Origin of the sequence: Klebsiella sp. CN_Kp066, from assembly GCF_040065135.1 — a bacterium.
Taxonomy (GTDB): domain Bacteria; phylum Pseudomonadota; class Gammaproteobacteria; order Enterobacterales; family Enterobacteriaceae; genus Klebsiella; species Klebsiella oxytoca.
Genome location: NZ_JBEAIU010000039.1, coordinates 57,672 through 106,442, shown reverse-complemented (window position 1 = coordinate 106,442; position 48,771 = coordinate 57,672). Strand labels below are relative to the sequence as shown.

Sequence of the window (48,771 nt, the reverse complement as noted above, 5' to 3'; positions counted from 1 at the left end):
CCATCCTGACGGATGGGCTTTTTGCGTTTTTGTCGTCTGAAACTGCCGGACATCGTTCTCCCTGTATCCAATATCCCTCATGAATCCTGCCGGATTTATGCTGTCTCCCTGTATAAGATCCAGAGTAATTCCCTCTCCACATTCCAGACTTATGTACCAGGCTTATAATATGTACCTGTGGGCATGAGAGAAAATAATGGCCATTAAGCCTTTTAATTACCAGCAAGACTTTTCCTGCATCGATTTTCGCCAGCACCCGGAGCTCTATCAGGTAGGAAGAGGCGAACAGGGCGTGTTGTTGGTTGAGCCCTATAAAAGCGAAATCCTTCCCTACTGGCGCTATAAAGATGAAGCATCCGCGACTGAATCTGCCAGGGAAATTTATCAGCTCTTCGAGTTTTATCGACAGCAGAATGATTTCGTTGGTATGGATATGGCACGAAAATTTATTCAGATGGGCTACACCCGGGCAAGGCGTTATGCCAATTACAAAGGTGGTAAAAAATATGCAAAGGATGGCTGCCTGAATCCACGTGGTAATGATCCTGTTAAGGCAGCAGCTGCGGCAGTCTTTAAACAATGGTGGGATAAACTTCGGCAGGATGAAGATTATCTCCAGAGAAAAAAGAAACATCAGGCTCAATGGGGGTAATTTTCAACCTCAATGTTCCTCGCCCCGCATAAATATTTACCGTGATTTAGCCTATATAAAAAACTGTATTGCCCGATCTTCACCATATTTCACTTTGTTAATCCTTAAGAATCTACTTTTAATCGCGAAAAGATACATTACGAAAAAAAATGTGAATAGCATCACAAACTAAAAAATAACAATTATATAACATTTGATTTACTAACTGATTTGCCTGATGGCGCGGGGACACCCGATGAGGCAGATTGCAGTCTTTGCTGGAGCAGAATTACAATGACAGAAAGCAGTATTAGCGAACGTGAATCGCTGGAACATGCCGATACCCGGCGCCGTATATGGGCCATTGTTGGGGCATCGTCAGGGAATCTGGTGGAATGGTTTGATTTTTATGTCTATTCATTTTGCTCACTCTATTTCGCGCACATCTTCTTTCCTTCCGGGAATACCACAACCCAATTGTTACAAACGGCAGGAGTGTTTGCTGCCGGTTTTCTGATGCGTCCAATCGGCGGATGGATATTCGGGCGCATTGCTGATCGTCGTGGACGCAAAACTTCTATGCTGATTTCCGTATGCATGATGTGTTTTGGTTCACTGGTGATAGCCTGCCTGCCGGGTTATGCAACGATAGGAACCTGGGCTCCGGCTCTGCTTCTGCTTGCACGTTTATTCCAGGGATTATCCGTCGGGGGGGAATACGGTACCAGCGCCACCTATATGAGCGAAGTTGCCGTAGAAGGTAAGAAAGGGTTCTATGCCTCATTTCAGTACGTCACGCTGATTGGTGGTCAACTTCTGGCGGTGCTGGTTGTTGTTGCATTACAACAGATCCTCAGTGATGAAGATCTTCATGCCTGGGGATGGCGTATTCCGTTTGCCCTTGGCGCAGTCCTGGCTATCGTGGCCTTGTGGCTGCGACGCCAGTTGGACGAAACTTCTAAGCAGGAAACGCGCGCGTTAAAAGAAGCTGGTTCGTTCAAAGGGCTCTGGCGTAACCGCAAGGCATTTATTATGGTACTGGGCTTTACTGCCGCCGGGTCGTTAAGCTTTTATACCTTCACCACTTATATGCAAAAATATCTGGTCAATACCGCGGGTATGACAGCGGGCACCGCCAGCATGATTATGACCGCTGCTTTATTTGTTTATATGCTGGTTCAGCCGCTTTTTGGCGCCCTCTCGGACAAGATTGGCCGTCGTACCTCAATGCTCTGTTTTGGCGCGTTGGTCACCCTCTTTACCGTGCCGATTCTTAATGCGCTACAAAACGTGAGTTCGCCGTATGCGGCGTTTGCTCTGGTGATATGCGCCCTGCTGATCGTCAGTTTCTACACCTCAATCAGCGGCATTCTGAAGGCGGAAATGTTTCCGGCCCAGGTACGTGCTCTGGGCGTTGGGCTTTCTTACGCTGTAGCCAATGCGCTATTCGGCGGCTCGGCCGAGTATGTCGCACTGTCGCTAAAATCTGTGGGAATTGAGCACGCTTTTTACTGGTACGTGACCGTCATGGGGGCGATTGCTTTTCTGGTCTCTCTGACGCTGCATCGTAAAGGTAAAGGGCTGCGCTTGTAGATTTATTGATGTGCCAGCTGCCATACCGCATAGCCGGTTGTGGCGCCTGCCACATCCCAGGCGAAATCTTTCCAGCTCCAGCCGCTCCCCGACGGGCGGCTGTCCCATAGCTCCTTCGATGCCCCTAAGCTCACGGAAAACATAAAGCCAATAGCGCCGCTCCGGTCGCGACTATAGCCTTGATGCTGGGCATATTCGTTACCTGCGGCAGAAAGCATCGCTGAGGCGAGGAAGTGCTGGGCTTTGTCCTGACCGCTCCATGAATCATTGGCCATATGGCTGCAGCCGGTCAGTAGTAACAGCGGGGCAATAAGCATGATATTGCGCATACAAATTCCAGGAAAAAGCCCCGCTGAGCGGGGCGGAAATTCAAAGAATACGGCTGATAAGGCGGTCGATTCGAATACGTCGCAGGCGTCTGATCAGTTTGCGTACTTTTATCGGGTAGTCGGCAATACTTTGTAGATCGCGATAGTGCTTAACGATCGTGGTATGTTTACGGATGAGGCTGAGTTCTTTTTCGCGCATGGCACCAAGCTGATGCTTTGGATCGTGGATAAGAATCGCGTTTTCCAAATCCAGCCGCCATGCGCGCGGGTTCAGGTTATTGCCGGTCAGTAGCATCCACTCATCATCAACCCACATGCCTTTCAGGTGATAGCTGTTATCATCATCCTTCCATAAACGGACAATGAGCTGGTCAGTATTCACGTAATACTGCAGACGGCTCAGGAAGCGCCGCAGATTAATTTCATAAAGATAGGGCAGCGCGCCGATAATTTTAAATGGCTGATCTTCCGGAATATAGAAATCATTGGCGGTTTTATCGCCGACGATAATTTCGACTTTTTTGCCACTCCGCAACAGCTGAATGATATTACGTACCAGCAGAGCCGGCAGGTTGAAATAGGGGGTGCAGATAGTCAGCTTATGTTCAGCGCAGGGCATCAGATGGAAAATGGTTTTATTCAGCAGGCTCGTCTTGCCCAGGCCAACTAGCGGGGTTACCGACAGCTGTTCTTCGTCGGCATCGCCTGGGAAATGGTAGCGGCTATCGCGCAGCTCCTGGCGGTACTGGCGGATTTCATTCTTGATTTCCGGGCTTTTTGGGCGATCGGCCTTATCAAGGCGGTTAACGCCGCGACCTTGCACCAGGTTGTTCGTAACCCAGTCAAACATCACATCGGCCATTTTCGCGTTGCGAATGCACTGGTAGCGATCATAACGATACTTATCGTGCTGATGCAGGTAAACGTCGTTCAGACTGGCGCCGCTGTAGAGAACGCAATCATCAATGATAAAGCCTTTGAAATGGAGGACGCCGAGAGCTTCCCGGGTATTGACCGGAACGCCATAAACCGGGATATCGACGCCAGGGTTCTCCTGCGCCATGCGGCAATACCAGTCGGCGTTGGTGTTTGACGCGGCGACGCCAATACGCCCGCGCTGGGCACGATGCCAGTCAACCAGCACCTGGACATCTAACTCTGGACGCTGACGCTTAGCGTCGTACAGCGCCTGCAAAATTCCTTTACCGCCATCATCCTGTTCCAGATAGAGCGCAATGATACAAATACGCTGGGTGGCTTGAGCTATCCTGGCCAGTAACGCTTGCCGAAAATCTGCCGGAGCGTAAAAGAACTCGATATCATCAACTGACTGAGAAAGCTTAGGGAGTTGGGCAAGGTGTTGTTGATGTTTATTGCGTTTAAATTTTGACAACATCACAGTGCGTTTCTTCTCTGTTTATTGAAGGGTCTTCTGTACCATGCAGACGACGTAAGCGGGCAATAATACCATTACTACCCGTTAAAGTAGTCAACAATTGCGGCCAGCCGATTGTAATTGCTCAGATACAAGCTGTAGAGACAAACTGACAATTCCATCTTCAAGCTGAATATCAACTGAGAATCCTAGCTTTCTGGCGAGTCCAATCATGCCTTTATTATTAGGCATAGTAATGCCATTCAGCCGCTGCAGACCGTGACTTTGCGTATAGGCAATGAGCTTTTCCAGTAGCTTACGGCCTAAACCCATACCCTTTAAATCAGAGCGCACCAGTACGGCAAATTCGGCATCGATGTTATCCGGGTCGGAGATCGCTCGCGTCACGCCGAGGATCTCATTCCCTTCAGCCGTCGTGCGCACGGCAACAAAGGCCATTTCTCGATCGTAGTCGATCTGCGTCATGTTAGCTAAATCATCGTGAGTAAATTCGTTGATTTCGCTGAAGTAACGATAATAAAGATCTTCCTTCGTGACCTGTGCGATAAAGGCCAGCAGCTGCGGCTCATCTTCCGGGAGTATGGGACGGAAAAGGCAGCGTTCGCCATTCTTCATCACTACCCACTCCTCCTGCTGCTGCGGATAAGGGCGGATGGCCAGGCGGCTTTCACTATCGCCAGTGAACGGCGCGAGAGTTAACGTGACGTCAAGCGCGGTAAACTCGTGACCGGAAGCCAGCAGAGGGTGGATATCGAGGCGCTGGATTTCCGGGCAGTCGACGATCAAATTCGATACCTGTACCAGTAGCTGACTCAGGCCGGGAATATCGAGCGGACGCAGCGCGCTGCGCCCGCGCACTTTTTTGCTTTTGATGGCCTGGATGACCAGGTAGCGCGCAAGGTTCATATTGAGCGGCGGGAGTGCGACGGCGGCCTGATCTTCTGCTCGCCATTCGACGCCGCCTTCGCCCAGCATGATCAGCGGTCCAAAAACCGGATCGTGCTCGACGACGACCCGCAGCTCCTGCGCCCCGGCTCGATTGGCCATGCTTTGCACCAGCAGTCCGTGAATACGCGCCTGCGGCCAGGTCATTTTGACGCGATCGATAATCGCGTCCGCGGCCTGCTGTACCTCGGTAGCCGTACGTAGGTAAAGCATGACCCCCTGGACTTCCGACTTATGGGGGATGTCTGGCGAGCGGAGCTTGAGCGCGACGGGGTAACCTATCTGTTCGGCGATATGCACGGCCTCGGCGCTATCCGCGGCAATCCACGTCGGTAGAGTATGAATACCGTAAGCACGCAGAACAGGACTCACTTCATGGGTATCCAGCGTGGTGGCACCTTCATTGATTGCGCGTTGTAACAGACTATGCGCTTCGGCTGTGTTAGTGGCTAATGAGACTGGCAGTACCGGGGTCTCTCTGAGCTGCTTCTGGTTACGCCGGTATTCCACCATATGCATAAACGCGGTTATCGTCCCTTCGGGGGTGCGATAGGTCGGTAGTCCCGCATCGCTAAACAGACGACGCGCCTCTTGCGATGAAAACTCACCGCACCAGTTAGTCAGAACCGTAACGTATTTACCGCGCGGGTGGCGCTTCAGGGCGTCAATCAGCGCCAGCGCGCTTTCCGTCCCCGGAGCAGCCGCGCTGGGTGAATGGATCACCAGCAGCGCGTCGTAATCATGGCTATCCAGCAGCACGTTCAGCGCTTTGAGGTAGTGCTCGCTACTGGCGTCATCGCGGAGATCCAGTGGGTTAGCGATATCCATGGTTTCAGGCAACGCCTGGCGGAGAAGATCGCTGGTCTCTTCGCTGAGAGCGGCAAGTTTGCCGTTGCGCAGCCAAAGCTCATCCAGCGCCAGCGCAGCCGGCGCTGCGCCGTTGCTGATAATCATGAGTTTCTCGCCGCGCAGTGGGCGCATATGGCTGAGGGTTTCCACCGCAGAGAACAGTTCGTGAGTATCCTGAACCCGCAACAAACCCGCGCGCTGAATAGCGGCGTCCCAGGCCGGATCCATACCGGAATTGACGTGTAGCAGCTTTTGCGCCGCCGGACTACGCCCGCTTTTGATCACCAGGATAGGCTTATTGCGCGATGCGCTACGGGCCGCGGAGACGAAGCGACGGGCGTCACTAAGGTGTTCAAGATAGAGCAGAATAGCGCTGGTTTTACTGTCGCGAGCAAGGAAATCGAGCAGGTCATCAACGTCGATATCCAGGCTATCGCCGAGCGCGATAAAGTAAGAAAACCCCATTTCGCGCTGCTGGGCCCAGTCGAGGATGGTGTTGGATACGGCCGCCGATTGCGAAATAAACGCCAGTTTACCGCGATGGATAGGAACCGGCGAAAAGCTGGCGTTTAGGCCCTGCCAGGGCGCAAGCAGGCCGAGACTATTCGGCCCGAGCAGGCGCATTTGATAGCGGGCGGCGCATTCAAGCAGCGCGGGATACTGTTCGGGTAGGGAAGAGAGAATAATGCAGGTCTTACACCCTTTTTGCCCCAACGCTTCCAGAAGCTCAAGGTTTCTTCGGGCATTGGTGCAAAGCACCGCGAGATCGGGGGTAAAGGGCAGGCTGTTGACGTCAGGCCAGGCCAGTACGCCCTGAACCGCTTTCCACGCCGGCGTAACGGGAAGGACAGGGCCGTTAAATCCGCCAGCCAGCAGGTTGCGCATCATCAGATAACCGGCGCGCTGTGGTTTCATTGATGCGCCGATAACGGCGATCGATTTCGGCCGCAGCAATGCTTCGAGGCCTCGTTGGCTCATTCCGGTCTCCTTTGATCCCCAGTGACCGAATGATTTTAAACGTTTTCTGTCAGTTGTGCTGTGATACCGCCCTTATGCTGCGTTTTTCCTGCCAGATAGCGCTTTCTGAATAAGCTGAAATGATCGCCAAGGGCGCTGGCTGCGGTGACATCCCCCGCAAGATCCAGCAGCGCTATGGCGACTTCAGCGGTACAGTATTGGCCTTCTGCATGGGCTTCTCGCAGGCGATAAGCGGAGACGCGGGACAGATCAACGGAAATCATCGGCAGCGCATCAAGCCAGGGACTTTTGCGGAACATTTTTCGCGCCTCGGGCCAGGTGCCGTCGAGCATAATAAACAGCGGAGGTTTGCCGGGAAGCGGTGCGTCAAGTACCCGGCGCCCGGCGCTGGCATAGGAGGCCGGAAAAACCACCATTGGCTGATATCTCGCGTCGGCAACGAGATCGAGAAGCGCCTGCGGCGGTTCGGTTCGCGACCATTGAAAGGCTTCCGTATCCGGCAGGATATCGGCAATCAGGCGTCCGGTATTGCTGGGCTTCATTGGCTCGGTATCGAACATCACCAGGCAAAAACGGCTGGTGGCGGCAACGGGATTAAGGGTCGCGCAGAGGCACTGTTTCAACGGCAGCAAACAGCGCTGGCAGCGGTGAATACGGTTGCCGCGAGCAAGAAAAGGCCGGGTGGCGCGCGCGAGACGTTCGGCGCGAAGGCGAAGGACGGCGTTATCAGTCATGGGGATCGCTAAGAAAAAACGCCATTGTCGCAGAGGTAAAAACGGGGCACAAGCGGTGCCCCGTCGGGTTTATTGCTGGCCGGCTTCGTTCAACCAGCTATCGAAAGGCGCTTTTGGTACGGCGCCGTTCAGCATGTCGATGACTTCGCCATTTTTGAACATCATAATGGTCGGGATACTGCGGATGCGGAAGCGGGCGCTCAGTTCGCGTTCCATTTCGGTATTCACTTTCACGAACCGCATTTCGCCGCTGCGCTCTTCAGCCACATCTTCGAAAATGGGCGCAAAGTTACGGCAGGGGCCGCACCACGGCGCCCAGAAATCAACGACAACGGGCAGATCGTCCTTCAGCAGTTTATCCAGCGTTGCCCCGGTCGCGTTGATCACATCGCCGTCAAAAAGATCGTGGCCGCAGCGCCCGCATTTCGCGCCATCAGCGCTACGATCGTCGGGGATGCGGTTCAGAGCCTGACAACTGGCACAAACGGTATTCATAACTAACCTCTGGTTATGGGTTGCAGCGCGGCACGTGGCCGATTTGTTTCTGTAATGTTACATATTATCGATGCAGTACTAATAAAGGACAATGAGTTTTATTCAATGATTACGATAGACTCAGGCTTTTAAATGAAATAATGGCTAAGTGATGGCACATCGGGTAATCTGCGCGCTTCGCGCAGCGCAGGTGGAGAAAATGAATGAGCGACGACGAACTGAAAAATAAAAGCGGCAAGGTCAAAGTGATGTATGTCCGCAGTGATGATGATTCTGACCGACGTACCCATAACCCGCGTACCGGGAAAGGTGGGGGACGCCCAGGAAAGTCTCGTGTTGACGGTCGTAACCGCCCTGCGCGCGATGAAAGAGACAGCCGCGGTGGCGATCGTAAACGTGACGATCGCAAGCGTGAAGGCTTCGGCGGTGAGGGTTCCTCTCCGTGGCGTACCGTATCCCGCGCGCCGGGTGATGAGGCGCCGGTAAAAGCGGATCACGGCGGGATCAGCGGAAAAAGCTTTATCGATCCTGAAGTGCTGCGTCGCCAACGCGCGGAAGAGACCCGTGTTTACGGCGAAAATGCCTGCCAGGCGCTTTTCCAGAGCCGTCCGGACGCTATTGTGCGCGCCTGGTTTATCCAGAGCGTGACTCCGCGCTTCAAAGAAGCCCTGCGCTGGATGGCGGCTAACCGTAAAGCTTATCACGTCGTTGATGAAGCAGAGCTGGCGAAAGCGTCCGGTACTGAACACCACGGCGGAGTTTGCTTCCTGATTAAAAAACGTCATGGCACCTCTGTTGAGCAGTGGGTGGCGAAAGCCGACGCTGAAGATTGCGTGCTGGCGCTGGAAGATGTCGGCAACCCGCACAACCTTGGCGCCATCATGCGCAGCTGCGCGCACTTCGGCGTTAAGGGCGTAATTGTGCAGGATGCTGGCGTTATGGAGTCCGGTGCCGCGATTCGTACCGCAGAAGGCGGGGCAGAACACGTTGAACCGATTACGGGCGACAGCTTTATCGATACGCTTGAGCGCTTCCGTAAAGCGGGCTACGCGATTGTTTCAACTTCCAGCCATAACGGGACTCCGCTGTTTAAAGCCGAGCTGCCGAAGAAGATGGTGCTGGTATTAGGGCAGGAGAGCGACGGTCTGTCTGATGCCGCTATCTCCAGCGCCGATCTGAATATTGCTATCGAAGGCACCGGCAACGTTGAAAGCCTGAACGTTTCCGTGGCAACCGGCGTGCTGCTGGCAGAATGGTGGCGACAGAACAAAGCTTGATAGCTTGTCGCAGAACGATAAATGCCAGCGTAATGCTGGCATTTTCATTGTCATCCCTAAACCACCTCCTGGGGAGGTGGTGATTGATTTTTAACACTGGTCTGCTTTATTCGCTCTCAGCCGGCAGCCGGGGTAGCCAGTCAATTGGCGCTTCGCCGCGTTCAGCCAGCCATTCATTCGCCAGGACGAAATGATTACAGCCGAAGAAGCCGCGGTGCGCGGAGAGCGGTGACGGATGCGGCGCTTTGAGCACGCAATGGCGCTGGCGATCGATAATCGCGCCTTTCTTTTGCGCATGTGAACCCCACAGCAAAAATACAACCCCTTCCCGATGCTGGTTAATCAGTGAAATCACTTTATCGGTAAAGGTTTCCCATCCGAGACTAGCATGAGAGTGCGCTTGCCCGGCGCGTACCGTTAATACGGTATTAAGCAGCAAAACCCCCTGACGCGCCCAGCTTTCGAGATAACCATGATTTGGGCGCTGAAAGCCCGGGATCGTGCCTTCCAGCTCTTTATACATGTTCAGCAGAGAAGGAGGGGTCGCAACGCCCGGTAAAACAGAGAAGGCAAGACCGTGTGCCTGGCCTGGTCCGTGGTAGGGATCCTGACCGAGGATCACCACTTTGACGTCGCTTAGCTCGGTATAGCGAAACGCGTTGAAAACGTCTTTTTGTGGAGGATAGATAGTGATGCCCGATTGCCGCTCTTCAGCAACCGTTTTTAAGGTATTAACAAACCAGGGTTGCTGCTTCTCTTCTGCCAGCACATCGTGCCAGGTTAATGGGGTGGTCATTTTGCTCTCCTGCAAAGTGTCATTGCCATAGCTTAACTGCATCTTTCTACAACACAAAATTTGCGCCATCCCACTGGCGTTCTTTGTGCAAAAAAAATTGAAAACTTACAAATTTTTTTGCTGAAGGGTGTAGCGTAACTTGATGTAAAACAATAATATCTGCCTATACCCACTTTTGTGATGGGGTTTTTGTTGATTTAAATCAAAGAATGCCGAATGCCCGGCTGATATATATACACTCATACAACAATGGTTTTACCAATTGGCCGCGAAGGCCAATAATCGAACAAACACTGCCTGGGAGGCATAAAATGATTACTGGTATCCAAATTACTAAAGCTGCAAATGACGACCTGCTGAACTCTTTCTGGCTGCTGGACAGCGAAAAAGGCGAAGCCCGCTGCCTGTGCGCAAAGGCCGGTTTTGCTGAAGATGACGTGGTTGCGGTGAGCAATCTGGGCGAGATCGAATACCGTGAGATCCCGGTAGACGTGAAACCTGAAGTTCGCGTTGAAGGCGGTCAGCACCTGAACGTGAACGTTCTGCGTCGCGAAACTCTGCTGGATGCGGTTGAACATCCGGAAAAATATCCACAGCTGACCATTCGCGTTTCTGGCTATGCGGTGCGCTTTAACTCCCTGACGCCGGAACAGCAGCGCGACGTTATCGCCCGTACTTTTACCGAAAGCCTGTAAGACTCAACTTTGATGTAAAAACGCCGGGATATCCCGGCGTTTTTTTACTCTTCGTTTGGCTTCTGCGCGGTATCCGCTCCGCTTGGTTTACGACGCTTACCAATGTTTTTGGTATCGCGGTGGCGTTTTTTCACGCGCGGCTTCTCTTTTTCTTTCTCTTTCTTCTCTGCACGCTTCGCTAATACTTTCCTGGACGGTTTACCGGTTTGCTTCTCGCTTGGCGCGCGGGTAGTTGGGCGCAGCCCATCAATAACGCGGGCTTTTAGCGGCTCTTCAGTATAGCGGCCAATTTTACCCAGCAGCAGATGATCGTGGGCTTCAACCAGTGAAATAGCCGTACCTTTTTTACCCGCCCGGCCGGTACGACCAATACGGTGCAGGTAAATATCTGCCGTGCGCGGTAGGTCGAAGTTAAATACGTGGCTTACGTCCGCGATGTCGATTCCGCGTGCGGCAATATCGGTAGCGATTAACACGTTAATTCGACCATCGGTCAGGCGGCTAATTGCTTCATTACGTTTCGCCTGCACCATCTCGCCTTCCAGCCAGCAGGTATTGATACCCGCTTCGCGCAGCCAGCCCGCCAGTTCATGAACGCGCTCGCGCTTACGTACGAAGACGATAGAGCGCGTCGCTTCCGGCTGCTTCAGCAGATGGACCAGCAGAGCGGTCTTGTGCTTGACGTCATCGGCACGGTAATACCACTGGTGAATTTTTTTACGCTCGCGGGTGGAGGGCGTTGCCGAGACCTCTACCGGTTCTTCCAGCAGGCGCTCAGCAAAATCTTTAATGGCGTCACCTTCGAGGGTGGCGGAGAACAGCATCGTCTGCTTACGCCAGCGGGTTTCACCGGCAATGTGTTCGATATCCTGCGCGAAGCCCATATCCAGCATGCGGTCCGCTTCATCAAGGATCAGGGTTTCAACGGCGCGGCAATCAAAGTTTTCTTCTTTAATATACTGCAGCAGGCGGCCGGTCGTGGCGACCACGATATCCTGGTTCTCGCTGAACACTTCAGCATGGTTCATATAGGCGACACCGCCGGTAATGGTGGCGATATCCAGATGAGTATGTTTTGCCAGCTCACGCGCGTGGTCGGCAACCTGCATTGCCAGTTCGCGAGTTGGGGTCAGGATAAGAATGCGCGGCGGACCAGATTTCTTGCGCGGAAAATCGAGCAGATGCTGCAACGCGGGCAGAAGATACGCCGCCGTTTTACCGGTGCCTGTCGGGGCTGAACCGAGAATATCACGGCCATCAAGCGCAGGCGGAATAGCGGCGGCCTGAATGGCTGTCGGGCGTGTGAAACCTTTGTCCTGGAGAGCGTCCAGCAGGTTTTCGTCGAGTTCAAGTTCGGAAAAAGTCGTTACAGTCATGATCTACCTCTGAGTGGACCGCCGATTATAGACGTTACGGACGCAATGTTCATCTGTTTGTAAGGCTATCTGTTCTCCGGTATTGTGCATAGCCTTACGCTCAGGAGTTTTTGTCCGCAAGGTTATCGAGGATGTCCCAGTCGAAGTTCGCGCTGCCGCGCAATGGTTTTACGTTTAAGCAGTTTTTTGTCGCCCACGATCGCTGTGCGATGAAAGTGGGTACCGACGGCATTTTACTTGGCGCATGGGCCCCGATCGCGCAGGTTAAGCGCGTGCTGGATATCGGCGCGGGCAGCGGCCTGTTAGCCCTGATGCTCGCGCAGCGTACCGGGGAGACGGTCATCGTGGATGCCGTGGAGCTGGACGAAGAGGCGGCACAACAGGCGCGAGAAAACGCCACGGATTCTCCATGGGCCGGGCGTCTGCAGATTCATCAGGCCGATATTCAGCAATGGCAGCCGCGGCAAACCCGACGCTATGAGCTGATTGTCAGCAACCCGCCTTTTTTCGCAGAAGGCGTACCTTGCGCCACCTCGCAGCGCGAGCAGGCTCGATACACTTCCTCTCTCGATCACGCAACATTATTAACCTGCGCCGCCGAACTTATTACGGAAGAGGGGTTTTTCTGCGTTGTGCTTCCGGTCGACATCGGTAACGCGTTTGTGCAGCGGGCGCAGAATATGGGCTGGCATCTGCGTCTACGAACGGATGTCGCGGAAACGGAAATGCGCCCGCCGCATCGGGTTCTGCTGGCTTTTTCGCCGTCGGCGGGGGAAGAGTGCTTTAGCGACAGATTAGTTATCCGCGGGCCAGAGCAGCAATATTCCGAAGGATTTACCGCTTTGACCCAGGATTTTTATCTTTTTATGTGAGCCAGCGGCGAGAGCACCGACGGTCCGCTGTCGGGCAATTGCTCAGGATAGTCCAGCGTATAGTGAAGCCCGCGGCTCTCTTTACGCTGCATGGCACAGCGTACAATCAGCTCAGCAACCTGTACCAGGTTACGCAGCTCCAGCAAATTATTAGAGACACGGAAGCGGGCGTAGTATTCGTCCAGCTCCTGTTGCAGCATAGTAATACGGCGCAGGGCGCGTTCAAGACGACGAGTGGTACGCACGATGCCGACATAATCCCACATCAGCAAGCGCAGCTCATGCCAGTTGTGCTGTATTACGACCAGTTCATCAGGTATTTCGACCTGGCTTTCGTCCCAGGAAGGCAGTTTATTGACCGCCTGAGCGAACGGCATACGCTTAACGATATCTTCGGCAGCGGACCAGCCGTAAACAAGGCACTCCAGCAATGAATTTGAAGCCATACGGTTAGCGCCGTGTAATCCCGTGTAGCTCACTTCGCCAATGGCGTACAGCCCGTCAACATCAGTGCGCCCATGATCGTCAACCATCACGCCGCCGCAGGTATAATGTGCCGCCGGCACAATGGGAACTGGCTCTTTTGTCAGGTCAATGCCCAGCCCCAGCAGCTTCTCGTAGATCATCGGGAAGTGGTGGCGGATAAATTCTGCCGGTTTATGGCTGATATCGAGATACATACAGTCAACGCCCAGGCGCTTCATCTCATGATCGATCGCTCTGGCGACAATGTCGCGCGGAGCCAGTTCGCCGCGCTCGTCAAATTCCGGCATAAACCGTGTGCCGTCCGGACGTTTCAACAGTGCGCCCTCGCCGCGCAGCGCTTCCGTTAACAGGAAATTGCGCGCTTGCGGATGGTACAGCGCCGTTGGGTGAAACTGATTAAATTCCAGATTGGCGACCCGACAGCCGGCTCGCCAGGCCATTGCAATACCATCCCCGGAAGAGACGTCAGGGTTGGTCGTATACTGATAAACCTTCGCTGCGCCGCCGGTCGCCAGCACCACAGCTTTTGCGCTGCAGGTCTCAACCGCTTCTTTATTACGGTTCCAGATCCAGGCTCCCACAACGCGCCGCGTTCCCGGCAGGCCGATTTTATCGGAGAGAATCAGATCAACGGCGTTGCTGCGCTCCAGCACCCGGATATTAGGGTGGGCCAGCGCCTTGCTCACCAGGGTGGTCTCTACGGCTTTCCCGGTCGCATCGGCGGCGTGGAGGATACGGCGGTGACTGTGCCCCCCTTCGCGCGTCAGGTGATAGCTCGCTTCGCCGTTTGCCTGTACCTCAGTATCGAACAAAACGCCCTGATCGATAAGCCATTGAACGCAGGGTTTAGCGTTGCTCGCAACAAAGGAGACCGCATGGCGATCGCAAAGACCCGCTCCGGCAATCAGCGTATCTTCGATGTGGGATTCAACGCTGTCGGTTTCATCAAACACGGCGGCGATGCCGCCTTGCGCATAGAAAGTAGACCCTTCACTAATGGGGCCTTTGCTGAGAACGGTGACCGTACAGCGTTCCGCCAGGCGCAGGGCGAGAGATAAACCAGCAGCGCCGCTGCCAACAATTAGCACATCACAGGAGGAATCAGGAGTTGTATTCATAGTCTTTGTTTAATTTACTAAACACGATTACCGAACAATAGCACCAGCCAGCGATAATTCGTACACTTTTTTTACTGCTGGTTGTGCAGGCTAAACATGGAGTCACAATGTGGCGGAAGATACGTCTACGAAAGGTTTTGCGAAGCCGCTCGTTAGCTTCAGATTTTATAGTGAAATAAAAGTCGGGTTACGTTACCCTTCTGGCGGGTCTTGCGCTTTTTCTTATTATCTTACATATCGTTTAGCTACCGGGACATATAATGAGAGATAACAATCCGTCAGCCGGTGCCGAACGAAAAACAAAGGCGTAACGGAACTTTATTGTTTTCAGACACTCCAACCCTCTGCTTGCTCATTTATGCAGTAATTGGGTGGTGTTTTTGAATACGCATGGGAATTGGGTTTGGGGAGACATTACCTCGGATGAGCGAGCAGTTAACGGATCAGGTCCTTGTTGAACGGGTCCAGAAAGGAGATCAGAAAGCATTTAACCTGCTGGTGGTACGCTATCAGCATAAGGTTGCAAGCCTGGTCTCCCGCTACGTGCCGCCGGGCGATATCGCTGACGTTGTTCAGGAGTCGTTCGTTAAAGCATGGCGTGCGCTGGATTCTTTCCGGGGGGATAGTGCTTTTTACACCTGGTTATATCGCATTGCCGTAAACACGGCGAAGAATTATCTGGTTGCTCAGGGGCGCCGTCCGCCATCCAGCGATGTTGATGCAAATGATGCTGAAAACTTCGAAAGCGGTGGGGCGTTGAAAGAAATTTCGAACCCTGAGAACTTAATGTTGTCAGAAGAGCTGAGACAGATAGTCTTTCGTACCATTGAGTCGCTTCCGGAGGATTTACGCATGGCAATTACCCTGCGGGAGCTGGATGGCATGAGCTATGAAGAAATAGCCGCCATCATGGATTGTCCGGTGGGCACAGTGCGTTCACGCATCTTCCGGGCGCGAGAAGCTATTGATAATAAAGTTCAACCGCTCATCAGGCGTTGACGATAGCGGAATACTGGAAAAGGGTATCAGGCATGCAGAAAGAAAAACTTTCGGCCTTAATGGATGGTGAAACGCTGGATAACGAACTGCTCAATGAGCTGGAGCGTTCATCTGAAATGCAAAAAACCTGGGAGAGCTACCATCTCATCCGCGATACGCTGCGAGGCGATACGAGTGAGATGCTCCATTTTGATATCTCAGCTCGCGTCATGGCCGCCATTGAAAACGAGCCCGTTCGTCAGACGGTTCCTCTTATTCCGGAATCTCAGCCCGCACCGCACCAGTGGCGTCAGATGCCTTTCTGGCAAAAAGTTCGCCCGTGGGCCAGTTCGCTCACCCAGATGGGCGTTGCCGCGTGCGTCTCTCTGGCTGTGATTGTTGGCGTTCAACAGTATAATGGCCAGTCTGATACCTCTCAGCAGCCGGAAGCGCCGGTGTTTAACACCATGCCGATGATGGGTAAGGCCAGCCCGGTTAGCCTGGGCGTACCGGCGGATGCCTCAGCAGGTACCGGCCAGCAGGCTCAAGTGCAGGAACAGCGCCGCAGAATTAATGCTATGCTGCAGGATTATGAATTGCAGCGTCGCCTGCATGCGGAACAGCTGCAGTTTGGCCAGGCCCAGACTCAACAAGCCGCTGTTCAGGTGCCGGGCTATCAAACTTTAGGAACGCAATCGCAGTAATGAAGCAACTTTGGTGTGCCATGTCGCTCATGGCAGGCAGCCTGTTCTTCTCCGTCAACGCCTCGGCTGATACATCGTCCGGGGCGTTGTTGCAGCAGATGAATCTGGCCAGCCAGTCTCTTAATTACGAGCTCTCTTTCGTCAGCATCAACAAGCAGGGTGTTGAGTCGCTGCGCTATCGACACGCTAAACTGGATAATCGCACTCTGGCTCAGCTTCTCCAGCTCGACGGCCCCCGTCGGGAAGTGGTGCTGCGCGGAACGGAGATTAGCTACTTTGAACCCGGGCTCGATCCTTTTACGCTAAACGGCGACTATATTGTTGATTCGCTGCCCTCGCTGGTTTACTCCGACTTTAAACGTCTTTCATCCTATTACGACTTCATTTCCGTTGGACGTACGCGTATTGCCGATCGTCTATGCGATGTGGTTCGCGTCGTGGCTCGCGACGGTACCCGCTATAGCTATATTGCCTGGCTGGATGCGGAAACTAAGCTTCCGCTGCGGGTGGATCTGCTTGATCGGGATGGCGAAACGCTTGAGCAGTTCCGGGTGGTCTCCTTCAACGTTGGCGATAACGTCAGCGCCAGCATGGAAACCCTGTCTAAAGCTAATCTACCTCCGCAGCTGTCCGTTCCGGAGGGGGGCAATAAGGCCAACTTTAACTGGGCGCCAACCTGGCTGCCGCAGGGTGTTGCCGAAGTGTCCAGCAGCCAGCGTCGCCTGCCCACTTTCGATGGGCCGGTAGAGTCCCGATTGTATTCCGACGGGCTATTTAGTTTCTCCATTAATATCAATCGCGCCACGGCAAATAGCACCGATCAGCTACTGCGTACCGGCCGTCGTACCGTAGCGACTACCGTGCGTGATAACGCAGAAATCACCATTGTTGGCGAGCTGCCTCCGCAAACCGCCAAGCGGATTTCCGACAGTATCAAATTCAGGGCAGTACAATGATTAAAGAGTGGGCGACGGTTGTTTCCTGGGACAATGGCGTTGCGCTGGTGCATTGCGATGTCAAAGCCTCCTGCAGCAGCTGCGCTTCTCGCGCCGGTTGCGGAAGCCGGGTGCTGAATAAGCTAGGGCCGCAAACCAGCCATACAATTAGCGTTCCCTGCGAACAGCCGCTGTCGGCCGGGCAAAAGGTCGAGCTGGGTATTGCCGAGAGCAGCCTGCTAGGGTCGGCAGTATTGGTCTATATGGCGCCGTTAGTGGGTTTGTTCGTAATGGCATCAATATTCCAGGTGCTGTTTGCCAATGATTTCGCCTCCCTCTGCGGGGCGATACTGGGCGGCGTCGGCGGGTTTCTGGTAGCGCGCGGCCTCTCGCCGGGCCTGGCTTCCCGGCAGTCGTGGCAGCCGGTGATTCTTAGCGTCGGTTTACCGCCAGATTTAGTCCGCATCGAGACGACTTCCTCACCATTGGGTCAGTGATTTCACTGGCCCTTATCTTTATTTACAACTCACGCAAGAACTCGTCATTTACTCCAGCTATGCTAGCGGTAAGAGCATTTCCTGGTTTCGTGGATGTAGTGTAGAATGCGGCGTTTTCGGATTAAAAAACGTCAGGCACAGTACAGCGGCCTCATGATTCGCGTAAGGCATAATTAACTCTAAATATGAAGAATATACGTAACTTTTCAATCATCGCTCACATCGACCACGGTAAGTCGACATTGTCTGACCGAATTATCCAGATTTGCGGTGGCCTTTCCGATCGTGAAATGGCAGCCCAGGTTCTGGACTCCATGGATCTTGAACGTGAGCGCGGTATTACCATCAAGGCGCAGAGCGTCACCCTCGATTACAAAGCGTCTGATGGCGAAACCTATCAGCTGAACTTTATCGACACGCCCGGCCACGTCGACTTCTCTTATGAAGTTTCTCGTTCGCTTGCTGCCTGTGAAGGCGCTTTGCTGGTGGTTGATGCGGGGCAGGGCGTAGAAGCCCAGACGCTGGCTAACTGCTATACGGCGATGGAAATGGACCTGGAAGTGGTTCCGGTCCTGAACAAAATTGACCTGCCGGCGGCCGATCCGGAGCGCGTGGCGGAAGAAATTGAAGACATCGTCGGTATCGACGCTACCGATGCGGTGCGCTGTTCTGCAAAGACCGGCGTTGGCGTGCCGGACGTGCTGGAACGCCTGGTGCGCGACATTCCGCCGCCGGAAGGCGACCCGGAAGCGCCGCTGCAGGCTCTGATCATCGACTCCTGGTTCGATAACTACCTCGGCGTCGTCTCTCTGGTGCGTATCAAAAACGGCACCATGCGTAAAGGCGATAAAATTAAGGTGATGAGTACCGGGCAGGTGTATAACGCCGACCGCCTGGGCATCTTCACGCCGAAACAGGTTGACCGTACCGAGCTGAAATGCGGCGAGGTAGGCTGGCTGGTTTGCGCCATCAAAGATATTCTCGGCGCGCCGGTCGGCGATACGCTGACTCTCTCCCGCAACCCGGCGGAAAAAGCGCTGCCAGGCTTTAAAAAGGTTAAACCGCAGGTTTACGCCGGCCTGTTCCCGGTCAGTTCTGATGATTACGAGAACTTCCGCGATGCGCTGGGCAAACTGAGCCTTAACGATGCCTCTCTGTTCTACGAACCGGAAAGCTCCACCGCGCTGGGCTTCGGTTTCCGCTGCGGCTTCCTGGGTCTTCTGCATATGGAGATCATCCAGGAGCGTCTTGAGCGTGAATATGACCTGGATCTGATCACCACGGCGCCGACGGTCGTTTATGAAGTAGAAACCACCTCGAAAGAAGTTATTTACGTCGATAGCCCGTCCAAGCTGCCGCCGCTGAACAATATTCAGGAGCTGCGCGAGCCGATCGCCGAGTGTCATATGCTGCTGCCGCAGGAGTTTTTAGGCAACGTCATTACCCTGTGTATCGAAAAACGCGGCGTACAGACCAATATGGTCTATCACGGCAATCAGGTTGCGTTGACCTATGAAATTCCGATGGCGGAAGTGGTGCTCGACTTCTTTGACCGTCTGAAGTCTACTTCCCGCGGCTATGCCTCGCTGGACTACAACTTCAAACGCTTCCAGGCCTCCAATATGGTGCGCGTGGATGTGTTGATTAACGGCGAGCGCGTGGATGCGCTGGCGCTGATCACGCATAACGATAATGCGCCGTATCGCGGCCGCGAACTGGTTGAGAAGATGAAAGAGCTGATCCCGCGTCAGCAGTTCGATATCGCTATCCAGGCTGCTATCGGCAACCACATCATTGCCCGTTCTACCGTTAAACAGCTGCGTAAAAACGTCCTGGCGAAATGCTATGGCGGCGACGTCAGCCGTAAGAAAAAGCTGCTGCAGAAGCAGAAAGAAGGTAAGAAACGAATGAAGCAGGTCGGTAACGTTGAGCTGCCGCAGGAAGCGTTCCTCGCCATTCTGCACGTTGGTAAAGACGGCAAATAACCCTAAGGAGTTGGCATGGCGAACATGTTTGCCCTGATCCTGGTCATCGCAACTTTGGTGACGGGTCTGTTGTGGTGCCTGGATAAGTTTATCTTTGCGCCAAAACGTCGCGAAAGTCAGGCCGCTGCCCAGGCGGCGACCGGCGACCAGCTGGACAAGAAAACGCTGAAAAAGGTGGGCCCGAAACCGGGCTGGCTGGAAACCGGCGCTTCAATCTTCCCGGTACTGGCGATTGTTCTGGTGGTTCGCTCATTTATTTATGAGCCCTTCCAGATCCCATCCGGCTCAATGATGCCGACGCTACTAATCGGCGATTTTATTCTGGTAGAGAAGTTTGCTTACGGCATTAAGGATCCGATTTACCAGAAAACGCTGATCGAAACCGGGCATCCGAAGCGCGGCGATATCGTTGTCTTTAAATATCCGCAGGATCCGCGCCTGGATTATATCAAGCGGGCCGTCGGCTTACCGGGTGATAAAGTCACTTACGATCCGATTGCTAAACAGGTCACTATCCAGCCGGGCTGCAGTTCTGGTCAGGCCTGCGGCAACGCTCTGCCGGTCACTTACTCCAACGTTGAGCCGAGCGATTTCGTACAGACCTTCTCCCGCAGCAACGGCGGTGAAGCGACCAGCGGTTTCTGGCAACTGCCGAAAGGCGAGACCAAAGCGAATGGAATTCGTCTGACCGAACGTAAAGAGACGCTGGGTGACGTGACGCACCGCATTTTGACCGTGCCGATTGCGCAGGATCAGGTTGGGATGTATTACCACCAGTCCGGGCTACCGCTGGCAACCTGGATTGTCCCCCCGGGGCAGTATTTTATGATGGGTGACAACCGCGATAACAGCGCCGACAGCCGTTATTGGGGCTTTGTGCCGGAAGCGAATCTGGTGGGTAAAGCCACCGCAATCTGGATGAGTTTCGAAAAACAGGAAGGTGAATGGCCTACCGGCGTACGTTTATCGCGCATTGGCGGCATTCATTAATTTTCCTGCCTTATTCACGCTGCCGCCGCAATAACGGCAGCGTGAATTATTTAATATTTAAATCTATTCAAACTAACGACATCCCTTGTCGTTGCGTATAGAATATCCCCCCGAAGTTTTAGGTTGTCTCTCGTAAGATTGACACAGCACACGAAACCGCGTTGGTTTTTACTCAGGTCGGTTTCGTGTGCTGCATTTTTGACGCATTCATCTATTGGTAACGCATGAACCCCATCGTAATTAATCGGCTTCAACGGAAGCTGGGCTACACTTTTCATCATCAGGAGCTGTTGCAACAGGCATTAACTCACCGCAGTGCCAGCAGCAAACACAATGAGCGCCTGGAGTTTTTAGGCGACTCAATATTGAGCTTTGTGATCGCTAACGCCCTCTATCATCGTTTCCCTCGGGTAGACGAAGGCGATATGAGCCGCATGCGCGCGACGCTGGTACGAGGCAACACGCTGGCAGAAATTGCCCGCGAGTTCGAATTAGGTGAATGCCTGCGTCTTGGGCCGGGTGAACTGAAAAGCGGAGGCTTTCGCCGTGAATCGATACTGGCGGACACCGTTGAAGCTTTAATCGGCGGGATTTTCCTCGACAGCGATATTCAGAACGTTGAGCGCCTTATCCTCTCCTGGTACCAGAGCCGTCTGGACGAAATCAGCCCTGGTGACAAGCAAAAAGATCCGAAGACGCGCTTGCAGGAGTATCTGCAGGGGCGTCATCTGCCGCTGCCGTCTTACCTGGTGGTACAGGTTCGCGGTGAAGCGCACGATCAGGAATTTACTATCCACTGCCAGGTTAGCGGCCTGAGTGAACCGGTGGTTGGCACGGGTTCTAGCCGTCGCAAGGCGGAGCAGGCTGCCGCCGAACAGGCGCTGAAAAAGCTGGAGCTGGAATGAGCGAAGAAAAGAACTACTGTGGATTTATTGCCATCGTTGGTCGTCCAAACGTGGGCAAATCCACATTGCTGAACAAGCTGCTCGGGCAGAAGATCTCGATCACTTCCCGAAAAGCGCAGACCACGCGTCACCGCATCGTTGGTATCCATACTGAAGGCCCGTATCAGGCGATCTACGTCGATACCCCCGGTCTGCATATGGAAGAAAAACGCGCGATTAACCGCCTGATGAACAAGGCGGCAAGCAGCTCTATTGGCGACGTTGAGCTGGTTATCTTCGTGGTTGAAGGGACCCGCTGGACGCCGGACGACGAGATGGTGCTCAACAAGCTGCGCGACGGTAAAGCGCCGGTGATTCTGGCGGTCAACAAAGTCGACAACGTCCAGGAAAAAGCGGATCTTCTGCCGCACCTGCAGTTCCTCGGCAGTCAAATGAACTTCCTCGATATCGTACCGATTTCTGCGGAAACGGGGCTGAATGTTGATACGATCGCCGGTATCGTGCGCAAGCATTTGCCGGAGGCGATTCACCACTTCCCGGAAGATTACATCACTGACCGTTCGCAGCGCTTTATGGCTTCCGAGATCATTCGTGAAAAGCTGATGCGTTTCCTTGGCGCAGAACTGCCATATTCCGTCACCGTCGAAATTGAGCGTTTTGTGACCAATGAGCGCGGCGGTTACGACATTAATGGCCTGATTCTGGTTGAGCGCGAAGGGCAGAAGAAGATGGTGATTGGTAACAAAGGGGCCAAAATCAAAACCATCGGTATTGAAGCGCGTAAAGACATGCAGGATATGTTTGAAGCGCCGGTTCACCTTGAACTTTGGGTGAAAGTGAAATCCGGCTGGGCTGATGACGAACGCGCGCTGCGCAGTCTCGGTTACGGCGACGATCTCTAAGTTTGGATACTCTATGGCTTTCGAGGTGCAGGACAAAACACAAAGTGTTTTGAACAGCGCTTGCGCTGGCTCCGAAGGAGCGAGGCCAGAGGCTGAGTCGCGCGGCAAGAACGCGAGTCCCCGGGAGCCTACTTCAGTAATTGACTGGGGTGAGTGGGCGCAGCCAACGCACCTGCGGCTTGAAAGACGACGCGTATGATGGAAGGCTGGCAACGCGCTTTCGTACTGCATAGTCGTCCCTGGAGCGAAACCAGCCTGATGCTGGACGTCTTCACGGAAGAGTCCGGTCGCGTGCGGCTTGTTGCAAAAGGCGCACGTTCCAAACGCTCCAACCTCAAAGGCGCTCTTCAGCCTTTTACCCCCTTACTGCTCCGCTTTGGCGGGCGCGGCGAAGTTAAAACGCTGCGCAGCGCGGAAGCCGTCTCGCTGGCGCTCCCTCTCAGCGGTATCACGCTCTACAGCGGACTTTACGTCAACGAACTGCTCTCTCGCGTGCTTGAGCACGAAACGCGCTTCTCGGAACTCTTTTTCGATTATCTGCACTGTATCCAGTCGCTGGCTGGCGCTACAGGCTCGCCGGAACCGGCGCTTCGGCGGTTTGAGCTGGCGCTGCTTGGGCATCTGGGATATGGCGTTGATTTCCTGCACTGCGCCGGCAGCGGAGAGGCGGTTGACGATACGATGACCTACCGCTACCGTGAAGAGAAAGGATTTATTGCCAGCGTGGTTATTGATAACAACACCTTTACCGGGCACCATCTGAAGGCGCTGGCCAGCCGCGAATTTCCGGACAGCGATGCGCTGCGCGCGGCAAAGCGTTTCACTCGAATCGCCCTGAAGCCCTATCTTGGTGGGAAGCCGTTAAAAAGTCGCGAGCTGTTTCGTCAGTTTTTGCCCGCACGGGCCGATAAAACAAATAACGATTAACGAGGATTGTCATGGCTGAATTACTGTTAGGGGTCAACATTGACCACATCGCGACATTACGCAACGCTCGCGGTACCGCTTATCCGGATCCGGTACAGGCGGCCTTTATCGCCGAGCAGGCAGGCGCTGACGGTATTACCGTTCATCTGCGCGAAGATCGCCGCCATATTACCGATCGCGACGTGCGTATTTTGCGCCAGACTCTGGATACCCGCATGAACCTTGAGATGGCGGTGACGGAAGAGATGCTGAAGATTGCCTGTGAGACTCAACCGCATTTCTGCTGCCTGGTGCCGGAAAAACGTCAGGAAGTGACAACCGAAGGCGGACTGGATGTGGCGGGGCAGCTCGATAAAATGCGCGATGCCTGTAAGCGTCTGGCCGATGCCGGTATCCTGGTCTCCCTGTTTATTGATGCTGATCACGCGCAAATTAAGGCCGCAGCGGACGTCGGCGCGCCTTTTATCGAAATTCACACCGGCTGCTATGCTGATGCGCAAACGGATGCCGGACAGGCAAAAGAGCTGGAACGTATCGCCAAAGCGGCAACCTATGCCGCGAGCCTGGGGCTGAAGGTTAACGCCGGTCACGGCCTGACGTACCATAACGTTAAGGCTATTGCCGCGCTGCCGGAAATGCACGAGCTGAACATCGGTCATGCGATTATTGGCCGGGCGGTAATGAGCGGCCTGAAGGAAGCGGTTGCGGAAATGAAGCGTCTGATGCAGGAAGCTCGCGGCTGATGGCGATTCTCGGACTGGGTACTGATATTGTTGAAATTGCCCGTATTGACGCGGTGATAGCCCGTAGCGGCGATCGTCTTGCCCGTCGCGTACTCAGCGATTTTGAATGGGCAATATGGGAACAGCATCAGCAGCCGGTCCGTTTTCTGGCGAAGCGTTTCGCCGTGAAAGAAGCGGCGGCCAAGGCGCTTGGCACCGGCATCCGCAACGGGCTGGCGTTCAATCAGTTTGAGGTTTACAACGACGAGCTGGGTAAGCCAAAGCTGCGATTGTGGGGCGAGGCAAAGGGTCTGGCGGAGCGTATGGGCGTAAGCAGCATTCACGTGACGCTGGCCGACGAGCGTCACTATGCCTGCGCCACGGTGATTATCGAAAGCTAATTGTTACAGGCCGGAGAGGTCGGTTAACGCCGCCATCCGGCAATATCACAGTTTGTCCGCGTGGTGCAGCAGGACAAACTTATCCCACAGCTGCTCTTCATTCTCGTTATGGGCCGGATCTTTCAGAATGGTATTTGGGATCGGGCACACCTTCTGGCAGGTTGGCGTATCATAGTGGCCGACGCATTCGGTGCAGCGATCGCTGTTAATTTCATAAATGCTATCACCCATGGATATCGCCTCATTCGGGCACTCCGGCTCGCACATATCGCAGTTGATACATTTTTTGGTGATTAACAGCGCCATCAGGAATTTCTCAGAAACAACACAAACAGGGCGGGCATTATACGCCCATTTTTCGCTCGGGCCAGCTCTTTTCCACCGCTGATTGGCCCTCAAAGGTGTAAAAATTTTTGATCTGCTTGAGCAGACAGATAGTCGCGTTGTCCAGCGAAAGGTCGTTGCTATGCACCAGCATCACCGGAATAAAGAACGCAGGAATATTCAGGGAAACCAGACGAACGTTTTTCGGCGTGGACAAACGGGTTAACGAGCGGGTAATAAAGGCGATACCAATCTGGGCCTCAGCATATTCAAGGCACGAATAGTGGTTATCCAGCTCGCAGATGATGTTGGGAACGACCTTGCGATGATTAAATTCAGTCGTGATGATGCCTCTCAATAGCAGGGAATCATTGAGCACTATAATGGATTGATCGTTTAAATCCTGTGGATCGATACGCTCGTACTGCGCCAGAGGATGCGAAAGCGGAATGGCGGCGATAATTTCATCCTCAAATAGCATCGTCGAGCTAAGCTGGGCGGGGAGGGGCGTTCGGTAAACAATGCCAATATCGACGGCGCTGTCCGTCAGTTTTTTTATCGTTTGCTCCGTAGAGAACTCCTTAACATTTAAAGAGATCGCCGGATGGTGCGCCATAAAGCTACGAAAGGCGGGCAGAACCAGATAGCTGCCTGACACGCCAATAGATATTGTGTCCCGTTGCTGGTTCTGATAAGGCAGAAGTTCGTTCTCTGCATTTTTCAGATCCACCATTATTTTGTTAGCGTGTTGTTGCAATATAATTCCGGCTTTTGTTAATTCAATACCTCGCCCTCTTCGTGAGAATAATATTGTTTTGAGTGATGACTCAAGTTGTTTTATTTGCTGGCTTAATGATGGCTGAGTGATAAACAAGCGTGCGGCTGCCCGGCCGTAATGCCGTTCATCGCACAATATCAGAAAAGAGTGCAGCTGCTTGATATTCATTAAGGTCAGATACCAATCGATTGAGTTTTGTTATAACGATTATAAAAAATACCAAATTGTTTGCCTATTTTGCTTTTTTTAAACTGTGATCAGTGCATTTTAAAAAAGGAATAATTATGACAGCATCAATCAACCGCTGGGGAATGCTTGCAGCCCACGTGTGCATAAATTTTGTACTCGGAGGCGTCTACGCCTTTAGCTATTTTAAAACGCCATTAATGGCGCAATATCACTGGGACCCGGCTACGCTGGCTTTAGCATTCTCTATCAATATGGGGATCATTCCTTTACCCATGATTTGGGGTGGGAGAATGATCGATAATGGTAAAGGCAAGCAGGCGATAGTTATCGGCGGTATCCTGTTCTCCTTAGGCTTTATCCTATCCGGATTCGTGGATAATTTGCCAATGCTATTCTTAACCTATGGCGTCATTGCAGGGCTCGGTTCCGGCCTTGCTTTTACCGGCAATCTGAATAATATTCTGAAGTTTTTCCCCGATCGCCGAGGTCTTGCCAGCGGTATTGTCCTGGCCGGAGTTGGCGTGGGTACGTTACTTTGCACCCGCCTGGCTGAATATTTTATGACGCAAACGCACGATGTCAGCCGGGCCTTATTATATCTCGGTATTGTATATCTGGTGGTTATCTTCATTGTTCAGTTTTTTATTCGTAGCGCGCCAGCGAAAGATAGTGGCGAAATTAAAGCATCGCCACTGGATAAAGACTTTCGACATATGTTAAAGGATCTCCGTTTTTGGCTGCTATTCGTCATTCTGGCTTTGGGCGTTTTCTCCGGAATGGTCATCAGCTCAAGTTCAGCGCAAATTGGTATGATGCAGTATGGTTTACTGTCTGGCGCCTTGGTTGTCAGTCTGGTATCGATATTTAATTCTATTGGTCGTTTATTCTGGGGGGGATTAACCGATAAGCTTGGAGGATATAATACACTGATAATCGTTTATCTTTTTACCTGCCTCTGCATGCTCTTGTTATTATTCTTTAATGGTAATACGGCGGTATTCTACTTCAGCGCTCTGGGCGTGGGCTTTGCTTATGCGGGTATATTAGTTATCTTTCCCGGATTGACCAGTCAGAATTTTGGGATGCGCAATCAGGGACTCAATTATGGCTTTATGTATTTTGGCTTTGCCGTCGGCGCAGTTATTGCGCCGTATGTAACCTCCGCTATTGCAAAATACACAGGAAGCTACAACACGGTATTTATCCTGACCGTGGCGCTATTGCTTATTGGTGTCGTATTAACCCTGATTACCAAAAAATATATCGCAGTGGTTTTAGCCAAAATTCATTGATCAAAGCGTAAGGAAATAAAGATGAAAATTGCAATCGCAGGCGCCGGGGCTATGGGCTGTCGTTTTGGCTACATGCTGCTGGGGGCCGGGCACGACGTGACGCTTATCGATGGCTGGCACGAACATGTCAACGCCATATGCAGCAACGGGCTGTTTGTCGAAACGGAAGTAAGCCAGCAGTATTACCCCATTCCGGCAATGCTGGCTGATGAATCGCAGGGGGAGTTTGAGCTGATTATTCTGTTTACTAAAGCCATGCAGCTCGATCGCATGCTGCAGCATATTAAGCCGCTGCTGCCAGCCGCGAAGGTCGTCATGATTTTATCGAATGGCCTCGGAAATATTGAAACCCTGGAGAAATACGTCGATCGGCAAAAAATTTATGCTGGCGTGACGCTATGGTCCAGTGAACTGGAGGGCCCCGGGCATATTATGGCCACCGGTACCGGAACGATTGAACTGCAACCGGTTGCCAGCCAGGACGCCGCTCTGGAAGAAAATATCGTTGCCGTTCTCAATAGCGCCGGATTGAATGCTGAAATAAGTCCTGACGTACTCTTATCGATCTGGAAGAAAGCGGCTTTTAATAGCGTGATGAATACCTACTGCGCGCTGCTGGACTGTAATGTCGGCGGCTTCGGTCAACTGCCGGGCGCATTAGATTTAGCGCAGGCGGTGGTGGATGAATTTGTATTAGTTGCCGCCAGCCAGAATATTCCGTTGAGCGGAGAGATGGTAATGAATACGGTGAAGAAGGTCTTCGACCCGCGCGAAAGCGGCCATCACTATCCCTCTATGTATCAGGATTTGCAAAAGGGGCGACTTACGGAAATTGACTATTTAAACGGCGCCATCGCGCGAATTGGCATGCAGAATAATATCCCCGTGCCGGTGAATACGCTTCTGACGCAGCTTATTCACGCAAAAGAAGCGCAATAAACCCAGAGGCTCTTTCGCATGGTGCGAAAGAGCCTCTGTCAAACCAGCTTTTTCACCAGCGCTTCGCTATGGCGAATCCGCTCCGGGGCACGCTCAAGATCCTGCTGCACCAGTCCCATAAACAGAAGATCGGTCAGCATCATCTGCGCGCTGGTAGAGGAGATCGCGGCGCTGCGCGTAGCCTGTTCTTCCGCTATGGTATACAGGCACAGCGTCGCCTGTTGCTGAAGAGCGTTAGGGTTAAATCCGGTGATCGCCAGGATCTGGCTTCCTACTCGTAACGCTTCACCAGCCGCCATGTTGATCTCGCGTCGTTCACCGGAGTAGGAGATAGCCAACAGCAGATCGTCCGGCGACATCGCCTGTACCGTCGCCAGCAGCGCATGCATATCCTGTTCTGACACGGCATTAATGCCGATTTTCATCAGCTTCCAGCTGAAGTTTCTTGCCACCAGCCCCGACGCGCCGATACCGGTAATAATGACCCGGCGGGCGTGGCGCAATAGCGTGACGGCTTCGAACAGCTTCTCTTCGGCGTTGACGTCCAGCGAAGCGTGCATGGCCGCGATATTATCTTTAATGAGTTTTTCGCCTACCAGACGGAGAGGATCGTCGCCGCGGATCTGATTATGTACCGGCACGGACTGTGGCGTAGGGGCGCTTGCCAGGGCTTCGCTTAACGCCAGCTTTAATGCCGGAAAACCTTTGAAACCCATCTTCTGCGCAAATTTGACTACGCTTGACTGGCTGACCCCGGCTTCGCCCGCCAGCTGTTGTGAGCTAAGGTGGCGGGTTTTATCCGGTTGGGCCAGAATGAAATCGGCCAGTTTTTTATCGCTTGCGGCCAGCGTTGGGTAGCGCTGGCGAATACGGGTCAAACAGTTCATAGCGGCTCCGGAGGACGGCTTCACCCTCGACTGAAAGAATTTTGTATTCGATTATAAGAGGATTACTGCGAATTAAAAATTCTGAGCTTCAGATTTCTCTGCAGAAGCGTTTTCTTAATCCGGATTCAACAACAGCGTATGTTTTCGCTATTCGCAGCTTAAGACTGCTAAGCTATTGGTTATCAGGCGATCGTTCAGGGGAGTGGGTTTTGAATAGCAGTACGCGGAGAGTGGTTTTCTTTGATCTGGATGGAACCTTACATCAGCAGGATATGTTCGGCAGCTTTTTGCGCTATGTCCTGCGCCACCAGCCGCTAAATGTCCTGCTGGTGATTCCTTTATTACCGGTTATTGCCGCCGGGCTGATGCTGTTTGGACGCGCTGCGCGCTGGCCGATGAGCCTGCTGCTGTGGGCGTCAACTTTTGGCCGCAGCGAGCGTCACCTGAAACGCCTTGAGGCGAGTTTCGCCCGCTGGTTTCGCCAGCACGTCACGGCGTTCCCGGTAGTACAGGCGCGGCTCAACAACTATCTGACCAGCACCGATGCGGACGTCTGGCTGATTACCGGCTCGCCGCAGTCGCTGGTTGAGCAGGTTTATTTTGATACTCCCTGGCTGCCGCGAGTGAACCTGATCGCCAGCCGGATGGAGCGTCGTTGCGGCGGCTGGGGATTAACCCTGCGCTGCCTCGGCAATGAAAAAGTGGCGCAGCTGGAACAAAAAATCGGCGCTCCGCTGCGATTGTACAGCGGCTACAGCGACAGCGAGCAGGATAACCCGCTGCTCTATTTTTGCCAGCACCGCTGGCGGGTGACGCCGCAGGGCGATCTTCAGCAGTTAGAATAGTGTGTAATACATAACGTCCATGTATAATGCGCCCCGCTTTTCTGCAGGAGTGCCCGCTTTGTCTGACCATGAATTAAATGATGAATACTGGATGCGTCACGCTCTGACGCTGGCGAAACGCGCCTGGGAAGAGGGCGAAGTGCCGGTCGGCGCGGTACTGGTGCATAATCATCAGGTCATCGGCGAAGGCTGGAATCGGCCAATCGGACGTCACGATCCGACCGCGCACGCCGAAATTATGGCGCTGCGTCAGGGCGGACTGGTGCAGCAAAACTATCGTCTGATTGACGCAACGCTGTACGTTACCCTTGAACCCTGCGTGATGTGCGCCGGGGCGATGGTCCATAGTCGCATCTCTCGGCTGGTTTTTGGCGCCAGAGATGCGAAAACCGGCGCAGCCGGGTCGCTCATCGACGTGCTGCACCATCCGGGAATGAACCATCGGGTCGAGATAACGGAAGGTATTTTGGCTGAGGCCTGTTCCGGCATGCTGAGCGATTTTTTCCGCTGGCGACGCGAAGAGAAAAAAGCGCTGAAGCGAGCTAGCCGGCAAGTGGAAGGTTAATGCCCCGTACCGGGGATTTTCAGCTTCGCGTTGTCCACCAGCGTTTCTGCGCGGAAGCTGAAAAAGGACATGGCGTACTGCTCTTCCTTACCCAGCTCCTCCGGCATGACTGCCGGATAGTGCTCGCCTAGTGCCGCTATCTGGGCGTCCTTTCTCTCTTTTTCAGAAAGATAGCCCACGAGGCTAATATGATATTTACGGATATTTTCGACGTAGGCGTAGGCTTCGTGGCCGCGTGCAAAGCCGTACTTCAGCCGGCTGTAGTAGTTTTTCTGGCTTAGCAGCGGCAGACGCTGCTTCACATCGGCCCAGCTATTCGGGTTGCCTTTCTGCTTTTTCGTCAGCGCCATTGCGTCGAGCATATGCGCGTAGCCCATATTGTAAGCCGCCAGCGCAAACCAGATGCGTTCATCCTGCGGGACCGACTCCGGCACTTTATTCATCATATCCTGTAAATAACGCATGCCGCCGTCGAGGCTTTGCTCGGCGTCGGTACGATCGGTCAGGCCCAGACTTTGAGCGGTATTGCGGGTCAGCATCATGATGCCGCGAACGCCGGTCGGGGAGGTGGCCTGCGGATCCCAGTGCGATTCCTGCCATGAGATAGCCGCCAGCAGCCGCCAGTCTATCTGACGGGCATATTTTTCAAACATTGGCTGCAGGTCCGGGAGCACGCTTTCCACGGCGCGCAGGAAGGTACGGGTGTCTACATAATCAAAATCGTTGCCGTGACCAAGGTATTTCTCCTCCAGCCTCGCCAGTGTGCCGTCCTCGTTAATATTATTGAAGAAATCGAGCATTGCCGCCGGCAGGGAGTTGTCCTCACCTTTTTCGCTAAACCAGGTGACCGGCTGCTCGTCGCTGATATCAAGCGCGACGGCCAGCTCCGGATGGACGCGCTGGAACAGGCTGACGGCGACCGAATCAGCAACGGTATAGTCGAGTTTGCCATCAATAACCGCCTGCATCAGCGCCGTCGTCCCGCGTTTCTCGTCCACGCGCCAGTCGAGATCGGGGTATTTTTGCTTTTTTAGGGCCTGAAGATCGTTAATCGCCACGTGTCCGGGAGCAATCGCCAACTGGTCGGCGGTAAGATTTGCCAGGCTGCGCGGACGCAGGCTGCCTTTGCGATAAACCAGCTGTTGCGAAACGGAGTAGTAGGTTGGCCCGACCTGATAGTTCTTCACCCGTTCGGAATTGTAGACCAGGCCGGCAGCCAGCATATCGGCTTTGCCTTCATCGAGGTCATCAAACAGCTGGCTGATATTCTGCCTGACGGTGACTTTTAGCTCGACGCCGAGGTAGTCGGCAAACTGCTGCGCCAGCTCATAATCAAAACCGTAGGTCCGATCGTTAATGGTCGCGAAGGTCATTGGCGAATTAATGGTGCTGATACGCAGTTCTCCGCGCGCCATGATCCCGGCCACGCGGTTTTCCGGCTTACCCATCCACGGGAGAGACGGCCACAGGGCAGCCGCCAGCAGGAGAGTCACAATGCCGATGAGCAGATAATTAATCTTTAATTTTTTCAGATAGTTAATCTTCTGCAGCTTCGGGTTCCTCAGCAGACTATGACCAGAATAAGTAAAAGGTTGTCGTGGAATGAGCGGCATTTTGCTTAAGAATGCGCCAGTTGGCAACTTATTCGCGAGGAGGGTCACATTTATTGATAAACCCTGGCAATCATTTTATTTCTACGCAAACGGTTTCGTCGGGGCGCAGGATTCACTATAATGGCGCCCGTTTCCCCCCTGGCTCACCATGAAAGCTTCGAAGACGAGAGACTTATGATGGAAATTTTGCGTGGTTCACCTGCACTGTCGGCATTCCGTATCAATAAACTGCTGGCACGTTTCCAGGCGGCCAACCTTCCGGTCAGCACGATATATGCCGAGTACGTTCATTTTGCCGACCTTAGCGCCCCGCTCAGCGACAACGATCGCGAGAGTCTGGCAAGGTTGCTCAAGTATGGCCCGAACTTAAGCAGCCATACCCCAACCGGCAAGCTACTGCTCGTTACCCCCCGTCCCGGCACCATCTCTCCCTGGTCTTCTAAAGCTACCGACATCGCCCATAACTGCGGCCTGTCTCAGATTGTGCGCCTTGAGCGCGGCGTCGCGTATTACGTCGAAGCCAGCAGCCTCAACGATGAACAGTGGTCGCTGGTGGCGGCCGAACTTCATGACCGCATGATGGAAAGCGTTTTCGGCGCGCTGGAAGAGGGTGAAAAACTGTTTGCCCATCATCAGCCAACGCCGGTCACCAGCGTTGACCTGCTGGGCCTGGGGCGTCAGGCGCTGATTGACGCCAACCTCCGTCTGGGGCTTGCGCTGGCGGATGACGAAATTGACTATCTGCAGGATGCTTTCCAGACGCTGGGCCGCAACCCGAACGATATCGAACTCTATATGTTCGCGCAGGCTAACTCCGAGCACTGCCGACACAAGATTTTTAACGCCGACTGGGTCATCGATGGCGAAAAGCAGCCGAAGTCGCTGTTCAAAATGATCAAAAACACCTTCGAGAAAACCCCGGACTACGTGCTGTCTGCTTATAAAGACAACGCCGCGGTAATGGAAGGTTCAGCCGTGGGGCGCTACTTTGCCGACCACGCAACCGGTCGCTACGACTTCCACCAGGAAGACGCGCATATTCTGATGAAGGTCGAAACCCATAACCACCCGACGGCGATCTCTCCGTGGCCGGGCGCGGCGACAGGTTCCGGCGGCGAAATTCGCGATGAAGGCGCCACCGGACGCGGGGCGAAGCCAAAAGCCGGCCTGGTGGGTTTCTCGGTTTCCAACCTGCGGATTCCGGGGTTTGAACAGCCGTGGGAAGAAGATTTCGGCAAACCGGATCGTATCGTTACCGCGCTGGATATCATGACTGAAGGTCCGCTGGGCGGCGCGGCGTTTAACAACGAATTTGGTCGTCCGGCGCTCAACGGCTATTTCCGTACCTATGAAGAGAAGGTAACCAGCCACAACGGCGAAGAGCTGCGCGGCTACCATAAGCCCATTATGCTGGCGGGCGGAATCGGCAACATTCGCGGCGAACACGTGCAGAAGGGCGAAATTGTCGTCGGCGCGAAGCTGATTGTTCTCGGCGGTCCGGCAATGAACATCGGTCTCGGCGGCGGCGCGGCCTCTTCAATGGCCTCCGGCCAGTCCGATGCCGACCTCGATTTCGCCTCCGTACAGCGCGATAACCCGGAGATGGAACGTCGTTGCCAGGAGGTTATCGACCGCTGCTGGCAGCTGGGCGACGCTAACCCGATTTTGTTTATCCACGATGTCGGCGCTGGCGGTCTGTCGAACGCCATGCCTGAGCTGGTCAGCGACGGCGGACGCGGCGGTAAATTCCAGCTGCGCGATATCCTCAGCGATGAGCCGGGCATGAGCCCGCTGGAGATCTGGTGTAACGAATCGCAGGAACGTTATGTGCTGGCGGTTGCGCCGGAGCAACTGCCGTTGTTTGATGAGCTGTGCCGCCGCGAACGCGCGCCGTACGCGGTGATTGGCGAAGCAACCGAAGCGCTGCATCTGAGCCTTGATGATGCCCATTTTGACGATCGTCCGATCGACCTGCCGCTTGACGTGCTGCTGGGCAAAACGCCGAAAATGACCCGTGACGTGCAGACGTTGAAAGCGCAGGGCCAGAGTCTGCAACGCCAGGGCATCACGATTGCCGACGCGGTGAATCGCGTGCTGCACCTGCCGACGGTCGCGGAGAAAACCTTCCTCGTCACCATTGGCGATCGCACCGTCACCGGTATGGTGGCGCGCGATCAGATGGTGGGGCCGTGGCAGGTTCCGGTGGCTAACTGTGCGGTCACCACCGCCAGCCTCGATAGCTACTACGGCGAAGCGATGTCCATTGGCGAACGTGCGCCGGTGGCGCTGCTGGACTTCGCCGCCTCCGCCCGTCTGGCTGTTGGCGAGGCGCTGACCAACATCGCGGCGACGCAGATTGGCGCGCTCAATCGCGTGAAGCTGTCGGCAAACTGGATGGCCGCTGCCGGTCACCCGGGCGAAGACGCCGGTTTATATGAAGCGGTAAAAGCGGTGGGCGAAGAGCTCTGTCCTGCCCTGGGACTGACTATTCCGGTGGGTAAAGACTCCATGTCGATGAAAACCCGCTGGCAGGAAGGGGCTGAACAGCGCGAGATGACTTCTCCGCTGTCTCTGGTGATTTCCGCCTTTGCCCGCGTGGAAGACGTACGCCGTACCGTCACCCCACAGCTCTCCACCGAAGACAACGCCCTGCTGCTGATTGATTTAGGCAAGGGGAACAATGCGCTGGGCGCGACCGCGCTGGCGCAGGTTTATCGTCAGCTTGGCGATGTGACTGCCGACGTTCGCGATGTCGCGCAGCTGAAAGGCTTCTGGGACGCAATGCAGGCGCTGGTGGCTGAAGATAAGCTGCTGGCCTGGCACGACCGTTCCGACGGCGGTCTGCTGGTCACCCTGGCCGAGATGGCCTTTACCGGCCACTGCGGCGTCAACGTTGATATCGCCGCGCTCGGCGAGGATCGCCTGGCCGCGCTGTTTAACGAAGAGCTTGGCGGCGTCATTCAGGTTCGTGCCGCCGATCGTCAGGCCGTGGAAGCCACGTTGGCCGCTCATGGCCTGGCGGATTGCGTTCACTATATTGGCCAGGCTACGGCGGGCGATCGCTTCGTCATCGAGGCCGACGGTCATCCGGTATTCAGCGAAAGCCGCACCACGCTGCGCATGTGGTGGGCAGAAACCACCTGGCAAATGCAGCGTCTGCGCGATAACCCGGAATGCGCTGACCAGGAGCACGAGGCGAAAGCCAACGATGCCGATCCAGGGCTCAACGTGAAGCTCTCCTTTGATATCAATGAGGATATCGCTGCGCCTTATATTGCCACCGGCGCGCGTCCGAAGGTCGCGGTGCTGCGTGAGCAGGGCGTGAACTCCCATGTAGAAATGGCCGCGGCGTTCCATCGCGCCGGCTTTGATGCCATCGACGTGCACATGAGCGATCTGCTGGCGGGCCGTACCGGTCTTGCTGATTTCCAGGCGCTGGTGGCCTGCGGCGGCTTCTCCTACGGTGACGTTTTAGGCGCCGGTGAAGGCTGGGCGAAATCGATTCTGTTCAATGAGCGGGTTCGCGACGAGTTTGCCACCTTCTTCCATCGTCCGCAGACCCTGGCGCTGGGCGTGTGCAACGGCTGCCAGATGATGTCTAATCTGCGCGAGCTGATCCCGGGCAGCGACCTGTGGCCGCGCTTTGTGCGTAACCAGTCTGACCGCTTTGAAGCGCGCTTCAGCCTGGTTGAAGTGACGCAGAGCCCGTCTCTGCTGCTGCAGGGTATGGTGGGATCGATGATGCCGATTGCCGTATCCCACGGTGAAGGGCAGGTGGAAGTTCGCGATGGTGCGCATCTGGCGCAGCTGGAAAGTAAAGGCCTGGTGGCGCTGCGCTTCGTCGATAACTTCGGTAAGGTGACGGAAAACTATCCGGCCAACCCGAATGGTTCGCCGAACGGTATCACTGCGGTAACCAGCGAAAGCGGGCGCGCGACCATCATGATGCCGCACCCGGAACGCGTGTTCCGCACCGTGTCGAACTCCTGGCACCCGGAAAACTGGGGCGAAGACAGCCCGTGGATGCGTATTTTCCGCAACGCGCGTAAACAGCTGGGCTAAAAATCGTTTACAAATCGAATTAAGCCTCCTGCCCACGCAGGGGGCTTTTTTATTTGTGGGGTACTTCGAAAGCAGGTGTCGGGGATCGCCGACAAACGCGCTATGGTGGTGTCGTCAAAAGGTGACATTTAACTTATTGATTCATAAAGGCATCACTGAATCATTCACCCGATGTTGCTAATAAGCGACACTTTGTACAAAAAGCGACCATCATCATCCGTGCCCATAAATAGTAAAAAGACATTATATTTCATTGTGTTAATGAAATGTTTTGAGATGTGGCATAGTTCGTGCATAATTATAACCAGTGGCTCATTCACCTTCTTATGTCAGCCCCTTCGGGACGCGCTACATAAACTTCGAATGACGCACAAACAGGTGCCTGCCGTCCAACTCCTGATAACAGCTCTGCTTTATCAGTCATCGGGCGAAACGTCGAGTAAGGCACCGCCTCATTTCTTAATAAAGCCAGGCTCCCGTAGCCTGGCTTTATTATACTCGTCGTCTTTTGTGCTACAGGTGCGTTGGCCGCATCTGTTCACCCCGGTCACTTACTTGAGTAAGCTCCCGGGGATTCTCAGCTTTGCCGCCTTCCTGTAACTCAAAATCCATAGAGTATATTGGGTATATTCAGGTAGCATCGTAGTGAGCTAATGATTGAGACCCTATCCGTGAAGCGACTCTCCCTTTTCCCCCGTTCGCTGCGCCAGCTGGTCACGCTATCCTTCGTGCTGATCCTGCTTCCGCTGCTGGTGCTGGCATGGCAGGCGTGGCAAAGCCTTAACGCCCTCAGCGCCCAGGCGGCGCATATTAATCGCACCACCCTTATCGACGCCCGCCGCAGCGAGGCGATGATTAACGCGTCGCTGGAAATGGAGCGTAGCTACCGGCAGTACTGCGTGCTGGACGATCCGACGCTGGCGCGGGTCTATCAAAATCAACGCCAACGCTACAGCGAAATGCTTGACGCTCACGCGGGCGTTCTGCCTGATGAAAAAATCTGGCAGGCGCTGCGTCAGGATCTCGACGATCTGGCCGAGCTGCAGTGTAAAAATAGCGGCCCGGCGGCGAAGTCAGCAGTCAGCCTGGAAGCGTTTGCTTCCGCCAATAGCGACATGGTCCAGGCAACCCGGACGGTGGTCTATTCTCGTGGACAGCAGCTGCAGCAGGAAATCGCCGAGCGCGGCCAGTTCTTCGGCTGGCAGGCGCTGGTGCTGTTCCTGCTCAGCCTGGCGCTGGTGCTGCTGTTCACCCGCATGATTATCGGCCCGGTAAAGGGCATTGAAAGAATGATCAACCGACTGGGCGAGGGGAAATCGCTGGACGATGCCGCGCTGTTTACCGGCCCGCGCGAGCTGCGCTCCGTCGGTAAACGCATTATCTGGCTGAGCGAACGCCTTGCCTGGCTGGAATCCCAGCGCCATCAGTTCCTGCGCCATCTTTCCCATGAGCTGAAAACGCCGCTGGCCAGCATGCGCGAAGGGACGGAACTGCTCGCTGACCGGGTGGCCGGGCCGCTGACGCCCGAGCAGCAGGAGATCGTGGAGATTCTGGATAACAGCAGCCGCAACCTGCAAAAGCTGATTGAGCAGCTGCTGGACTATAACCGCAAACAGGCCGATGGCCCGATTGCGCGCGAGACGGTCAACCTGGCCGAACTGATGGAAAATGTGGTTTCTGCCCATAGCCTGCCGGCAAGAGCTAAAATGATGCATACCGAACTTTTGCTCAGCGAGCGTTTTTGCGAAGCGGAGCCCGCTCTGCTGGTGAGCGTACTGGATAATCTCTACTCCAATGCGGTGCACTATGGTGCTGAATCCGGTAACATTCGAATCCATAGCTATCGGCACGGCGAGCAGGTGCGCATTGACGTCATTAACGACGGCGAGCCGATCCCGTCCGCAGAAAGAAACATGATTTTTGAGCCTTTTTATCAGGGAAGCCACCAGCGTAAAGGGGCGGTAAAAGGCAGCGGTCTGGGGCTGAGCATTGCCCGCGACTGCGTACGGCAAATGCAGGGCGAGCTGAGCCTGGTTGATGAGAAGTCAGGGCTAATCTGTTTTCGTATCACGCTCCCCGTCGCCGAGTCTGGAAAAAATAACGTCTAACTATCGGGTGAATATGTCCCACTTCTTCGCATTTGTCCGTCCCCTCAGGGGATGGCTGCTGTCAGGCATTTCCTGCCTGGCGCTGGCGGGATGTTCCGCCTCTACATCACCATACGCCGCGGATGGCAAAACGCTCTCCGCGCTGCCGCAGCATCAGGTCGCCGATTTTCTTTCGGTGGAGTGCGCTGATATCTGGAATCTGCAAAGCGAAGCCAGCGACAAAAATCCGCTCTACTGGCTGCGTGGAATTGACTGCGCCGATCGTCTTGCTCCGGTGCAGGCACGGGCGGAGGCCCGGCTGCACAGCGGCGACAGCTGGCAGGATGCCTTTAAGCGCGGCATTTTACTGGCTGATGCCAAAATTACGCCTAACGAGCGCCGGGAACTGGTCGCCAGTCTGGATAGCTTCAGCCCGCAAATCGCCCCTCAGGTGCGCCCGCTCTATCAGCTCTGGCGCGATGCCCAGGGCCGGCAGCTTCAGCTGATTGACGAGCGTTCCCGCTACGCCAAACTGCAGCAGTCAAACGATGCGGAGCTGGAGACGCTGCGACAGCAGGAAATTGAGCTACGCAGTCAGCTCGAACTGACGACCCGCAAGCTGGAGAATCTCACCGATATCGAGCGTCAGCTCTCCAGCCGTAAACCCGGCGGGAACTTCAGCTCTGACGCCGGGCACGGCGGCGATAAAGTCCCGGAGGTGATTCATGACGATCCGTAAACCCGCCCGTCTGCTATTAGTGGACGACGATCCGGGGCTGCTGAAGCTGCTGGGTATGCGTCTGGTCAGCGAAGGGTATAGCGTAGTGACCGCCGAGAGCGGGCCGGAGGCGCTGCGCACGCTAAGTCGCGACAAGGTCGATCTGGTGGTCAGCGACCTGCGGATGGATGAGATGGACGGACTCCAGCTGTTCAGCGAAATCCAGAAGGTTCAGCCGGGGATGCCGGTGATCATTCTCACTGCGCACGGTTCCATTCCGGACGCCGTTGCCGCGACCCAGCAGGGCGTGTTTAGCTTTCTCACCAAGCCGGTGGATAAAGACGCCCTTTATAAAGCGATTGATGACGCGCTGGAGCAGAGCGCGCCAACCACCGACGAGCGCTGGCGTCAGGCGATTGTGACCCGTAGCCCGCTGATGGAGCGACTGCTGGAGCAGGCCGGGATGGTGGCGCAGTCGGACGTCAGCGTGCTGATTAACGGCCAGAGCGGTACCGGCAAGGAGATTGTCGCCCAGGCAATTCATAACGCCAGCCCGCGCCGTGATAAACCTTTTGTCGCCATTAACTGCGGCGCGCTTCCCGAACAGTTGCTGGAGTCAGAATTGTTCGGCCACGCGCGCGGCGCTTTTACCGGCGCAGTCAGCAATCGCGAGGGGCTATTCCAGGCCGCGGAAGGCGGGACCCTGTTTCTTGATGAAATTGGCGATATGCCGGTTGCGCTACAGGTGAAACTGCTGCGCGTTCTGCAGGAACGTAAAGTGCGCCCGCTGGGCAGCAATCGCGATATCGATATTGATGTGCGGATTATTTCTGCGACCCATCGCGACCTGCCGAAGGCCATGGCGCGAGGCGAATTTCGTGAAGATCTGTTCTATCGTCTCAACGTGGTGAGTCTGAAAATCCCGCCGCTGGCTGAGCGTACGGAAGATATTCCGCTGCTGGCGAACCATCTGCTGCGCCAGTCTGCCGATCGCCATAAACCTTTTGTCCGCGCATTTTCCACGGATGCGATGAAGCGGCTGATGGCCGCTAAATGGCCGGGCAACGTGCGCCAGCTGGTGAACGTGATTGAGCAGTGCGTGGCGCTGACCTCTTCGCCGGTCATTAGCGACGCCCTGGTAGAGCAGGCGCTGGAAGGGGAAAACACCGCGCTGCCGACGTTTGTCGAAGCGCGGAATCAGTTTGAGCTCAATTACCTGCGCAAGCTGCTGCAAATTACCAAAGGGAACGTCACGCATGCGGCCCGGATGGCCGGGCGCAATCGCACCGAATTTTATAAGCTGCTGTCGCGCCACGAGCTCGACGCTAACGACTTTAAAGAGTAGCTCCGGATGGTGGCGCAAGTTATGATACGGTTAGCAACCGGTTACGCGACTAAAACAGGAACACCATGAAAAAGATTGATGCGATTATTAAACCCTTCAAACTGGATGACGTGCGTGAAGCGCTGGCCGAAGTCGGCATCACCGGTATGACGGTAACGGAAGTGAAAGGCTTTGGCCGTCAGAAGGGGCATACCGAGCTGTATCGCGGCGCGGAGTATATGGTCGATTTTCTGCCGAAAGTGAAAATCGAAATCGTTGTTACCGATGATATCGTCGACACTTGCGTGGATACCATTATCCGTACGGCGCAGACCGGCAAAATCGGCGACGGTAAGATCTTTGTCTTTGATGTCGCGCGCGTGATTCGTATCCGTACCGGCGAAGAAGACGACGCGGCGATTTAAGCTGTCAAACCGGATGGCGGTCCGGAATTCCCGGGCCGCCTGCATTTATCGCTCCGTTTACAGCACCTTGTGCGGGCCGAAGCACTCATAATGAATGTTGCCGCTGCTCACGCCCAGATCTACCAGCTGCTTCGCAGCAAACTGCATAAACGCCACCGGGCCGCAGAGATAGAACTGCATTTGCGGGTCGCCGATTTTGTCGGCCAGCGCCGTTAAATCCATCAAACCTTCACTATCAAACGCGCCGGATTGACGGTCCGCTTCGCTCGGGCTGCGGTACCAGACGTGAGAAGTAAACTTCGGCAGCGTTTCACCCAGCGTTTTCACTTCGTCCGCGAAGGCGTGCACGTCGCCGTTCTCTGCCGCGTGGAACCAGTTCACCTGCGCCGGATGCTGCGCTTTTGCCAGCGTGTCCAGCATTGCCAGCATCGGCGTCTGACCGACGCCGCCGGAGAGCAGCGTGACCGGGGTTTCCGGCGCCACGTTGAGGAAGAAATCACCGGCCGGCGCGGCCAGATAAATCACGTCGCCTTCTTTCGCTGAATCATGCAGCCAGTTTGAAACCTGGCCGCCGTTTTCACGTTTAACCGCGATACGATAGCCTTTACCGTCGGGTTTGCGGGTCAAAGAGTACTGGCGAATTTCCTGATGCGGAAAACCTTCCGGCTTCAGCCAGACCGCCAGATACTGGCCTGGATGATATTCCGCTACCGAGCCGCCGTCGACCGGCTCAAATTCAAAGCTGGTAATCAGCGCGCTGCGCGGCGTTTTTTTGACGATGCGGAATGCGCGGGTGCCTTCCCAGCCGCCGGTTTTGCTGGCGCTTTCGTTATAGATTTGCGCTTCACGATTAATAAAGACGTTGGCCAGCACCCCGTAGGCCTTGCCCCAGGCATCCAGTACTTCCTGGCCCGGACTGAACATCTCATCGAGGGTCGCCAGCAGGTGAGTACCAACAATATTGTACTGCTCGGGTTGAATCTGGAAGCTGGTGTGCTTCTGGGCGATTTTCTCTACCGCCGGCAGCAGGGCGGGCAGGTTCTCGAGATTGCTGGCATAGGCGGCAATAGCGTTGAACAGCGCCTCGCGCTGGTCGCCGTTGCGCTGATTGCTCATATTGAAGATTTCTTTTAATTCGGGATTGTGAGCAAACATGCGGTCGTAAAAATGAGCGGTCAGTTTTGGACCGGTTTCAACCAGCAGGGGGATGGTGGCTTTCACCGTAGCGATGGTCTGGGCGTCGAGCATAGCAGCTTCCTTTATAAGTTATCTTAATGATGCATATTAAATGCATCTTATAAAAATACCCCTGCTTTGTAAATGGTTCTTTAACGCTTTACCTTAAGACAGTTACAACATGAATTATTTGCATCACAAACCTGAAAAGAAATCCGTTGATAATCGAAGGTGCTTTATTGCTCAAAGCCTTGTGTAATGCGGAGCCAATCGTTTGCGTAAAATCCTTTGTCAAGACCTGTTATCGCAGAATGATTCAGTTATACTGTGGGCCGTTGTCCAGGTGGACCGCCTTTTTAGGCCGAAATTTTATTGTTAGCTGAGTCAGGAGATGCGGATGTTAAAGCGTGAAATGAACATTGCCGATTATGATGCCGAACTGTGGCAGGCTATGGAGCAAGAAAAAGTACGTCAGGAAGAGCACATCGAACTGATCGCCTCCGAAAACTACACCAGCCCGCGCGTAATGCAGGCGCAGGGCTCTCAGCTGACCAACAAATACGCTGAAGGATACCCGGGCAAGCGCTACTACGGCGGCTGTGAATACGTCGATATCGTAGAGCAGCTGGCTATTGACCGCGCTAAAGAACTGTTCGGCGCTGACTACGCTAACGTGCAGCCGCACTCCGGCTCCCAGGCGAACTTCGCGGTCTATACCGCTCTGCTGCAGCCGGGCGATACCGTTCTGGGTATGAACCTGGCGCAAGGTGGCCACTTGACTCACGGCTCTCCGGTCAACTTCTCTGGCAAACTGTACAACATCATCCCTTACGGTATCGATGAGTCCGGTAAAATTGACTATGACGATATGGCTAAGCAGGCTCAGGAACATAAACCGAAGATGATTATCGGTGGTTTCTCGGCTTATTCCGGCGTGGTTGACTGGGCAAAAATGCGTGAAATCGCTGACAGCATCGGCGCATACCTGTTCGTCGATATGGCTCACGTTGCCGGTCTGATCGCCGCAGGCGTTTACCCGAACCCGGTTCCGCATGCTCACGTCGTGACCACCACCACCCACAAAACCCTGGCTGGTCCGCGCGGCGGCCTGATCCTGGCGAAAGGCGGCAGCGAAGAGCTGTACAAAAAACTGAACTCTGCCGTATTCCCGAGCGCCCAGGGCGGCCCGCTGATGCACGTTATCGCGGCGAAAGCCGTCGCGCTGAAAGAAGCGATGGAGCCAGAGTTCAAAGTTTACCAGCAGCAGGTAGCGAAAAACGCTAAAGCGATGGTCGAAGTGTTCCTGAACCGCGGCTACAAAGTGGTTTCCGGCGGCACTGAAAACCATCTTTTCCTGCTGGATCTGGTCGATAAAAACCTGACCGGTAAAGAAGCTGACGCAGCCCTGGGCCGCGCCAACATCACCGTCAACAAAAACAGCGTGCCGAACGATCCGAAGAGCCCGTTTGTGACCTCCGGTATCCGTATCGGTTCTCCGGCGGTGACCCGTCGCGGCTTTAAGGAAGCAGAAGTCAAAGAGCTGGCCGGCTGGATGTGCGACGTGCTGGACAACATCAATGACGAAGCGGTCATTGAGCGCGTGAAGGGTAAAGTGCTGGATATCTGCGCACGCTTCCCGGTCTATGCGTAAGCGTTAGCGTTGAGCTAAAAAAGGCCGCTGATGCGGCCTTTTTTGTGCCTGTTGATTAGCGGCGGTCGAGCGAAATCGCTCCGGGCCCGGTTATTGCCAGCAGCAGGAAGGCTCCGGCAATACTGACGTTTTTCCAGAAGTTAATCATGTTCGGTAGTACCGCATCGCCGGACATATTCCAGTAGTGATGGCCAATCACCGCGGTGCCAAGAGTATAAAAAATAAAGATCACCGCCAGCGGGCGGGTGAAAAAGCCCAGCACAATTAAAATGGCCGCCGGCACCTCCATAATAATGGCAATGATGGCCGCAAGCGTTGGCATCGGCGCGCCGGAGGAGGCCATATACTGCACCGTGCCGCTAAAGCCGAGCAGCTTGGGATAACCGAAAAGAATAAACAGCACCACTACCGCGATACGCGCAATCAGCAGCAGCAGAGAGCGGGAGGAACCAAAGTCAAAGTAGCGTAGAGTGTTCATGATCAGCTCGTTATGAGAGACGTGTGATTTAAACGTAATACACAAATTTGCGCTCCGCCACGTCCCCCTGACGATTAACGCAGCGTCTGCAGTTGCTCCTCAACATACAGATAACCGATCCCCATCAGCTGCTGAGCGCGGGTCAGTGTGCCAAAACCGATTTGGGTGGCTCTGATGCGTGTCGTGTCACGATGATCAAATGGGTTGAACCCCGTTTGTCTGATAATGATATTCAACCACTCTTCCCCAAAACCACAGCTGCGACCGTATAAAAGAATATTATTAATATTCAATATATTAAGAAAATTATAAAGGCTAAGACCGATGGCATTTGCCGATTCTTCAACCCAAGCCTGGAGGCGTGAATCTCCCTGTTGCCATTTATCTATTAAGGCATCGATGGTAAGTGTTTCAGGATTATTGGCGAGGTCGGGACGTGTTTTTAGCCACATCCTTGCCTGCTTTTTCAATGCGCTGAGGGAGGCTACTGTTTCCAGACAGCCGTATCGGCCGCAATCGCAGGCCACACCGTCAGGATTAATGATCGTATGGCCGATTTGTCCGCTACCATAGAGGCTGCCGCGCCATACCTGATCGTTGATAACGAATGAAGAACCGATGCCGTAATCGACATTGATCACGCAAAAATCCCGATACTGACCATCATTTTGCCACTTTTCCGCTAGCGCCAGCATCACGCAGTCGTTATCGACCATAACGCGGACATTGAGCTTTTCTTCCAGCAGATATTTCATCTCTACCGACTGTTTCCAGGGGGCTTGCGGCATGGTCTGAGATACGCCGGTGCCTGCATCAACCTGCCCATGAACCGCCAGTGCCAAGTTGATTTTGCGATTGGGCCAATTCTTACGGTACTGATGCCAGCACTTTTCAATGGCGGTAAGTAATGACTGGGGGGTAGGGGCATCAATCGCATGGTATTCCACCTCTCCTTTCGGGCTCAGGCAGGCGTTCCCAAGCTGGCACTCAATGCTGGTTGGCGTGATATTCATGCATAAAGTCCAGTCGCCGTCGGGTGCGATAAGCCATGCTCCGCTGCTGTGACCGCGTGAAAGGTGGTCATCCTGTACATTTACGACGCGTCCTTCTTCCTCCAGCTCTTGAAGAATATTGCTGACTGCGGGAATAGAGATCTGCGCCAGTCGTGCAAGAGTCGATTTACTGGCTCGTTTCTTACGATACAGATACTCCAGCAGCACACCCTTGTTGTAATGGCGAATTTGCTGGTTATTAATGCAGGCTTTCATAGACTAAACCTTGTTAACTATATTGCGTGATTATTGTGCGTAAATACCTTGGTTCTGTCTATTACACTGCCCTCATTATTTCATTTCAGTATGTCTTGTTAACTTTGAGGGCATTATGAGTTCAGTAAACGTTTGGCAGGAAACGGTACATATCCCGACCTATGAAACGGGGGCACAGGATATTCATCCCATGTTTCTGGAAAATCGGGTTTATCAAGGGTCCTCTGGAGCCGTGTATCCCTATGGTGTGACGGATACGCTGAGTGAGGATAAAACGCTAAAGGCCTGGCAGGCAGTATGGTTAGAAAACGATTATATCAAGATTATGATCCTGCCCCAGCTAGGGGGGCGCGTGCACCGCGCGTGGGATAAGGTTAGACAACGCGATTTCGTTTATCACAATGATGTCATCAAACCTGCCCTGGTGGGGCTACTGGGCCCATGGATCTCCGGGGGAATAGAGTTCAACTGGCCCCAACACCATCGCCCCACCACCTATATGCCAGTGGATTTTACCATTAGTGAAAATGAGGATGGCTCAAAAACTGTGTGGGTTGGTGAGACTGAGCCGATGCATGGGCTTCAGGTGATGACTGGATTTACTCTGCGTCCTGAGCGTGCTGCGCTGGAGATTGGAAGCAGGGTCTATAACAGCAACGTTACGCCGCGCCATTTTTTATGGTGGGCAAATCCTGCGGTCAAAGGCGGCGAGGGACATCAAAGCGTATTCCCGCCGGATGTTAACGCGGTATTCGATCACGGCAAACGCGCGGTGTCAGCCTTTCCGATAGCCACAGGTACCTATTACAAAGTGGATTACTCGGCGGGCGTCGATATCTCTCGCTATAAGAACGTTCCAGTCCCGACCTCCTACATGGCTGAAAAATCAGAATACGATTTTGTCGGCGCCTGGTGCCATGATGAAAATGGCGGGTTACTACACGTTGCGGATCATCATATTGCTCCGGGTAAAAAGCAGTGGAGCTGGGGCTATAGCGAATTTGGCCAGGCATGGGATAAAAGTCTGACCGATGAGAACGGGCCGTATATCGAACTGATGACCGGTATTTTTGCCGATAACCAGCCGGATTTTACCTGGCTCGATCCGTTTGAAGAAAAACGCTTTCAGCAATACTTCCTGCCTTACCACTCGCTAGGCATGGTACAGAACGCCTCGCGCGATGCGGTTATTAAGCTGCAGCGCGATGACGACGGTATCGCCTGGGGCATATATGCCATCTCTCCTCTGACCGCGCATCGTCTTACCGTTTGTGAAGAGGGCAACCCGCAGCCACTGTTGGATGAAATGATTGAGCTTACGCCGTGCTCGGTTGCGCAAGGAGCGCTTGCGGATATAGAGCCCGCGCGTCTCACGATGGAGCTGTTTGATAGCCAGGGCAGGTGCGTTTTACGCTATCAGGAACATCAACCGCAGGAAATTCCGCTACCAGAAGTGGCGAAAGCTCCGTTAAGCGCGGAAAAGATTTTCAGCGTGGATGAAGCATGGTTTATCGGCCAGCATCTGGAGCAGTATCACCACGCCAGCCGTTCCCCTTTCGACTATTACCTTCGCGGCATTGAACTGGATCCGCAGGATTACCGCTGCAATCTGGCACTGGCGATGCTGGAGTATAATCGTGCTGATTATACTCGGGCGATCGTTTATGCGACTCAGGCGCTGGCGCGTGCCCATCGCCTGAATAAAAACCCACAGTGCGGCCAGTCGAGCCTGATCCGCGCCAGCGCCAGAGAGCGGCTACAGCAGTGGCACGAAGCGCAGGAGGATTTCTGGCGTGCGGTGTGGAGCGGCAACAGCAAAGCGGGAGGATATTACGGACTTGCCCGGCTGGCTGCGCGAAACCAGCGCTATGACGATGCACTGAATTTCTGCCAGCAAAGCCTGTTGGCATGCCAGACCAACCAGGATGTGCTGTCTCTGGAAACGTTGTTACTACATCTTGCTGGTCGTCGCGGCGAGGCGCAGGAGCAGATTGCAAAACTGCTGCGCGACTATCCTCTAAATCCTACCCTCTGGTGGATCAAGGCGACGCTATCAGAAGCGGAGTCGGATTACGCGCAATGGGTTGGCGTATGCCAGTCGCGGGATATTAACGCTTTGCAAACCGCTGGCTTATTGTTGAGCTGGGGAATGGCCGATCGGGCTAAAGCCGTACTGGCTACGCTTAACTGCCAGAAAACGCTGCCGCTCTACCTACAAGCTAGCCTGAGCAAAGGAAGTGAACGTACCGCTCTGATAAACCGCGCCCGCGAAGTATTTCCTGATTTCGTGCGTTTCCCCAATCTGCTGGTAGAAGTAGCGGCTCTGGAGAGGGTGAGCGAGTGCTATTTCGCTCAGCATCTGCTCGCCTGTTTCCACTACAGCCGGCGTAACTATGAGAAAGCGACTCTCCTGTGGCAGCGTTGCGTTGAAATGGCGCCTGATTTTGCTGACGCATGGCGAGGGCTGGCGATTCATGCATGGAATAAACACGCTAACGCGGAGCTGGCGGCCACATGCCTCGATAAAGCCTGCGAACAGCAGCCTGAAGATGCGCGGCTGCTGTTTGAACGCGATCTGCTGGATAAGCTCACTGCCGCAGAGCCAGCAAAACGCCTTGCCCGGCTGGAGGCTAATCTTGCTACGGCGTTGAAGCGTGATGATTTAACAGCGGAGCTACTGCATCTTTGGCATCTGGCCGGGAAGACTGAGCAAGCGGCTGGTGTTCTTTCATCACGTAAATTTCATCCGTGGGAAGGCGGTGAAGGTAAAATAACCAGTCAGTTTATTATCAATCACCTACTTCGTGCCTGGCAGCATATCCATCAGCAGCGACCGCAGCAGGCTGAGGAACTATTGATTTCCGCACTGCACTATCCGGATAACCTTAGCGAAGGGCGACTGCCGGGGCAAACCGATAACGATATCTGGTTTTGGCTGGGAATATGCGCCAGGCAACAGGGCAGGGAAGAACGTGCCGTTGAATGCTTCCAGAAAGCCGCGTTGGGCGATCGAACGATCAATATTCACAACTACTACAACGACCAGCCGGTGGACTATCTCTTCTGGCAAGGCATCGCCTTGCGGATGATTGGCGAACACTCGGCCAGCAACCAGCTTTTCATCGACATGTTGCAGTGGGCGCAGCATATGGAGGTGGAACAGGTGGAAGCTGACTTCTTCGCGGTATCACAGCCGGATCTGCTTGCGCTTTATGCCGATATTCAAAAGCAGCATCAGGAGAAATGTTTGTTCGTGCGCACTCTGGCGACAGCGGGTCTGGGCGGAGGAGTACGATATGAGCAGGCGCTTTCCGGGCTGGAAGCACTGAACCCGGCATGGGCGAAGGCTGCGCTGTTCCGACAAACAATGCCGTTTGTGATGCATCTCATTAACTAAAGAGTGTTTACTGTAATTTTTGAGCGGCCTGACCCGCCGCTTTTCCCGAGATGTTTAGAATACGTGAAATCGTTCGGCGGCATGCCCGTTTGCCGCCGAAACCAAACAACAATAAATGCCTGACCCTACAGGAGGCACGTATGCCTAAAAATAAAGCAGTCTCATTTTTTTCATGTTTACTGTTAACGTTGTTGAGTATTTCATTCCCGGGTTTTAGTGCAGAGAAAGAGGTTACCG

43 protein-coding genes (1 of these 43 cut by a window edge) are annotated in these 48,771 nt (G+C 54.2%); 28 read left to right on the top strand and 15 right to left on the bottom strand.

Features of this window, described 5'->3' with window-relative positions; genetic code table 11:
- The first annotated feature begins 196 nt into the window (after window positions 1-196).
- Both ABLV75_RS15625 and ABLV75_RS15620 read left to right on the top strand, forming a co-directional pair.
- Entirely contained in the window at window positions 197-652 is a 456-nt protein-coding gene (locus tag ABLV75_RS15625; RefSeq protein WP_024274570.1) for a DUF4385 domain-containing protein, read from the top strand.
- 273 nt (window positions 653-925) lie between these two features.
- Entirely contained in the window at window positions 926-2,224 is a 1,299-nt protein-coding gene (locus tag ABLV75_RS15620; RefSeq protein WP_004104606.1) for an MFS transporter, read from the top strand.
- Between the two features lie 2 nt (window positions 2,225-2,226).
- On the opposite strand, the gene ABLV75_RS15615 is transcribed toward ABLV75_RS15620, so the two are convergent.
- The 5 genes from ABLV75_RS15615 to trxC all read right to left on the bottom strand — a co-directional run bounded on the left by ABLV75_RS15615 (window position 2,227) and on the right by trxC (window position 7,950).
- Window positions 2,227-2,553, bottom strand: a complete 327-nt coding sequence (locus tag ABLV75_RS15615; protein ID WP_004104604.1) for a YfiM family lipoprotein — start codon at window positions 2,551-2,553, stop codon at window positions 2,227-2,229.
- Window positions 2,554-2,593: 40 nt separating this feature from the next.
- Complete coding sequence (gene pssA, locus ABLV75_RS15610) at window positions 2,594-3,949, bottom strand: CDP-diacylglycerol--serine O-phosphatidyltransferase (protein WP_004104602.1); 1,356 nt, start codon at window positions 3,947-3,949, stop codon at window positions 2,594-2,596.
- A gap of 93 nt (window positions 3,950-4,042) precedes the next feature.
- A complete protein-coding gene (gene pat / locus ABLV75_RS15605) occupies window positions 4,043-6,721 on the bottom strand; it encodes a protein lysine acetyltransferase (RefSeq protein ID WP_004104601.1) in 2,679 nt (892 codons plus the stop codon).
- A 35-nt stretch (window positions 6,722-6,756) separates the two neighbouring features.
- The gene (locus ABLV75_RS15600; RefSeq protein WP_016809503.1) at window positions 6,757-7,455 is read right to left on the bottom strand and encodes a tRNA-uridine aminocarboxypropyltransferase; all 699 of its coding nucleotides are present in this window, start codon (window positions 7,453-7,455) and stop codon (window positions 6,757-6,759) included.
- A gap of 69 nt (window positions 7,456-7,524) precedes the next feature.
- On the bottom strand, window positions 7,525-7,950 hold the full coding sequence (gene trxC / locus ABLV75_RS15595; protein ID WP_004104599.1) for a thioredoxin TrxC: 426 nt from the start codon (window positions 7,948-7,950) through the stop codon (window positions 7,525-7,527).
- Between the two features lie 203 nt (window positions 7,951-8,153).
- On the opposite strand from trxC, the gene ABLV75_RS15590 reads away from it, so the two are divergent.
- Window positions 8,154-9,227 (top strand): tRNA/rRNA methyltransferase, encoded by a 1,074-nt coding sequence (locus ABLV75_RS15590; protein ID WP_004104598.1) that lies wholly within the window; start codon window positions 8,154-8,156, stop codon window positions 9,225-9,227.
- Between the two features lie 106 nt (window positions 9,228-9,333).
- On the opposite strand, the gene ung is transcribed toward ABLV75_RS15590, so the two are convergent.
- Window positions 9,334-10,023, bottom strand: coding sequence for a uracil-DNA glycosylase (gene ung, locus ABLV75_RS15585; protein ID WP_004104597.1), 690 nt, complete (start codon window positions 10,021-10,023; stop codon window positions 9,334-9,336).
- 311 nt (window positions 10,024-10,334) lie between these two features.
- On the opposite strand from ung, the gene grcA reads away from it, so the two are divergent.
- A complete protein-coding gene (gene grcA / locus ABLV75_RS15580) occupies window positions 10,335-10,718 on the top strand; it encodes an autonomous glycyl radical cofactor GrcA (RefSeq protein ID WP_004104596.1) in 384 nt (127 codons plus the stop codon).
- A 44-nt stretch (window positions 10,719-10,762) separates the two neighbouring features.
- On the opposite strand, the gene srmB is transcribed toward grcA, so the two are convergent.
- On the bottom strand, window positions 10,763-12,094 hold the full coding sequence (srmB, locus tag ABLV75_RS15575) for an ATP-dependent RNA helicase SrmB (RefSeq protein ID WP_029496791.1): 1,332 nt from the start codon (window positions 12,092-12,094) through the stop codon (window positions 10,763-10,765).
- A gap of 131 nt (window positions 12,095-12,225) precedes the next feature.
- On the opposite strand from srmB, the gene ABLV75_RS15570 reads away from it, so the two are divergent.
- Window positions 12,226-12,966, top strand: a complete 741-nt coding sequence (locus ABLV75_RS15570) for a tRNA1(Val) (adenine(37)-N6)-methyltransferase (protein ID WP_142472639.1) — start codon at window positions 12,226-12,228, stop codon at window positions 12,964-12,966.
- Here the strand turns inward: ABLV75_RS15570 and nadB are convergent.
- Window positions 12,951-14,570, bottom strand: coding sequence for an L-aspartate oxidase (gene nadB, locus ABLV75_RS15565; protein WP_023329931.1), 1,620 nt, complete (start codon window positions 14,568-14,570; stop codon window positions 12,951-12,953). The genes ABLV75_RS15570 and nadB overlap by 16 nt on opposite strands.
- Before the next feature lie 423 nt (window positions 14,571-14,993).
- On the opposite strand from nadB, the gene rpoE reads away from it, so the two are divergent.
- The 11 genes from rpoE to acpS all read left to right on the top strand — a co-directional run bounded on the left by rpoE (window position 14,994) and on the right by acpS (window position 24,516).
- Window positions 14,994-15,569 carry an RNA polymerase sigma factor RpoE gene (gene rpoE / locus ABLV75_RS15560; RefSeq protein WP_004104583.1) on the top strand — a complete coding sequence of 192 codons (576 nt, stop codon included), beginning with the start codon at window positions 14,994-14,996 and terminating at the stop codon, window positions 15,567-15,569.
- Window positions 15,570-15,601: 32 nt separating this feature from the next.
- Window positions 15,602-16,252 (top strand): anti-sigma-E factor RseA, encoded by a 651-nt coding sequence (gene rseA / locus ABLV75_RS15555; protein ID WP_004104582.1) that lies wholly within the window; start codon window positions 15,602-15,604, stop codon window positions 16,250-16,252.
- A complete protein-coding gene (gene rseB / locus ABLV75_RS15550) occupies window positions 16,252-17,208 on the top strand; it encodes a sigma-E factor regulatory protein RseB (RefSeq protein ID WP_004104581.1) in 957 nt (318 codons plus the stop codon). Before rseA ends, rseB begins: the two co-directional genes overlap by 1 nt.
- Window positions 17,205-17,684 carry a SoxR-reducing system protein RseC gene (gene rseC / locus ABLV75_RS15545; RefSeq protein ID WP_004104579.1) on the top strand — a complete coding sequence of 160 codons (480 nt, stop codon included), beginning with the start codon at window positions 17,205-17,207 and terminating at the stop codon, window positions 17,682-17,684. The genes rseB and rseC overlap by 4 nt, the downstream gene beginning before the upstream one ends.
- A gap of 185 nt (window positions 17,685-17,869) precedes the next feature.
- Complete coding sequence (lepA, locus tag ABLV75_RS15540) at window positions 17,870-19,669, top strand: translation elongation factor 4 (RefSeq protein WP_004104577.1); 1,800 nt, start codon at window positions 17,870-17,872, stop codon at window positions 19,667-19,669.
- 15 nt (window positions 19,670-19,684) lie between these two features.
- Window positions 19,685-20,659 (top strand): signal peptidase I, encoded by a 975-nt coding sequence (lepB, locus tag ABLV75_RS15535; protein ID WP_004104575.1) that lies wholly within the window; start codon window positions 19,685-19,687, stop codon window positions 20,657-20,659.
- A 224-nt stretch (window positions 20,660-20,883) separates the two neighbouring features.
- Window positions 20,884-21,564: a ribonuclease III gene (gene rnc / locus ABLV75_RS15530; RefSeq protein ID WP_004104573.1), complete on the top strand. Its 681-nt coding sequence runs from the start codon at window positions 20,884-20,886 to the stop codon at window positions 21,562-21,564.
- Entirely contained in the window at window positions 21,561-22,466 is a 906-nt protein-coding gene (gene era, locus ABLV75_RS15525; RefSeq protein WP_004104571.1) for a GTPase Era, read from the top strand. Before rnc ends, era begins: the two co-directional genes overlap by 4 nt.
- A 198-nt stretch (window positions 22,467-22,664) precedes the next feature.
- Entirely contained in the window at window positions 22,665-23,393 is a 729-nt protein-coding gene (gene recO, locus ABLV75_RS15520) for a DNA repair protein RecO (RefSeq protein WP_024274566.1), read from the top strand.
- Between the two features lie 11 nt (window positions 23,394-23,404).
- Window positions 23,405-24,136 carry a pyridoxine 5'-phosphate synthase gene (gene pdxJ, locus ABLV75_RS15515; protein WP_004114481.1) on the top strand — a complete coding sequence of 244 codons (732 nt, stop codon included), beginning with the start codon at window positions 23,405-23,407 and terminating at the stop codon, window positions 24,134-24,136.
- Window positions 24,136-24,516: a holo-ACP synthase gene (gene acpS / locus ABLV75_RS15510; protein ID WP_004104568.1), complete on the top strand. Its 381-nt coding sequence runs from the start codon at window positions 24,136-24,138 to the stop codon at window positions 24,514-24,516. Before pdxJ ends, acpS begins: the two co-directional genes overlap by 1 nt.
- Window positions 24,517-24,561: 45 nt before the next feature.
- Here acpS and ABLV75_RS15505 read toward each other — a convergent pair whose 3' ends face one another.
- Both ABLV75_RS15505 and ABLV75_RS15500 read right to left on the bottom strand, forming a co-directional pair.
- Window positions 24,562-24,822, bottom strand: a complete 261-nt coding sequence (locus ABLV75_RS15505; protein WP_004114478.1) for a YfhL family 4Fe-4S dicluster ferredoxin — start codon at window positions 24,820-24,822, stop codon at window positions 24,562-24,564.
- 37 nt (window positions 24,823-24,859) lie between these two features.
- The gene (locus ABLV75_RS15500) at window positions 24,860-25,786 is read right to left on the bottom strand and encodes a LysR family transcriptional regulator (protein ID WP_029496792.1); all 927 of its coding nucleotides are present in this window, start codon (window positions 25,784-25,786) and stop codon (window positions 24,860-24,862) included.
- 116 nt (window positions 25,787-25,902) lie between these two features.
- Between ABLV75_RS15500 and ABLV75_RS15495 the strand changes: the two genes are divergently transcribed.
- Both ABLV75_RS15495 and ABLV75_RS15490 read left to right on the top strand, forming a co-directional pair.
- Complete coding sequence (locus ABLV75_RS15495; protein WP_004104562.1) at window positions 25,903-27,099, top strand: OFA family MFS transporter; 1,197 nt, start codon at window positions 25,903-25,905, stop codon at window positions 27,097-27,099.
- Window positions 27,100-27,120: 21 nt separating this feature from the next.
- A complete protein-coding gene (locus ABLV75_RS15490) occupies window positions 27,121-28,038 on the top strand; it encodes an oxidoreductase (RefSeq protein ID WP_032734287.1) in 918 nt (305 codons plus the stop codon).
- Window positions 28,039-28,076: 38 nt separating this feature from the next.
- Here ABLV75_RS15490 and ABLV75_RS15485 read toward each other — a convergent pair whose 3' ends face one another.
- On the bottom strand, window positions 28,077-28,925 hold the full coding sequence (locus ABLV75_RS15485) for a MurR/RpiR family transcriptional regulator (protein WP_004104559.1): 849 nt from the start codon (window positions 28,923-28,925) through the stop codon (window positions 28,077-28,079).
- A 209-nt stretch (window positions 28,926-29,134) separates the two neighbouring features.
- Between ABLV75_RS15485 and yfhb the strand changes: the two genes are divergently transcribed.
- Window positions 29,135-29,770 carry a phosphatidylglycerophosphatase C gene (gene yfhb / locus ABLV75_RS15480; protein WP_004104558.1) on the top strand — a complete coding sequence of 212 codons (636 nt, stop codon included), beginning with the start codon at window positions 29,135-29,137 and terminating at the stop codon, window positions 29,768-29,770.
- A 58-nt stretch (window positions 29,771-29,828) separates the two neighbouring features.
- On the top strand, window positions 29,829-30,335 hold the full coding sequence (gene tadA / locus ABLV75_RS15475) for a tRNA adenosine(34) deaminase TadA (protein WP_004104556.1): 507 nt from the start codon (window positions 29,829-29,831) through the stop codon (window positions 30,333-30,335).
- Here the strand turns inward: tadA and mltF are convergent.
- Entirely contained in the window at window positions 30,332-31,948 is a 1,617-nt protein-coding gene (mltF, locus tag ABLV75_RS15470) for a membrane-bound lytic murein transglycosylase MltF (protein ID WP_032705131.1), read from the bottom strand. The genes tadA and mltF overlap by 4 nt on opposite strands.
- A gap of 174 nt (window positions 31,949-32,122) precedes the next feature.
- Here mltF and purL point away from each other — a divergent pair, with 174 nt between their 5' ends.
- The 5 genes from purL (at window position 32,123) to glnB (ending at window position 40,564) form a co-directional block, all read left to right on the top strand.
- Window positions 32,123-36,010 carry a phosphoribosylformylglycinamidine synthase gene (purL, locus tag ABLV75_RS15465; protein WP_032705237.1) on the top strand — a complete coding sequence of 1,296 codons (3,888 nt, stop codon included), beginning with the start codon at window positions 32,123-32,125 and terminating at the stop codon, window positions 36,008-36,010.
- Between the two features lie 671 nt (window positions 36,011-36,681).
- Complete coding sequence (locus tag ABLV75_RS15460) at window positions 36,682-38,118, top strand: HAMP domain-containing sensor histidine kinase (RefSeq protein WP_024274562.1); 1,437 nt, start codon at window positions 36,682-36,684, stop codon at window positions 38,116-38,118.
- Window positions 38,119-38,131: 13 nt separating this feature from the next.
- Window positions 38,132-38,836: a two-component system QseEF-associated lipoprotein QseG gene (gene qseG, locus ABLV75_RS15455; RefSeq protein ID WP_017145533.1), complete on the top strand. Its 705-nt coding sequence runs from the start codon at window positions 38,132-38,134 to the stop codon at window positions 38,834-38,836.
- Complete coding sequence (glrR, locus tag ABLV75_RS15450) at window positions 38,823-40,160, top strand: two-component system response regulator GlrR (protein ID WP_017145534.1); 1,338 nt, start codon at window positions 38,823-38,825, stop codon at window positions 40,158-40,160. Before qseG ends, glrR begins: the two co-directional genes overlap by 14 nt.
- A gap of 65 nt (window positions 40,161-40,225) precedes the next feature.
- On the top strand, window positions 40,226-40,564 hold the full coding sequence (gene glnB, locus ABLV75_RS15445) for a nitrogen regulatory protein P-II (RefSeq protein WP_002914032.1): 339 nt from the start codon (window positions 40,226-40,228) through the stop codon (window positions 40,562-40,564).
- A gap of 57 nt (window positions 40,565-40,621) precedes the next feature.
- On the opposite strand, the gene hmpA is transcribed toward glnB, so the two are convergent.
- Window positions 40,622-41,812, bottom strand: coding sequence for an NO-inducible flavohemoprotein (hmpA, locus tag ABLV75_RS15440; RefSeq protein WP_348855017.1), 1,191 nt, complete (start codon window positions 41,810-41,812; stop codon window positions 40,622-40,624).
- 325 nt (window positions 41,813-42,137) lie between these two features.
- Here hmpA and glyA point away from each other — a divergent pair, with 325 nt between their 5' ends.
- A complete protein-coding gene (glyA, locus tag ABLV75_RS15435; RefSeq protein WP_004104543.1) occupies window positions 42,138-43,391 on the top strand; it encodes a serine hydroxymethyltransferase in 1,254 nt (417 codons plus the stop codon).
- A 55-nt stretch (window positions 43,392-43,446) separates the two neighbouring features.
- Here glyA and ABLV75_RS15430 read toward each other — a convergent pair whose 3' ends face one another.
- Both ABLV75_RS15430 and ABLV75_RS15425 read right to left on the bottom strand, forming a co-directional pair.
- Window positions 43,447-43,869, bottom strand: coding sequence for a DoxX family protein (locus ABLV75_RS15430; protein WP_024274561.1), 423 nt, complete (start codon window positions 43,867-43,869; stop codon window positions 43,447-43,449).
- Window positions 43,870-43,943: 74 nt separating this feature from the next.
- Window positions 43,944-45,137, bottom strand: a complete 1,194-nt coding sequence (locus tag ABLV75_RS15425; protein WP_004104539.1) for an ROK family transcriptional regulator — start codon at window positions 45,135-45,137, stop codon at window positions 43,944-43,946.
- A gap of 115 nt (window positions 45,138-45,252) precedes the next feature.
- On the opposite strand from ABLV75_RS15425, the gene ABLV75_RS15420 reads away from it, so the two are divergent.
- Both ABLV75_RS15420 and ABLV75_RS15415 read left to right on the top strand, forming a co-directional pair.
- Window positions 45,253-48,534 carry a DUF5107 domain-containing protein gene (locus ABLV75_RS15420; protein ID WP_004104537.1) on the top strand — a complete coding sequence of 1,094 codons (3,282 nt, stop codon included), beginning with the start codon at window positions 45,253-45,255 and terminating at the stop codon, window positions 48,532-48,534.
- A gap of 140 nt (window positions 48,535-48,674) precedes the next feature.
- Window positions 48,675-48,771, top strand: the 5' end (the start) of a protein-coding gene (locus tag ABLV75_RS15415; protein WP_004104536.1) for a substrate-binding domain-containing protein. 887 nt of this gene lie beyond the right edge of the window; only the first 97 of its 984 coding nucleotides appear in the window; the start codon lies at window positions 48,675-48,677; its stop codon lies off the right edge, out of view.

What these genes read in the sequence shown, in the direction of transcription:
- ABLV75_RS15625 (WP_024274570.1), top strand. Translation starts at nt 197, where the DNA reads ATGGCCATTAAGCCTTTTAATTACCAGCAAGACTTTTCCTGCATCGAT.
- ABLV75_RS15620 (WP_004104606.1), top strand. Translation starts at nt 926, where the DNA reads ATGACAGAAAGCAGTATTAGCGAACGTGAATCGCTGGAACATGCCGAT.
- ABLV75_RS15615 (WP_004104604.1), bottom strand. Translation starts at nt 2,553, where the DNA reads ATGCGCAATATCATGCTTATTGCCCCGCTGTTACTACTGACCGGCTGC.
- pssA (WP_004104602.1), bottom strand. Translation starts at nt 3,949, where the DNA reads ATGTTGTCAAAATTTAAACGCAATAAACATCAACAACACCTTGCCCAA.
- pat (WP_004104601.1), bottom strand. Translation starts at nt 6,721, where the DNA reads ATGAGCCAACGAGGCCTCGAAGCATTGCTGCGGCCGAAATCGATCGCC.
- ABLV75_RS15600 (WP_016809503.1), bottom strand. Translation starts at nt 7,455, where the DNA reads ATGACTGATAACGCCGTCCTTCGCCTTCGCGCCGAACGTCTCGCGCGC.
- trxC (WP_004104599.1), bottom strand. Translation starts at nt 7,950, where the DNA reads ATGAATACCGTTTGTGCCAGTTGTCAGGCTCTGAACCGCATCCCCGAC.
- ABLV75_RS15590 (WP_004104598.1), top strand. Translation starts at nt 8,154, where the DNA reads ATGAGCGACGACGAACTGAAAAATAAAAGCGGCAAGGTCAAAGTGATG.
- ung (WP_004104597.1), bottom strand. Translation starts at nt 10,023, where the DNA reads ATGACCACCCCATTAACCTGGCACGATGTGCTGGCAGAAGAGAAGCAG.
- grcA (WP_004104596.1), top strand. Translation starts at nt 10,335, where the DNA reads ATGATTACTGGTATCCAAATTACTAAAGCTGCAAATGACGACCTGCTG.
- srmB (WP_029496791.1), bottom strand. Translation starts at nt 12,094, where the DNA reads ATGACTGTAACGACTTTTTCCGAACTTGAACTCGACGAAAACCTGCTG.
- ABLV75_RS15570 (WP_142472639.1), top strand. Translation starts at nt 12,226, where the DNA reads ATGTCCCAGTCGAAGTTCGCGCTGCCGCGCAATGGTTTTACGTTTAAG.
- nadB (WP_023329931.1), bottom strand. Translation starts at nt 14,570, where the DNA reads ATGAATACAACTCCTGATTCCTCCTGTGATGTGCTAATTGTTGGCAGC.
- rpoE (WP_004104583.1), top strand. Translation starts at nt 14,994, where the DNA reads ATGAGCGAGCAGTTAACGGATCAGGTCCTTGTTGAACGGGTCCAGAAA.
- rseA (WP_004104582.1), top strand. Translation starts at nt 15,602, where the DNA reads ATGCAGAAAGAAAAACTTTCGGCCTTAATGGATGGTGAAACGCTGGAT.
- rseB (WP_004104581.1), top strand. Translation starts at nt 16,252, where the DNA reads ATGAAGCAACTTTGGTGTGCCATGTCGCTCATGGCAGGCAGCCTGTTC.
- rseC (WP_004104579.1), top strand. Translation starts at nt 17,205, where the DNA reads ATGATTAAAGAGTGGGCGACGGTTGTTTCCTGGGACAATGGCGTTGCG.
- lepA (WP_004104577.1), top strand. Translation starts at nt 17,870, where the DNA reads ATGAAGAATATACGTAACTTTTCAATCATCGCTCACATCGACCACGGT.
- lepB (WP_004104575.1), top strand. Translation starts at nt 19,685, where the DNA reads ATGGCGAACATGTTTGCCCTGATCCTGGTCATCGCAACTTTGGTGACG.
- rnc (WP_004104573.1), top strand. Translation starts at nt 20,884, where the DNA reads ATGAACCCCATCGTAATTAATCGGCTTCAACGGAAGCTGGGCTACACT.
- era (WP_004104571.1), top strand. Translation starts at nt 21,561, where the DNA reads ATGAGCGAAGAAAAGAACTACTGTGGATTTATTGCCATCGTTGGTCGT.
- recO (WP_024274566.1), top strand. Translation starts at nt 22,665, where the DNA reads ATGGAAGGCTGGCAACGCGCTTTCGTACTGCATAGTCGTCCCTGGAGC.
- pdxJ (WP_004114481.1), top strand. Translation starts at nt 23,405, where the DNA reads ATGGCTGAATTACTGTTAGGGGTCAACATTGACCACATCGCGACATTA.
- acpS (WP_004104568.1), top strand. Translation starts at nt 24,136, where the DNA reads ATGGCGATTCTCGGACTGGGTACTGATATTGTTGAAATTGCCCGTATT.
- ABLV75_RS15505 (WP_004114478.1), bottom strand. Translation starts at nt 24,822, where the DNA reads ATGGCGCTGTTAATCACCAAAAAATGTATCAACTGCGATATGTGCGAG.
- ABLV75_RS15500 (WP_029496792.1), bottom strand. Translation starts at nt 25,786, where the DNA reads ATGAATATCAAGCAGCTGCACTCTTTTCTGATATTGTGCGATGAACGG.
- ABLV75_RS15495 (WP_004104562.1), top strand. Translation starts at nt 25,903, where the DNA reads ATGACAGCATCAATCAACCGCTGGGGAATGCTTGCAGCCCACGTGTGC.
- ABLV75_RS15490 (WP_032734287.1), top strand. Translation starts at nt 27,121, where the DNA reads ATGAAAATTGCAATCGCAGGCGCCGGGGCTATGGGCTGTCGTTTTGGC.
- ABLV75_RS15485 (WP_004104559.1), bottom strand. Translation starts at nt 28,925, where the DNA reads ATGAACTGTTTGACCCGTATTCGCCAGCGCTACCCAACGCTGGCCGCA.
- mltF (WP_032705131.1), bottom strand. Translation starts at nt 31,948, where the DNA reads ATGCCGCTCATTCCACGACAACCTTTTACTTATTCTGGTCATAGTCTG.
- purL (WP_032705237.1), top strand. Translation starts at nt 32,123, where the DNA reads ATGATGGAAATTTTGCGTGGTTCACCTGCACTGTCGGCATTCCGTATC.
- qseG (WP_017145533.1), top strand. Translation starts at nt 38,132, where the DNA reads ATGTCCCACTTCTTCGCATTTGTCCGTCCCCTCAGGGGATGGCTGCTG.
- glrR (WP_017145534.1), top strand. Translation starts at nt 38,823, where the DNA reads ATGACGATCCGTAAACCCGCCCGTCTGCTATTAGTGGACGACGATCCG.
- glnB (WP_002914032.1), top strand. Translation starts at nt 40,226, where the DNA reads ATGAAAAAGATTGATGCGATTATTAAACCCTTCAAACTGGATGACGTG.
- hmpA (WP_348855017.1), bottom strand. Translation starts at nt 41,812, where the DNA reads ATGCTCGACGCCCAGACCATCGCTACGGTGAAAGCCACCATCCCCCTG.
- glyA (WP_004104543.1), top strand. Translation starts at nt 42,138, where the DNA reads ATGTTAAAGCGTGAAATGAACATTGCCGATTATGATGCCGAACTGTGG.
- ABLV75_RS15430 (WP_024274561.1), bottom strand. Translation starts at nt 43,869, where the DNA reads ATGAACACTCTACGCTACTTTGACTTTGGTTCCTCCCGCTCTCTGCTG.
- ABLV75_RS15425 (WP_004104539.1), bottom strand. Translation starts at nt 45,137, where the DNA reads ATGAAAGCCTGCATTAATAACCAGCAAATTCGCCATTACAACAAGGGT.
- ABLV75_RS15420 (WP_004104537.1), top strand. Translation starts at nt 45,253, where the DNA reads ATGAGTTCAGTAAACGTTTGGCAGGAAACGGTACATATCCCGACCTAT.